A 56,573-nucleotide genomic window follows, 5' to 3' on the forward strand; every position below is an offset into this window, starting at 1 on the left:
GCCCCCTTCCGCCTTGCCCCCTCGCCGCCTTTCCCGAGACCCTGGCGCGCCTGGCCTCGGGCCTGCCGCAGGCGATCCGCGACATCGCCGAGCCGGCGCTCGCGGACGACGCCGCGGCCTATGCCGGCATGGGCGCGCAGGCCGCCGTGAACGTGCCCTTGATCCGCCTCGGTCGGCTCGCCGGGGTGCTGTTCGTGCACGATCGCGGCCCGCGCGACTGGGCCGCCGGCGAGATCACCTTCGTGCGCGAGGTCGCCGAACGGCTCTGGGGCACGCTCGGGCGGATCCAGGCCGAGGACCAGCAGACGCTGCGCAACCGCGAGCTGAGCCACCGCCTGAAGAACACCCTCGCGATGGTCCAGGCCATCGCTTCGCAGACGCTGCGCAACGCGCCCGACTTCGAGACCGCCAAGGAGGCGCTGGCCGCCCGCCTGATCGCGCTGGGCAAGGCCCACGACATCCTCCTGACCGGCGCGCGGGAGAGCGCCGGCATCGGCGCGGTGATCGCCGGGGCGCTGGCGATCCACGACGACGGCCAGGCCGGGCGCTTCGCCCTCGACGGGCCGGCGATCGAGGTCGGGCCGAAGGCGGCGCTCTCGCTCGCGCTGATGATGCACGAGCTCGCCACCAACGCGGTGAAGTACGGCGCGCTCTCGGTGCCGGGCGGTCGCGTCGCCGTGACGTGGTCGCTCGAGGCCGACGCGATGGTGCGGATGCTCTGGACCGAGCGCGGCGGCCCGAAGGTCGCGGCGCCGACGCGAAAAGGGTTCGGGTCGCGGCTGATCGAGCGTGGCCTCGCCGGCGCGGTCGGCGGGTCTGTCGGCCTCGCCTACGAGCCCGAGGGGGTGGTCTGCCGCGTCGAGGCGCCGCTCTCGGGCTTCGAGGCCGCCGAGTAGGACCCTGGGGCGCGGCACGAGCGCGGGATGAGATCGCCCCGCCAAAGCGTCTCTTTCGGGAACCGCCACCCGATCCCACATCCGTGCAGATGCTTTTCCGCCGCGCGAGAGCCGACAGCTTGAGCGACCTGCCCGGTCTGGAGACCGCGCGCCTGACGATCGACGGGCTGACGCCCGACGACGCGGAGGCCCTGCGCAGCCTCACTGACGACCCGGCGATCACCGGCGCCGTCGACTTCCTGCCCGCGCCCTTCACCCTGGCCGACGCCCGCGCGCTCATCGCCTCCGGGCGGCGACGCGAGGACCGGTTCTTCGGCGCGCGGACGCGCGAGGGCCGGACCCTCGTCGGCGTCGTCGGCACGCACCTGCGCGGACCCGGCGCGATCGAGATCGGCTACTGGGTCGGCGGCGCCGCCCGCGGGCGCGGCCTCGCCACGGAAGCGGTGACGGGCATCCTGGGCTCGCTGTCGCGCCGCTTCCCCGCCCGCCTGATCGTCGCCGAATGCCGCCCCGGCAACGTCGCCTCCTGGGGCCTCCTGACCAAGCTCGGCTTCCGCGACACCGGCGAGGAGGGCCACCGCCCCGGCCGGCGGCTGATGGCGCTGCGGTGCGGCTGATGCTCCGGGTGGCCGCGACCGCGTGGCCGCGACCGGAACCCGGAGGCGCGTCGAAGCTTGTCCGTTCGGAGCGATCGGAACGGAGGCGGCAATGGGTGAAGATCTCGTGGTGTTCGGCCTCTCGGCCCTGACATTCGTCGGCTTCGTGTTCGGTTACGCGACATCCCAGGCGTAGGCGCCGGGCTGCGGACCGTCAGGCCTCAGCGCACGGAAGCGGCCGCCCCGGCGGGCATCGCCTTGCCGCCGCGATAGATCACCAGCGTCGCGAACAGCCCGAGGGCGCCGCCGAGCGACATCCACAGGCCCGGCGCCGCCTTGTCGCCGGTCGCCTCGATCAGCCAGGTGGCGACCAGCGGCGTCATCCCGCCGAACAGGGCGGTCGCGAGCGAGTAGGCCAGCGAGAACCCGGCGGTGCGGACCTCCACCGGCACCACCTCGGTCAGCGCCACCACCATGGCGCCGTTGTAGCTGCCGTAGAGGAACGAGAACCACAGCAGCACGGCGAGCATCGCCCCGAAGCTGACGTGCCCGACGAGCCAGGTGAGCGCCGGGTAGGCGGTGAGCAGGGTGAGCGCCGAGAACACGATCAGCAGGGGCTTGCGGCCGATCCGGTCGGACAGCGCCCCCATCACCGGCAGCCAGAACAGGTTCGAGACCGCGACGCAGAAGGTCACGAGCAGGCTGTCGGTGTCGGTGAGCTTCAGGACGCTCTTGCCGAAGGTCGGGGTGTAGACGGTGATCGTGTAGAACGCGATCGTGGTCATCGCGACCATCAGCATGCCGAGCAGCACGATCCGCCAGTTCGCGGCGAGCGTCCGGAAGATCTCCGCCGCCTCCGGCCGGTGCTTGCGCTCGGCGAAGGCCTTGGTCTCCTCCAGCGAGTTGCGGATGTAGAACAGGAACGGCACCAGCGCGCAGCCGATGAAGAACGGCACCCGCCAGCCCCATTCCGACATCTGCTCCGGCATCAGGGCATGGTTCAGCCCGTAGCCGATCGCCGCCGCCGCCATGATCGCCACCTGCTGGCTGCCCGACTGCCAGGAGACGTAGAAGCCCTTGCGACCGGGGGTCGCCATCTCCGACAGGTAGACCGAGACGCCGCCGAGCTCGACGCCCGCCGAGAAGCCCTGGAGCAGGCGCCCGACCAGCACGAGGCCGGGCGCCAGCAGCCCGATCGTGGCGTAGCCGGGCACGAAGGCGATCAGCACGGTGCCGGCGGCCATGATCGCCAGCGTCGTGATCAGCCCCTTCCGGCGCCCGACCCGGTCGACGTAGGCGCCGAGCAGCACCGCGCCGAGCGGCCGCATCAGGAAGCCGGCGCCGAAGGTCATGAAGGTGAGCATCAGCGAGACGAACGCGTCGCCCGACGGGAAGAACGCCTTCGCGATGTAGGTCGCGTAGAAGCCGAACAGGAAGAAGTCGAACATCTCCAGGAAGTTGCCGCTGGTGACCCGCAGCACCGCCCCGACCTTCGATCCGGTCGACCCCTCGTATGATCCCGCCACGGCCTCGCCCCCTCTGCTTCGGCCGCGGCCGTTCGGAGCACTGTTCGCCGGGACGGGCGCGGGCTCAAGGCGAGATCGTGAGTCTCCCGGACTTTTGTGATGGTTCGGACGTGCGGAGCCGCTACTCGGCGGCCGCCGCCTGGGGCACCGTGCCCGCGATCCAGGCCGAGAGGTCGGCGCGCGCCCGGTCGGTCAGGGCCTGGCGCTTGAGCATCGCCTTCTCCGGCCCGCGCAGGCGCTTGCCGGTCTCGTTGCGCGGCATCGCGGCGAGCGGCGGGAACAGCCCGAAGTTGACGTTCATCGGCTGGAACGAGCGCGGCTTGGCCGGCGCCTTCACCAGCGCCTCGGCCGTCTCCTCGCCCGGCTCTTCGGGCACGTCGTCGAGGATGTGGCCGCCGGTGATGTGGGCGATCAGCGCGCCGAGCGCGGTGGTCTGCGGCAGCGGCTCCAGGGCGCGGCCCTCGGCCTCCGCCACGGCGAAGCGCCCGGCCATCAGGCCGATCGCCGCGCTCTCGACGTAGCCCTCGCAGCCGGTGATCTGGCCGGCGAAGCGCAACGACGGCCGGACTTTCAGGCGCAGGGTCGCGTCGAGCAGGCGCGGGCTGTCGAGATAGGTGTTGCGGTGGAGCCCCCCGAGGCGGGCGAACTCCGCGTTCTCCAGGCCGGGGATGGTGCGGAAGACGCGGACCTGCTCGGAATAGGTCAGCTTCGTCTGGAACCCGACCATGTTGTAGAGGGTGCCGAGCGCGTTGTCCTGGCGCAGCTGCACGATGGCGCAGGCCTTCACCTGAGGATCGTGCGGGTTGGTGAGCCCGACGGGCTTCATCGGGCCGTGGCGCAGGGTCTCGGCGCCGCGCTCGGCCATCACCTCGATCGGCAGGCAGCCGTCGAAGTAGGGCGTCGAGGCCTCCCACTCCTTGAAGCCGATCTTCTCGCCGTCCACGAGGGCCTGGATGAACGCCTCGTACTGCGCCCGGTCCATCGGGCAGTTGATGTAGTCGGCCCCCGTGCCGCCGGGCCCGACCTTGTCGTAGCGCGACTGGAACCACGCCTTGTCCATGTCGATCGAGTCGCGGTGGACGATCGGGGCGATGGCGTCGAAGAAGGCGAGCGCGTCGGCGCCGGTGATCGCGCGAATCCCCTCGGCGAGCGACGGCGCGGTCAGCGGGCCGGTGGCGACGATGCACGGCCCCCAGGCTTCCGGCGGCAACCCGGCGACCTCTTCGCGGACGATGGTGACGTTGGGATGCGCTTCGAGCGCGGCGGTGACGGCGGCGGAGAAGCCGTCGCGGTCGACCGCCAGCGCGCCGCCGGCCGGGACCTGATGCCGGTCGGCCGCGCGCAGGATCAGCGACCCGAGGGTGCGCATCTCCTGGTGCAGAAGGCCGACGGCGTTGCCGTTCGGGTCGTCGGAGCGGAAGGAGTTGGAGCAGACGAGCTCGGCCAAGCCTTCGCCGTGATGCGCCTCGGTGCCGCGCACCGGCCGCATCTCGTGCAGGACCGCGTGGTGGCCGGCTTCGGCGATCTGCCAGGCGGATTCGGAGCCTGCGAGGCCGCCGCCGACGACGTGGATGGTGTTTCTAGAGCTGGACATGCCCCGGGATACCGGAACGGGCCGGCCCGAAGCAACGGGCCGGCAGACGTCCGGAAGATCAGCCGCGGGCGATGCCTTGGATCTCGAAGCGGTTGATGCCGAGGTCGGCGAGGTCGCGATCGGACAGGCGGGACAGCTCGGTGACGGTCTCGCGGTAACGGAGGTAGGCGCGGAAACGGCTGAGGACGCTACGGGCGGCGGACATGACATTGACCTTTGTTCAGGCAGACGGTGACGACCGCGTGGGCACCGATGCCTCTTGTTGGTGCAATGCACATATAAGCTTGCTGCAGCGCAGCGGCAGGCCGCGCTCGGTGAGCCTGCCATGCAGCTTCGACATGCGCCGCACAACGATTTGGCAAGGTTTTGGAAAGCCTGTTTTCGAGGCTGCCGCGCTGGCGGAGTCGCGCGCATAGGTCGCGGGCGCGTCGTGGCCTGCTCGGATGGCCAGGTCGGGGCGGATGATCTTGCGGTCGTCTGCGCTGAATCGGGGACGCCGGTCGATGCGCCCGCGTAAGACTGTCGTTCCGCGCGATGATCTTGAAAACGACGGCGCCGCACCGCGGAAGATCCGCGATGCGGCGCCGTCGTGGAGGGCCCGGCGTGCGGGCCGTGCGGGGTTTCAGTAGAAGTGGCGCGGCCCGTAATAGGCCGGGCGGCCGTAGAACGGGCGCGGCGGGCCGTAGCCGTAGGGGCCGTAGCCGGGCGGGCGCCGCCAGTACGGACGCGGGCCCCAGTTCGGCCGGCACATGCCCCAGGGATTGGGGTGGAAGCCGGGGCCGCAGCCGCCCGCGACCGTCTCGATCAGCGCGCCGCCGGACAGCGGCGCCAGCGGCAGCGCCTGAGCGGCGGGTGCGAGGAGCACCGCTCCTGCCAGGCCGGCTGCCGTGGCGAGGCCGGCCACACCAAAAGTCTTCACGTGCGTCATGACGCGATCTCCTTCGATGTCCGGCCAGGAAGGGAATGGCCGGGCAGCGGGAAATCTACGTCGTCCCGGATGAATTTCCACTGACGGACGTGTTGTCGGGCGTACAGCCAAGCCTGGTGGCCAAGCCTGGTGGCCAAGCCTGGTGGCCAAGCCTCGCAGCCAAGCCGAGGCGGCCGGGTCAGTGCAGCGGCGGGCTCATCAGGAAGCGCTCGCGGTCGCCAGAGACCAGGGTCGGCTTCATCGCGCGGCCGTCGCGGCGGATCGTCAGCGGCACGCGCACGCCCGCCTCGCCGAGCGCCCAGACGCTGCGGAAGAAGTCGGCGAGGTCCGCCACCGGCTCGCCCGCCACCGCCTCGATCACGTCGCCCGCGCGCAGGTCCGCCGCCTCGGCCGGGCCGTTGTCGGCCAGCCCCATCACCACGACGCCGTCCTCGCTCTCGGTGGCGTAGAGGCCGAGCCAGGGGCGGGCCGGACGGTTGGCGCGCCCACGCGAGGTCAGGTCGTCGAGGATCGGCGGCAGCAGGTCGATCGGCACCACCATGTTGATCGCCCGCGGACCCGACGTGCCGCCCTGCTGGAGCTGGAGCGAGCCGATGCCGAGGAGGTCGCCCTCCGGGCCGATCAGCGCGGTCCCGCCCCAGTTCGGGTGCGAGGGCGCGGTGAACAGCGCCTCGTCGAGGACGTACTCCCAGTAGCCGGCGAATTCCTGCCGGGCGACGATCTGCGCGGCGACGCAGCGCTGGCGACCGCCGGCCCCGGCCACCACCGCCCGGTCGCCGATCTTCAGGCTGCCGGAGGAGCCGAGCTTGAGCGCCGGCACGCCCAGAGGCCCGAGGGCCTGGACCAGGCCGAAGCCGGTCGCGGCGTCGAACCCCATGACGTGGCCGGGCACGGAGCGGCCGTCGTTGGTGGTGAGCCACACGCTCTCGGCCTCGGTCACCAGGTATCCGATGGTCAGCACGAGGCCGTCCTCGCCGATGACCACGCCGTTGCCCGCCCGCTCGGTGCCGAGCGTCTCGGCGGTGAAGGCCTCGGCCGGCACGCGGGCGGAGAGCTGGACCATCGCCGCCAGCGCATGGTCGAGGTCGTAGCCGTAATCGCCCGGCTTCGGCTGCGTCGAAGCCGGGATTTTCCAGTCACCCTGCGAGGCCATGCCGCGTCGGTCCTTCGAGATGTCTGCGCTCCGGCGCGGGGCCGGAGGGTCGGTCGAATGTTTCGGATACGCACGCGGCGTACCTTGATCAGGGGAGATAGGACGCGCCGTCGGCGAGCGACACCCCGGCAGGGCGACGCGGCGGCGGCGTGCGAGCGCGACCGTCATGGGATGCCGCCTTTCCGCTTTCGCATCCCGCGGGAGAACCGCGGCAATCGGGGCGCCACGGCTTCTCATCACCGCAGAATGCGCTAACCCTTGCCGCAACGGTCCCGATCGATCGCCCTCGCCGGCGGGAGGACCTGCGAACGGGACGGGGGACGATCTTTGGGCGACGACGCCACCCTGCAGCGGATCCTGCGCGCGATCGCCGGCGGCGACGCGGGCGCGCTGCGCACGCTCTACGACCTGACCTCACCGAAACTTTACGGGGTCATCCTGCGTATCCAGCGGGATCGGAGCGTGGCCGAAGATGTGCTGCAGGACGTCTACCTTCGGGTCTGGCAGGCGGCAGGTTCCTACGCTCCTGAATCAGGGCGGCCGATGACGTGGCTCTGCGCCATCGCGCGCAACCGCGCCATCGACGGGATCCGCCGCAAGGGCGAGGTCCAGGGACCGGTGCGCGAGGACGGCGAGGACTGGGTGGAACGTCTCATCGACCCGCACGACACCGAGGCGGCGATCGTCGGGCGCGGCACGCTCACGGCCTGCCTCGCCCGCCTCGACGCGGCGCAGCGCGCCTGCGTGATGCTGGCCTATTGCGAGGGCTGGTCGCGCGAGGAGCTGGCCAGCCACTACGACCGTCCCGTGAACACCATCAAGACCTGGCTGCACCGCTCGCTCGGCGCCCTCAAGGGCTGCCTGGAGGAGCAGGCATGAGCGCAGGATCCATGGGTGCCGGACCCGAAATCGAGCGCGACCAGCGCGCCGCCGAATACGTGCTCGGCACGCTCTCCTTCGACGAGCGCGCCGCGTTCGAGCTGGAGCGCGCCGTCGACCCCGCCACCGCCCGCGCGGTGACGGCGTGGGAGGAGCGCCTCGGGCCGCTGGCCCTCGCCGTGCCGGACGAGACGCCGCCGGACCACGTCTGGCCCGGGATCGCCGGGGCGCTGGCGCGCGCCGCGGCGCCGGGGGCTGCCGCGGCTTCGCCTGCGCATCCGCCCACGCCCGCCAACGACGACCGCGTGATACGCCTCGGCGCCCAGGTCCGGCGCTGGCGCCTGGCCGCGGGCGGCACGGGGCTGCTCGCCGCCGGGCTCGCGCTGTTCGTCGCGGTCGGCGGCCGGCGCGACGAGCCGGCGCCCGGCACGCGCTACCTCGCCGTGGTGCAGAGCGGCGGCGCGCTGCCGGCCCTGGTGCTGCGGATCGATACGAAAGCCGGCACCGCCGAGGTGCGCCCGGTCGGCGCCGAGACCCCCTCCGGCAAGAGCCTCGAGCTCTGGTACATCGGCGCCGGCGCCTCGCCCAAGGCGATCGGCCTCGTCGGCCCCGCGGCGACCCGGATCGCCCTGCCCGCGGAGACCGCGGCGAGCGGACTCATCGCCGTCACGGTCGAGCCGCCCGGCGGTTCGCCGAACGGCACGCCGACCGGACCCGTGGTCTATTCCGGCACGCTGATCCGCGAGTGAGGCGGACGGCCCGGCGGCCTGGGATGTCTTGACGCCGAGACGTCCTGACCTTCGAACGAAGAACGCCCCGGACCGCGAGGTCCGGGGCGTTCTTCGTATCGTGCCGCGGTCCGGCGTCTGGGCCGGACCGCGGCCGCGCCATCAGGGCTGCAGCACGCCGTTGATGACGTGGATGACGCCGTTCGACTGCATCACGTTGGCGATGGTCACGGTGGCGGTGTTGCCCTTGGCGTCGGTCACGTAGACCTTCTTGCCCTTGGAGGTGACCACCAGGGGCTCGCCCTCGACGGTCTTGAGCTGGGCCTCGCCGCCGCCCTTCTTGACCTCGGCCATCAGCTCCTTGGCGGTGTAGACGCCGGAGACCACGTGATAGGTCAGGATCTTGGTGAGGGTGGCCTTGTTCTCGGGCTTCACCAGCGTCTCGACCGTGCCGGCCGGGAGCCGGGCGAAGGCGGCGTTGGTCGGCGCGAACACGGTGAACGGGCCCGGGCCCGACAGGGTGTCGACGAGGCCGGCGGCCTTCACGGCGGCGACCAGCGTGGTGTGGTCCTTGGAGTTGACCGCGTTCTCGACGATCGTCTTGTTGGCGTACATCGGCGCGCCGCCGACCATCGGGTTCTTGGCGAAGGCGGCGACGGGCGCGGCGCCGAGGGCGAGCGCGAGCGCGAAGGTGGCGAGGCGGGAAGCGTGATGCGACGTCATGGCGTGTCCTGACCGTTCGTAGGACCCCGGCGACCGGGGGTTACGGGCGCTCTTACGGGACGTCGCGCGGAAAGGTTTCGGCGCGGGCGCGTTTCCGGCGCCGCCAAGCGTCCGAAAACGAAAGACCGCCCGATCCTCGTGGATCGGACGGTCTTTCGCTTCAGGCCCGATCCGTCGCGGATCGGGCCGTCGGGTCGTGCGGCTCTCAGTACTTGCGGACGAGGGGGGTCGGCGCGGGGGCCGGGGCTGCGACCGAGTAGAGCGGCGCGATCAGGCGGATGAAGCCGTCGGTGGAGTAGTTGTCGCGGGTGCGGCCGTCGAAGGTGGCGTAGGTGGCCGAGGTGACGACGTCGCGGGCGACCATCAGCTGGGCGGTGAAGACGCCGAAGTCGTAGCCGATGAGGCCGCCGAGGGCGAAGCGGCCGCCGCGGCCGACGATGGCCGAGTTGCGGCCGACGTTGACGGTGCCGTAGCCGACGGCGCCGATCTCGAACTTGCCGAACTTCTTCGTGGCGGTGAGGTCGAGGTTGAGGGCGTCGGAGATCACCTGCGGGCCGAGGAAGGCGCCGACGCGACCGTCGAAGCGGCCGGGCGAGTCGTAGAAGTTGCCGGTGAGGTTGGCGGTGAGGTTGTAGCCGTCTCCGGTGTAGCTGACGGCGAGGCCGGCGCGGTAGGTGTTGGAGGCGAGCTGCGGCAGGACGGGGGTGACGCCACCGAGCGAACCGCGGTCGCCGTTGAGGTCGTTCAGGTAGGCGCCGCCCAGCACGCTGACGCCGACGTTGCCGCCGAGGTCGAACGCCCAGATGCCGCCGACGAAGGTGCCGACGTTGATCGAGATGTCTTGGTTGGGGACGCCCGCCCGGTTGCGGGTGAAGGCGAACACGGTCGGGGGGGCGACGAGCAGCTCGACGCGGCCGCCGAACGGCACCAGCGGGGTCGACCAGACCAGGACCGGGATGTTGATCGCGGTGTCGGCGCCGAAGGTGGCGTCGGGCCGGCGGTAGATGAAGGTGTTGATCGCGTAGACGCCCTCGGGCAGCGGCGCGCCGGTGGCCAGGCCGACCTGCTCGCCGGGGATCGTGGTGGTCTGGGCGAAGGCTTCCGTCGCGGTCACGCCGACCGAAAGCATCACCGCTGCTGCGGCAAGCCAGTTCTTGATCATTTTCTCGTTCCTTCCCAAGGATTTCCGCGCTTCGTCCCGCCGCCTCTGCACTACCTTGCCGGTCTGCCGTCTGCGCGGCTCCCGTGCGAGATGTGCCAAGCGCCCCCTACGAAGCCGGCCCGTGTCTCAACGCTGATAACTATTCTACAGAGCGTCGGCGAAAGACAGTGGAATGCCTCGAATCTGATCAGCGAGAGCCGAACCGTTGCTCAAATGCCGCAATCTTGTCGCGGCGCAACAGTGACCGGAACCCAGCGGACGGGATCGCTATCCGGCAGAATAGCGCATGCCGTTCAGCGCCTTGGCGGAGGAAGCGGAGCGGGAGGATTCGGCAAGGCGGGCGGGACGGTTCGCCCGGGCGCCGACGCGGTCCGAGGCCTTCGACTGCGCCGCGAAGGCCTCGATCGAGCCGCCGGACCGTGCCCGGACGCGTGCGGCCGCCGCGCCGCCCGCCGAATCGTGCGCGGCGCGGCGCGGCCACTCGGCAGATCTTGCCGACCGCTTCCGGCATTCGGCGGGGGCGGCGGCGCGCCCCGTCGCTTACGGCGCGCCTACTCGGCGGCGGGCTGCGCGACCGCCCCGCGGGACGCCGGCGGCTTCCCGGCCGGGCGGCGGGCGAGCACGTCGCGCAGGAAGCGCCCGGTATGGCTCGCCTTCGACGCGGCGATCTGCTCGGGCGTGCCTTCGGCCACCACCACGCCGCCGCCGTCGCCGCCCTCCGGCCCCATGTCGATCACCCAGTCGGCGGTCTTGATGACCTCGAGGTTGTGCTCGATCACCACGACGGTGTTGCCCTGGTCGACGAGCTCGTGGAGCACCTCCATCAGCTTGGCGACGTCGTGGAAGTGCAGGCCGGTGGTCGGCTCGTCGAGGATGTAGAGGGTGCGCCCGGTCGAGCGCTTCGACAGCTCCTTGGAGAGCTTCACCCGCTGCGCCTCGCCGCCCGACAGGGTGGTGGCCTGCTGCCCGACGCTGACGTAGTCGAGCCCGACGCGCTTCAGGGTCTCCATCTTCTCGCGGATCGTCGGCACCGCCTTGAACAGGTCGGCGGCCTCCTCGACGGTCATGTCGAGCACGTCGGCGATGGACTTGGCGCGGTACTTCACCTCCAGCGTCTCGCGGTCGTAGCGCTTGCCCTTGCACACGTCGCAGGTGACGTAGACGTCGGGCAGGAAGTGCATCTCGATCTTGATGACGCCGTCGCCCGAGCACGCCTCGCAGCGGCCGCCGCGCACGTTGAACGAGAACCGCCCCGGCTGGTAGCCGCGGGCCTTGGCCTCGGGCAGGCCGGCGAACCAGTCGCGGATCGGGGTGAAGGCGCCGGTATAGGTCGCCGGGTTCGAGCGCGGGGTGCGCCCGATCGGCGACTGGTCGATGTCGATGACCTTGTCGAGGTGCTCCAGGCCTTCGAGCCGGTCGAACGGCGCCGGGTGCTCCAGCGCGCCGTTCAGGCGCTTGGCCACCGCCTTGTAGAGCGTGTCGATGATCAGCGTGGACTTGCCGCCGCCCGAGACGCCGGTGACGCAGGTGAAGGTGCCGAGCGGAATCTCGATGTCCACGTTCTTCAGGTTGTTGCCGCGGGCGCCGAACACGCCGAGCTTGCCCTTGCGCCCTTTGCGCCGCGCCGTCGGGGTCCGCACGGACTTCTCGCCGGTGAGGTACTTGGCGGTGAGCGATTCGGGATGCGCCAGGACCTCCGCGGGCGTGCCCTGCGCGATGATCCGGCCGCCGTGGATGCCGGCGCCCGGCCCGACGTCGACGACGTAGTCGGCCTGGAGGATCGCGTCCTCGTCGTGCTCGACCACGATCACCGAGTTGCCGAGGTCGCGCAGCCGCTTCAGCGTGCCGAGCAGGCGCTCGTTGTCGCGCTGGTGCAGGCCGATCGAGGGCTCGTCGAGCACGTAGAGCACGCCGGTGAGGCCCGAGCCGATCTGCGAGGCCAGCCGAATGCGCTGGCTCTCGCCGCCCGACAGCGTTCCCGAGCCGCGGGCCAGCGTCAGGTATTCGAGGCCGACGTCGACGAGGAAGGACAGGCGGTCGCGGATCTCCTTCAGGATCCGCACCGCGATCTCGTTCTGCTTGGCGGTGAGCCTGGCCGGCAGCTCCGAGAACCAGCGGTGGGCCTCGCTCACCGAGAGCGCGGTGACCGCGCCGACATCCTCCATCGCGACCTTGACGGCCAGCGCCTCGACCTTCAGCCGCTTGCCGCCGCAGGCGGCGCAGGGGGTCTCGCTCATGAAGCGCGAGATCTCGTCGCGGGCGGCGTCGCTCTCGGTCTCCTTGTAGCGGCGCTCCAGGTTCGGGATCACGCCCTCGAACGGCTTGTTGACGGCGTACTTGCGCATGCCGTCGTCGTAGTCGAAGCGGATCGTCTGCTTGCCCGAGCCGTAGAGGATGATCGCGCGGGCCGCCTCGGGAAGCCGCGACCAGGCCGTGTCGGTCTTGAAGCCGTAATGCCGGGCCAGCGCGTCGAGCGTCTGCCCGTAATAGGGCGAGGTGGACTTGGCCCAGGGGCCGATGGCGCCGCGCTTGAGGGTGAGCGCCTCGTCGGAGATCACCAGCTCGGCGTCGATCCGCATCTCGTGGCCGATGCCGCCGCAGGTCGGGCAGGCGCCGAACGGGTTGTTGAAGGAGAACAGCCTCGGCTCGATCTCGGCGATGGTGAAGCCCGAGACCGGGCAGGCGAAGCGCGACGAAAGCGTGATCTTCTCTCTGCTCTCGCCCTCGGGCACGTCGGCGAACTCGATGTCGGCGATGCCGTCGGCGAGCTCGAGCGCGGTCTCGAAGGAATCGGCGAGCCGGGCGGCGATGTCGGCCCGCACCACGATCCGGTCGACCACCACGTCGATGTCGTGCTTGAGCTTCTTGTCGAGCTTCGGCACGTCGTCGATCGGGTAGTACTCCCCGTCGATCCGCAGGCGCTGGAAGCCCTTCTTCTGGAACTCGGCGATCTCCTTGCGGTACTCGCCCTTGCGGCCGCGGACGACGGGCGCGAGCAGGTAGAGCCGGCTCTTCTCGGGCAGCGCCAGGACGCGGTCGACCATCTGCTGGACCGTCTGGCTCTCGATCGGCAGGCCGGTGGCGGGCGAGTACGGAATGCCGACGCGCGCCCAGAGCAGGCGCATGTAGTCGTAGATCTCGGTGACGGTCCCCACGGTGGAGCGCGGGTTCTTCGAGGTGGTCTTCTGCTCGATCGAGATCGCCGGCGAGAGCCCGTCGATCTGGTCGACGTCGGGCTTGGACATCATCTCCAGGAACTGGCGCGCATAGGCCGAGAGCGACTCGACGTAGCGGCGCTGCCCCTCGGCGTAGATCGTGTCGAAGGCGAGCGACGACTTGCCCGAGCCCGAGAGCCCGGTGAACACCACGAGCTTGTCGCGCGGGATCGTCAGGTCGACGTTCTTGAGGTTGTGCTCGCGCGCGCCGCGCACCGAGATCACCCGCCGGTCGCGCTCGGCCGGCGTCTCGCGGTCGAACAGGCGCTCGAGCTTCGCGTCGATGCCGGCCTCGGCCTCGACGGCCGGGTTCGCCTTCGCGGGCTTCCCGGCCGCCGGCGCCTTGGTTGCGGGGGGCTTCGCTGCGGAAGTCGTCGCTGCGGAAGTCTTCGCTGCGGAAGTCTTGCCGGCAGGCGTCTTCCCGGCGGAGTTCTTCCCGGCGGGCGTCTTGGCGGCGACGGCTTTGGCCATGGCGGGGGCGGTCTTTCGAGGCGTCGACGCGGGCGGGATCCGGCGATCGCGAATGCGACCGCCGCGCCGGGTCATGTCGTCCGTCCGAAGCCTTCGGCAAGGTGCGGCGGGCGGGACGCAGGCCCGGCATGCTTGCGCGTCTGCTAGAACGAAACGCGTACGCGGGCAACTCGCCAGCCGTTCCGGGCCGCCGCCGCGCACGCCACGCCCGCCTGGGCCCGGCGCCGAGGCGTGGCCGCTTCCCGGCTTACTGCATCGCCTTCGTCATCGCCTCGGAGGAGGAGGCCTTCGGGTTGGCCTTGCAGTAGGCGCGCATCTTGGCGTCGAGCGCGGAGGCCTGGGGGTCGGCGGCGATCATCGCCTTGTCGGCGGGGCTGAGCGAGGCCTGCGCCTGCGCGTCGGCCTTGAGATAGTCGGCGCAGCTCATGTCGCCGGTCTGGGCTTGGGCGGCGGCGAGGCCGGCGATCAGCAGGCTCGCTGCGAGGAGGGTACGGGTCATGATCGCCTCGGAGTTGGACGGACCCGGAACCGTCGCGCGGTCGCGAGCGACTCCTCCGTAGGACGACACCGCACCCGGCGTCCGTCGCCGACCTTGCCCAGGCGTCCGGAAAGCATGACGGCCCGTCCCAAACCGGCCTGCCGGACTGAGGAAGCCTGCGGTTGTATCGATTGGTGTGCTGAAATATCGAGCTGATCTTAGATTGCAACCGCCTGTTTACCACCTGCGGCTTTATCATTTGTCAAAGCCTTGTGCGAATGAAGGATTGGCAAGCGGATGACGACCGGTGTTCTGATGTCCTTGCGCGGCCGCATCGTGGCGGTCGCGCTGGCACCTTGCCTCGCCTTCGCCGCGGTGGCCGGGGTCGCGATCGCGGACCGGATGGCGCAGCGCGCCGAAGTGGTCCAGGTCGAGGACCTGGTCGGCCTCGCCTCGCGGATCAGCGCCTTCGTCCACGAGGGCCAGCGCGAGCGCGGCGGCTCCAGCCTGTTCCTCGCCTCGAAGGGCACGCAGTTCAAGGCCGAGCTCGTCGCCCAGCGCGCGCGCACCGACGCCGCCCGCCAGGGCCTGGCCGCCGCCGTCACCGCCGGCGCGGCGGCCTACGGCCCCGCCTTCACCGCCCGGGCCGCCGCCTTCGCGCAGGCGCTCGAAGGCCTCGACGCGCAGCGCGGCGGCGTCGACGCCCTGCGGCCGACGGCGCCCCAGGCGGCCGCGGCCTACACCGTCGTGATCGGGGAAGGCCTCGGGCTGGTCCGCGCGATGTCGGGCGTGATCGGCCATGTCGGGATCGCCAACCACGCCGCGTCCTACGCCGCCTTCCTGACGATGAAGGAGTATGCCGGCCAGGAGCGCGCCGCGGCCTCCGCCGCCTTCGCCTCCGGCAGCCTCGACCTCGCCGGGACCCGCCGCCTCGCGACGCTCCTGGCCGACCAGGCCACCTACGAGACCCTGTTCCGCTCGCGGGCGGAGCCAGCCCAAGGCGCCCTGCTCGACGCCAGCGAGGCCTCCGCCCCGGCGCAGGAGGTGGCGCGCCTGCGCAAGGCCGCCCTCGACACCATGCCCGGCGAGCCGCTGGCCTTCCGCGACGCCCCGCTCTGGTTCCGCCTCGCGACCCAGCGCATCGACGGCCTCAAGGCGGTCGAGGACCGCCTCACCGCCGACCTCACCGCGGAGGCCGGCGGCGTCCGCGCGCTCGCCGAGCGGGCGCTGGCGATCTGGTCGGGGGCGGCGCTCGCGATCTTCCTGCTGTCGGGCGCCCTCGCCTTCGCCCTCGGCACCGCGGTGGCCCGGCCGCTGACCCGGATGTCGCGGGCGCTCACCGCCATCGGCCGCGGCGACGACGCCGTGGAGATCCCGCAGGGCGGCCCGAACGAGGTCCGCGCCATCGCGGCCGCCGCCGTCGAATTCCGCGAGAACGTCGCCGAGCGCCGCCGCAGCCGCGCGGTCCAGGAGCGGATGTCGGCCGACGCCGAGGCGGCCCGCCGCGCCGCCGCACTGGAGCTTGCCGACGGCTTCGAGGACCGGGTCGGCGGCATCGTCGAGGCGGTCTCGGCGGCCGCGACCCAGCTCGAGGCGGCGGCGCAGGGCATGTCCCGGGCGGCCGAGGACGCCTCGTCGCTGAGCCGGCAGGTCGCCCACGCCTCGCACGAGGCGGCGCTGTCGGCCGACACCGTGGCGGCGGCGACCGAGGAGCTCTCGGCGTCGGTCGCCGAGATCGGCACCCAGGTCACCGCGTCGGCCGACCTCGCGGCGGCGGCCGAGCGCGACGCCGAGGGCATGGCCGGCGAGGTCCGGCGCCTCGCCGCCGCGGCCGGCAGCATCGCGCAGATCGTCGGGCTGATCTCGCAGATCGCCGACCAGACCAACCTGCTCGCCCTCAACGCCACCATCGAGGCGGCCCGCGCGGGCGAGGCCGGACGCGGCTTCGCGGTGGTGGCCCAGGAGGTGAAGTCGCTGGCCGGCCAGACCGCCCGGGCGACCGAGGAGATCACGACCAAGGTCGTCGAGATCAGCGCCTCCACCGACGCCTCGGTCCAGGCGATCACCGGGATCACCGACGTGATCCGCCGGCTGGCGCGGATCGGCGGCGACATCGCCGCCGCCGTCGAGGAGCAGGGCGCGGCGACCGGCGAGATCGCCCGCACCACCGCCCAGACCTCGGCCGGCACCCGCGCGGTCTCGGAGCATATCGGCGGCGTCAGCGAGGCGGCCGGCACCGCCAGCTCCGGCTCCGCCCAGGTGCTCGCGGCGGCGAGCGCCCTGTCGAGCCAGGCGGGCGACCTGCGCGGCGCCGTCGATCACTTCCTGGCCGGCGTGCGGGCGGCCTGAGGCCCGCCCGGCCCTGCTCGGAGCCGCCAAAGGAAAAGCCCGCCCCCTCGTCGAAGGGGGCGGGCTTTCTTCGTTTCGGGAGCCCGCGTCGGCGGCTACGGAACGTGGATCACCATCGCGGTGAAGGGATGCACGTAGGCCTGGAGCATCACCAGGCCGCCGACGAGGCAGGCCAGCGCGATCGAGTGCCAGAACACGAAGCGCAGGATCTTGCCCTCCTGGCCGAAATAGCCGGTGGCGGTGGAGGCGACGACGATCGACTGGGCGTCGATCATCTTGCCCATCACGCCGCCCGACGAGTTCGCCGAGGCCATGAGCACGCCCGAGAGCCCCAGCTGCTCCGAGGTGATCTTCTGGAGCCCGCCGAAGAGGACGTTCGACGCCGTGTCCGAGCCGGTCAGCGCGACGCCGAGCCAGCCGAGCAGGGTGCCGAAGAACGGGTAGAGGATGCCGGTTCCGGCGAAGGCTAGGCCGAGCGTCGCGTCGACGCCGGCGTAGCGGGTGAGCACGCCGAGCGCGAGCATCGCCGCGATGGTGACGAGCGAGTAGCGCAGCACCCAGATCGTCTCGACGTAGGCGGTGACGAGGCGCAGGGGCGAGAACCGCATGATCGCGCCGGAGATCAACGCCGCGATCAGCACGCCGGTGCCGGTGTAGGACATGTAGGTGAACAGGAAGACGGCGCCCTCCGGGTGGGCCTTGGCCACCACCGGCGGCACCTTCATGATCACGTTGTGCAGGCCCGGCACCTCGTACTTCCAGGTGAAGATCGGGTTCACGATGGCCTTGAACCAGCCGGTGCCCCAGATCGCCACGACCACCGACAGGATGACCCACGGCAGCCAGGCGAGCGCGATCTCCGACGACGAGGCGGTGCGGCCGGTGGAGACCGGCGCGCGCGGCAGGTCGGACGGGACGCCGGCGCCCAGCGCCACGGGCCGGGGCTCGCCGTAGCCGATCGACGGGTCGTTGCCGCGGAGCGCCGGCGAGGTCCAGATCGCGGCCGGCTTCCAGACCTTCAGGAACAGCACCAGCGCGCCCATCGCCGCGATCGAGGCGCCGATGTCGACGATCCACGGGTTGACGTAGTTCGAGATGCCGAACTGGGCCGCCGCGAAGGCGCCGCCGCAGATCAGGATCGCCGGCCAGACCTGGATCATGCCGCGGAAGCCCGCGAACACCCAGATCAGCCAGAACGGCACGATCAGCGAGAACACCGGCAGCTGGCGGCCGATCATCGCGCCGAGCACGTAGGGGTCGTAGCCCGTCACCGAGGCCAGGCCCTGGATCGGGGCGCCGAGCGCGCCGAAGGCCACCGGCGCGGTGTTGGCGATGAGCGAGAGGCCGGATGCGGCCAGCGGCGAGAAGCCGAGCCCGATCAGGATCGCGCCGGTGACCGCCACCGGCGTGCCGAACCCGCCCGCGCCCTCGAAGAAGGCGCCGAAGGCGAAGGCGACGAGCAGCAGCTGCAGCCGCCGGTCGCTGGTGATGCCGGCCACCGATTGCTGGAGGGTCGCGAACCACCCCTTCTCCACCGTCAGCCGGTAGAGGAAGATGACGTTGAGGATGATCCAGCCGATCGGGAAGAAGCCGGTCACCATCCCGAGCAGGGAGGCGCGGGTCGCGAGGCCCACCGGCATGCCGAAGGCGACGACGGCGATGGCGAAGGCCAGGATCAGGGCGAGGACGGCGGCGACGTGGGCCTTGACCCGGCCGCTGGCGATCATGGCGAGCAGCGCGATCACCGGCACGGAGGCGGCGAGCGTCGACAGCCACGGGTTGCCGAACGGATCGTAGACCTGATTCCAGGTTTGGACGGGTTCCACGGGCGTAGTCCTCCGATGGCCCGGGTTGATCCGCGGGCCGTTGGAGGCGGTGCTAGCAGAGCGGCGAATCCGGCTCAACGCCGAGAGATAATGTATTCAGAAGGTGTTGCGCGCCGGTTGCTCGTTCAGCGGGACCCTGTCGCCCGGGCGGCGGGACCCGGCCGCGCGCGGATGCGCGGCCGGTCCGTCCTCAGACCAGCATCCCCATCGGGCTCTCGATCAGGCCCTTGAAGGCGGCGACCAGCTCGGCCCCGAGCGCCCCGTCGAGCACGCGGTGGTCGCAGGAGAGCGTCGCGGTCATCACCTGGGCGACGGCGGGGGCGCCGTCCTTGACCACGATCCGCTTCTCGCCGGCGCCGACCGCCAGGATCGAGGATTGCGGCGGGTTGATCACCGCGGTGAAGTGCTTGATCCCGAACATGCCGAGGTTCGACACCGAGGTGACGCCGCCCTGGTACTCCTCCGGCTTCAGCTTCTTGGCGCGGGCGCGAGCGGCGAAGTCCTTCATCTCGTTGGAGATGGTGGACAGCGTCTTCTCGTCGGCCCGGCGGATGACGGGCGTGAACAACCCGCCGTCGATCGCCACCGCGACGCCGACCTCGGCGTGCTTGAAGCGCAGCACCCGGTCCTCGGCCCAGACCGCGTTGGCCATCGGCACCCGGGTCAGGGCGAGGCCCATCGCCTTGATGACGAAGTCGTTGACCGAGAGCTTGAACAGCGGCTTGCCGTCCTTGTCCTTGGCCGCGCTCTTGTTGAGCTGCTCGCGCAGCGCCATCAGCGCGTCGATCTCGCAATCGACGGTCAGGTAGAAGTGCGGCGCCACCTGCATCGCCTCGGTGAGGCGCTTGGCGATGGTCTTGCGCATGCCGTCGAGGGGCACTTCCTCGTAGCTGTCCTTGGCGTAGAAGCCGCGGACCTGGTCGGTGGTGAGGCCGGCGGCCCTGGTCGCGGGCGCCGTGGCGGGCGCAGCCTTCGGCGCTGCGGCCTCCGGCGCCTTCGCGGCCGCTTGCGGGGCCGCCGTGGGGGCCACCTTGCCGGTGCCGGCCGCCTTGGCTGCGCGCACGTCGCGCTCGATCACCCGGCCGCGCGGGCCCGAGCCCTGGACGGCGGAGAGGTCGATCCCCTCCTGCTTGGCGATGCGGCGGGCCAGCGGCGAGGCGAAGACGCGCTCGCCCGAGCCGCCCTGCGGGGCGGCGTCCGCCTTGGCGGCGGGCTGGGCCCCGTCCGGGGCCTCGTTCACCCGCGCGTAGGACATGTGCCCGCCGCCGGGCGTGGCGTTCTCGTTCGCCGACGACGCGTCGGCCTTGGGCGCCTCCGCGGGGGCGGCGGCAGGGGCCGAGCCGCCCGCCTGGACCCCGGCCGGATCCTCGCCGTCGATGGCGATCACCGCGATCAGGTCGTTGACCGGCACGTCCGCGGTGCCCTCGGGCACGACGATACGCGCGAGCACGCCCTCGTCGATCGCCTCGACCTCCATGGTCGCCTTGTCGGTCTCGATCTCGGCGAGCACGTCGCCCGACTTGATCGCGTCGCCCTCCTTCTTGAGCCACTTGGCGAGGTTGCCCTTCTCCATCGTCGGCGAGAGGGCGGGCATCAGGACGTTGACGGGCATGGCTTCAGGTCTCGTCCGTGGGCAGGGAGGGAGCGTCGGGTTCGGCGCGGGGATCGGCGAAAGGGTCGGCCGAGGGGTCGGCGAAGGGAAACAGGTCGTCGAGCGGGAACGGAACCGCGTCGAAGGGCGGCAGGGCCACGGTCTCGCCGCGCGCCACCGTGCCGAGCAGCAGCCACTGGGAGCCGGCGAGCGCGAAGGCTTCGAGCACCCCGTCGGCGGGATCGAGCAGCCACAGGTGCCCGACGCCGGCCTCCGCGTAGATGCGGCGCTTCGGGCCGCGATCGAGCCGCGCAGTGGCCGGCGACAGGATCTCGCAGACCCAGTCCGGCACGGTCTCGACGAAGGCGGTTTTGGGCTCGGCCGGCAGCCGCTCGCGGCGCCAGCCGGCGAGGTCGGGGACCACCACCTGCACGCCGAGGTGGAGTTCGGGCTCGACCATGAAGATCCAGCCGCCCGGCCCGCCGCGCCCGCGGCCGAAGGGTGCGTTCAGCTCCGTGGCCAGGCCCACCGCCGCCATCGCATGGCGCGGCCGCGGCCGCGGATGCGTCTCCAGCGACCCGTCGACGATCTCGGCCACGCGATCGGCCGGAACGGCCTCCAGGTCGGCATAGGTGGCGACACGCAGTGCGGGCTCGGCCATGCGCTCGGGCCCCGCTAGTTCAGGCCGCCGGGATCGAGGCCCTCGGCCTCCCACCCCCCGCGGATGCGGTCGAACGCCTCCTCTTCCGACATGTCGGTTTCCAGGGCGTAGGCGCGGGCCGCCTGCCGGGCGAGGTCGACCATCAGGCGGCCCCAGGTGGCGGGGTCGTCGAAGGACCGGCGCAGCGCCACGCTGACGGCCCCGTCGACCACGGCCGCGCGCAGCACCTCGATGCCGCCCTGTTCCAGGGCGTCGGGCGGGATCTCGAGGGCTTGGAAGGATTCACTCATACCACGTCATGACCCGTCGATCGGCCCGGTTCCGCCCTCAGGCGCGAAGGCGGATCGCATTCACCGGTAGCAGACGGCCTTGGCCGCCTCGACGACCTCGGCGACGTTGGGCAGCGCCAGCTTCTCGAGGTTGGCCGCGTAGGGCATCGGCACGTCCTTGCCGGTGACGCGCAGCACCGGCGCGTCGAGGTAGTCGAACGCGTCGACCATCAGGCGGGCCGAGATCTCGGCGCCGATGCCGCTCTGCGGGAAGCCCTCCTCCACCGTGACGCAGCGGCCGGTCTTCTTCACCGATTCGAGAACCGTCTCGGTGTCCATCGGGCGGATCGTGCGCAGGTCGATCACCTCGGCCTCGATGCCCTGGTCGGCCAGGATCTGCGCCGCCTTGAGGGCGTAGGTCATGCCGATGGCGAACGAGACGATGGTCACGTCGGTGCCGGCGCGATGGATGCGGGCCTTGCCGATCGGCAGCACGAAGTCGTCGAGCTTCGGCACCGGGAAGGTCTGGCCGTACAGGATCTCGTTCTCGAGGAAGATCACCGGGTTCGGGTCGCGGATCGCGGCCTTGAGCAGGCCCTTGGCGTCGGAGGCGGTGTAGGGCGCGATCACCTTCAGGCCGGGCACGTTCGAGTACCACGCCGAATAGTCGTGGCTGTGCTGGGCGCCGACGCGGGCTGCCGCGCCGTTGGGGCCGCGGAACACGATCGGGCAGCCGAGCTGGCCGCCGGACATGTAGAGGGTCTTGGCCGCCGAGTTGATGATGTGGTCGATCGCCTGCATGGCGAAGTTGAAGGTCATGAACTCGACGATCGGCTTCAGGCCGGACAAGGCCGCGCCGACGCCGATGCCGGCGAAGCCGTGCTCGGTGATCGGGGTGTCGACCACGCGCCGCGCGCCGAATTCCTGCAGCAGGTTCTGCGTGACCTTGTAGGCGCCCTGGTACTCGGCGACCTCCTCGCCCATGACGAAGACGTCCTCGTCCCGGCGCATCTCCTCGGCCATGGCGTCGCGAAGCGCCTCGCGCACGGTCATAGTCACCATCTCGGTGCCGGCCGGGAACTCCTCCATCACCGGCGCGGCGGCCTTGTTGGTGATCACGGCGGGCGCGGCCGGCGCACGGGGCGCGTCGTCGCCGGTCTTGGCGGTGGGCGCCGGCGCCGGGGCGAGCCCTTCCGCCTGCATGTCCGGCGTCGGGGCGGGATGGCCCTCGGCCGGACCCTTCGGCTTTCCGCCGCCGCCCCCGGAGGCCGCGGCCGCCGCGACGTCCTCGCCCTCGCCGGCGATGATCGCGATCGGGGTGTTGACGGCGACGCCCTCGGTGCCCTCGGCGACCAGGATCTTGGCGAGCGTGCCCTCGTCGATCGCCTCGACCTCCATGGTCGCCTTGTCGGTCTCGATCTCGGCGAGCACGTCGCCCGACTTGATCGCGTCGCCCTCCTTCTTGAGCCATTTGGAGAGCTTGCCCTCCTCCATGGTCGGAGACAGGGCGGGCATCAGGATGTCGGTCGCCATGAAGGGTCTCTGATCGGTGAGGCGGGCGGGGCGGCCTTGAAGGGGGCGTCGGAGAGGCGGCGCGCCCTCAGGCGCGCGCGTCCAGCAGGATGTCGGTCCACAGCTCGGACGGATCCGGCTCGGGATCGTGGGTCGCGAACTCGGCGGCGTCGGCGACGGTCTCGCGGACCTTGGCGTCGGTGGCCTTCAGCTCGGCCTCGGCGACCCCGTGCAGCTCGATCAGGCGCTTGCGCACCATCTCGATCGGGTCGTGCTCGTCGCGCATCTTCGAGACCTCGTCCTTCGTCCGGTACTTGGCCGGATCGGACATCGAGTGGCCGCGATAGCGGTAGGTCTGCATCTCGAGGATGTAGGGGCCCGCGCCGGTGCGGGCGTGCTCGATCGCGCGCTGCGCCGCCTCGCGCACGGTCCGCACGTCCATGCCGTCGACCTGCTCGCCGGGGATGCCGAAGGAGATGCCGCGCCGCGAGAAGTCCGTCTGCGCCGAGGCGCGGGCGACCGAGGTGCCCATGGCGTAGCGGTTGTTCTCGATCACGTAGACCACGGGCAGCTTCCACAGCTGCGCCATGTTGAAGCTCTCGTAGACCTGGCCCTGGTTGGCCGCGCCGTCGCCCATGTAGGTCAGGCTGACCTTGCCGTTCTTGCGGTAGGCGTCGGCGAAGCCGAGGCCCGTGCCGAGGGAGACCTGCGCGCCGACGATGCCGTGCCCGCCGAAGAACTGCTTCTCGCGGCTGAACATGTGCATCGAGCCGCCCTTGCCGCGGCTGTAGCCGCCGCGGCGGCCGGTGAGCTCGGCCATCACGCCCTTCGGGTCCATGCCGCAGGCGAGCATGTGGCCGTGGTCGCGGTAGCCGGTGATCACCTGGTCGCCGTCGACCGAGGCCATCTGCATGCCGATGACGACCGCTTCCTGGCCGATGTAGAGGTGGCAGAAGCCGCCGATCAGGCCCATGCCGTAGAGCTGCCCCGCCTTCTCCTCGAAGCGGCGGATCAGCAGCATCTGGTGGTAGGCGTGGAGGTCTTCCTCGCGGGTGAATTGCGGCGCGTTGGGAGCGGGCTGGTGCTCGGCCGCCACGGCTTCCGGCGCCTCCGCGGCAGGGTTGGGGTGCCCCGCATCTTTCGCGGCATCCATCGGCGTGCTCCCGTGCTGGCGTCTCTTCCCTGTCGGTTTAGGACACGCGCCCCGGGAATGCGAGGGCCTACGCTCTGACAGGTTCCGGCCGTTGTCAGGCGCTTCGGAGCTTCGCGGGAAGGGCCGTTCGGGCGTCGAAGCGCCGTTCAGGGATCGATGACGACCACGTCGTTGGCGTGGACCCGGCCGAGGACGACGCGGGCGCGCTCCTCCAGCAGGTCGCGGTCGATCTGCTCGCTGCGCAGCAGCGCGACGCGGTGCTCCCAGGTCGCCCGCTCGGCCTTGGCGGCCGCGAGGTCCCGGGTCAGCCCGTAGGCCTGGATCTTGAGGGCGCGCTTGGCCTCCAGGCCGCGGTTGCCGTTCTCGGCCTGATACACGAAGTAGCCGACCACCAGCCCGGACAGGGTCCAGAGGCTGAGGGGCAACACGACCATTCTGACGCGGCGACGGACGACCATGCCGCGACCATCGGCGGCGAGGGTTAACAAAGCCTTTGCCGCGCCGCCCGATCGCGCGCTCGGCGGTGGACGGTGGCACACCTGCGGGTTGAACCGACCTCCGGAGTGCGGGAAGATCGGAACAAAGGTCGAACATCGATCCGCCTGCGATCGCGCTGCGGACGGATCGCTCAAACGGGACAGCGCAGTGACCGCCCCGGTGCGAAAAGTCATCCACGTCGACATGGACGCGTTCTACGCCTCCGTCGAGCAGCGCGACGACCCCGCCCTGCGCGGCCGGCCGGTGGCGGTCGGCGGCTCGCGCGAGCGCGGCGTGGTCGCGGCGGCGAGCTACGAGGCGCGGGTCTTCGGGGTGCGCTCGGCGATGCCCTCGGTGACCGCGCGCCGGCTCTGCCCGGACCTGGTGTTCGTGCGCCCGCGCTTCGAGGTCTACCGCGGCATCTCCGAGGAGATCCGCACGGTGTTCTCCGAGCACACGCCGGTGATCGAGCCGCTCTCCCTCGACGAGGCCTACCTCGACGTCACCGAGAACCTGCAGGGGCTGCCGACCGCCACCCTGGTCGCCCGCGCGATCCGTGCCGCGATCCGCGAACGCACCGGGCTCGTGGCCTCGGCCGGCGTCTCGTACAACAAGTTCCTGGCCAAGGTGGCCTCCGACTACCGCAAGCCCGACGCGCTGTTCGTGATCACCCCGGAGATGGGGCCGGCCTTCGTCGAGGATCTGGCCATCGGCCGCTTCCACGGCATCGGCCCGGTCACGGAGACGAAGATGCGCCGGCTGGGCATCCACACCGGCCGCGACCTCAAGGCCCGCTCGCTGGAGGAGCTGACCGCCATCCTCGGCAGCGCGGCGCCCTACTACCACGGGGTGGCGCGCGGCATCGACGAGCGCCCGGTGCGGGCGCACCGCATCCGCAAGTCGATCGGCGCCGAGAACACCTTCTCCGACGACAGCGCCGACCTCGACGTCCTCGCGGAGCGCCTCGCGCCGATCCTCGACAAGGTCGCGGGCGCCTGCGCCGCCAAGGGCCTGCGCGGCCGGACCGTGACGCTCAAGGTGAAGTTTTCGGACTTCGCGCAGGTGACCCGGGCGCGCTCGCTGGCCTCGCCCGTCGGCGACCGGGCGAGCCTGGAGGCGATCAGCCTCGGCCTGCTGCGCGACCTCTACCCGCTCCGGCGCAGCGTGCGGCTGCTCGGCGTCGCGCTCTCGGCCCTCGACCACGGCGAATCCCCGGAGCCGCTGCAGCTCGGCCTGGCGATCTGACGGCCCCCGCCGAGCCGCCGGGGGCGCAGTCATCGGGTCGCGGTCATCGGGTCGCGGGTCCTTCGCCGGCGCCCCGCCCTACCTGGGTGGAGAACGACAGCGAATGCAGGCAGCCATGACCGACGACCCCCGCGAAGCCGGAGCACTGCCCCCCTTCCCCGGCGACCAGCAGCAGGCGCGGCCGGGATTGTCTTCGCGGATGACCCCCGCCCCCGACCACGGCGAGCACAGCTACGTCGGCAAGGGCCTGCTGACCGATCGCGTCGCCCTGATCACCGGGGGCGATTCCGGGATCGGCCGGGCGGTGGCGATCGCCTACGCCCGCGAGGGCGCCGACGTGGCGATCTCGTACCTGCCCGTCGAGCAGACGGACGCCGAGGAGACGAAGGCCTGGGTCGAGCGGGCCGGCCGCCGCGCCCTGCTGCTGCCGGGAGACCTGCGCGAGGAGGCCCATTGCCGCGACCTCGTCGCGCGCACGGTCGCCGAATTCGGGCGCCTCGACATCCTGGTCAACAACGCCGCCGCGCAGACCGTCAACGACGGGCTCGACGACGTGACGGCGAAGGACCTCGAAGGCTCGTTCCGCGCCAATGTCTTCGCCATGTACTACCTGTGCCAGGCGGCGGTGCCGCACATGAAGCCCGGCTCGGCGATCGTGAACTCCACGAGCCAGCAGGCCAAGGTCGCCGACAAGACCATGCTGATCTACGCCGCCACCAAGGGGGCGATCGCCAGCCTGACGATCGGGCTGTCGAACCTGCTGGCGCCCAAGGGCATCCGGGTGAACTGCGTCGCGCCCGGCCCGGTCTGGACGCCGATCCAGCCGATCGTGAAGAGCCCGGAGCAGATCGCGTCGCTGGGGTCCGAGACGCCGCTCGGCCGCGCCGGCCAGCCGGCCGAGCTGGCCCCGGCCTACGTGCTGCTGGCGTCGCGCGAGGGCAGCTACATGTCCGGCGCGCTCGTGCCCGTCACCGGCGGCACGCCGATGTACTAAGCCGCGACCCCGCCGACCGGAACGGTCCGCGGCGCCTGCGATTGACGGCGGAACCCCCCAAGGGGCCGAACTGAGGGGCCGAACCGCCCTGCCACAGGAGCCGGAACCATGTCGAAGACCATCGCCGCCACGTTCGAGACCCGCCGCGACGCCGAGATGGCGGTCGAGCACCTCGTCCAGGAGCACAAGATCGACCGCAAGGCCGTGACCATCGCGCCGGTCTCGGACGAGAACAGCGCCGGCACCGAGACCGCCGGCGCCGACGTCGAGGACGGCCGCGTCGCGAAGACCCACACCGACGGCGAGCCCAAGCTCACCGGCCGCCTCAAGGTCTCGGCCGACGTCGATTCGTCCCTCGCCGACAAGGTCGAGAGCTCGTTTGCGACCTACGGCGGCAAGGCCGCCTGAGCCGGCACGCCGCACGACGCCGTCCCGCGATCCAACGGGCGACCGCTTTCCCCGGAAAGGCGCGGATTCCCCTCTCCCCGCGGGCGGGGAGAGGCCCGCACGGACCTCGTCGTCCGTGCGGGAAGCGAAGGCGAAGCCGAAGCGGCGGTGAGGGGGAGCTTCCAGACGAGCCTCGTCCGTTCGAGCCGCCTCGCTTCGTCGACGACGAGGTCGGCAAAGCCCTCTCCCCGCAGGCGGGGCGAGGGGATGCGCGCCGACCGTTCAGCCGGAAGCGGAGACCGCGTGGGCACGACGGCTCGCCGCACCCCTGCCCCGGCTGGGCCGCTCAGGCGGCCCAGACCTGGCGGTACAGCGTCGCGATGGCCTCGATCTCCGGCACGACCGGGTTGTTGCCCGGCGAGCCCGAGGCCAGCGCCTGCGCCGCCATAGTCGGGATCAGCCCGTTCCACCTTGCCTCGTCGATGCCGTAATCGCCCGGGGTCGGCACCTGCAGGTCGTCGTTGAGGTTCTGCAGCTCGGCGATCAGGCGCGAGACCGCGCGCGCATCGTCGTCGGTCTCGCGCGCCACGCCCATCGCCCGGGCGCAGGCGGCGTAGCGGCCGGGCGAGCCGGGCGCCGAGAACGCGGTGACGGCCGGCAGCAGCATCGCGTTCGAGAGCCCGTGCGGCACGTGGAAATGCGCGCCGATCGGCCGGCTCATCCCGTGCACGAGGGCCACCGAGCTGTTCGAGAACGCGATCCCCGCCTGGGTCGCGCCGAACATCATCGCCTCGCGCGCACCGCGGTCGCCTGGATCGGTCCAGACCCGACGCAGGTTCGGTGCGATCGCCCGCATCGCGGCGAGTGCGAACCCGTCCGAGAACGGGTTGGACTTGCGCGAGACGTAGGCCTCGATCGCGTGCGTCAGCGCGTCGATGCCGGTGTCGGCGGTGAGCCGGGCGGGCTTGCTCAGGGTCAGCTCGTAGTCGACGAGCGCGGCGACCGGCAGGTAGGCGAGGCCGGCGCAGAGCATCTTCTCGTCGGTGGCCTCGTCGGTGACGATGGTGAAGCGCGTCGCCTCCGAGCCGGTGCCGGCGGTGGTGGGGATCGCCAGGATCGGCAGGCCGGGCGCCTCCTGGCTGTGCGGCGCCTTGTAGTCGCGCATGTGCCCGCCATGGCGGGCCAGCACCGCGACCGCCTTGGCCGTGTCCATCGGGCTGCCGCCGCCGAAGCCGACGACGCAATCGTGGTCGCCGGCCTTGAGCGCCGCGAGGGCCGCCTCCACCGAGGCGACCGTCGGGTCCGGGACGGTCTGCGAGAACAGCCCGGCCTGGATGCCGGCCGCCGCCAGCCGCTCGACGAGCCGCCCGGCCCGGCCGCTGTCGGCGAGGTAGGGATCGGTGACGACGAACGGCCGCGACAGCCCGAGCTGCCCCAGGACCTCCGGCAACAGCCCGCACGCGCCGGCTCCGATCCGCATCAGCCGCGGCAGGGCGATGGCGCTGATCATGGCGTTGGATCCGTCTTCTCGAGGGACGCGGGCGGCGCGGGATTGAACCCATCATACGCAAGGCAGGCTAGCGGTTGCGCGGGCGCCAGGACAAGCCCGTCGGGAACGGCCGGCGCGACATCCGGCCCGCCTTATCCCGCCCGCGAGAACAGCGCCTGCGCCGCCTCGACCGCCCCGACGATGAACGCCGCAACCTCGCGGATGTGGGCGGCCTGCCGGTGGTCCTCGTGGATGTGCATGTGGAAGGCCCGCGTCAGCGACAGCGCGTCCGGCAGCACCGGCACGAGCCCCGGATGGGCGGCGGCGATGAAGCCCGGCACGATGCATAGCCCCGCGCCGGCCAGCGTCGCGTGGACCTGGGCGAGGAGGTTCGTCGAGCGCAGCCGCGCCGAGGCGCCCGGCCCGATCACGTTGAGGTAGTTGAGTTCGCGGGCAAACAGCATGTCCTCGATGTAGCTGACGAACGGATGCCGCCCGAGGTCGGCCACCGTCCGGATCGGCTCGGCCGCGTCGAGGTAGGCTTTCGACCCGTAGACGAAGAGCCGGTAGTCGGTGAGCCGGCGCGTCACCACCCGCGCCTGCTGCGGCGCCGACAGGCTGACGACAATGTCGGCCTCGCGCTTCGACAGGCTGAAGATCCGCGCGGTCGCCATGATCTCGACCTCGAGCCCCGGATGGGCTTGCGTCAGCCGGTGCATGCGCGGCGCGAGGAACACGCTGCCGAACCCGTCCGGCGCGCCGATCCGCACCGTGCCCGAGACGCTCCGCCCCGTCCCGCCGGAAGCCGACCCCGAGACGAAGGCGCTCTCCATCGCCTCCGCCGTCCCGAGCAGCGCCTCGCCGGCTTCCGTGAGCGCGTAGCCGAGGTTGCTCTTATGGAACAGCCGCCGGTCGAGCCCCTCCTCCAGCGCCAGGATGCGCCTTGCCACCGTGGTGTGCTCGGTGCCGGTCTGCACCGCTGCGGCCGTCAGCGTGCCGGTGCGGGCGACGGCGAGGAAGTAGCGCAGGTCGTCCCAGTTGCGGGTCCGCTTGAGGCTCACGGGCGGGGTCCGATCCGGCTGCGTTGTGCATCGATGCACACCGGCTGCGAGCAGGTCCAGCTTTATCGCCCGATCGACGCTGCTATGGTCCGTCCAAAATCCGGCCGCGTTCGCGCAAGCCGGTCCTGAGGAAACGAAGCTAAGGAGAGGTGCGCATGCGCACGATCGGGCATTTCATCGGCGGCAAGGCCGTCGAGGGCACCAGCGGCCGGTTCGCGGACGTGTTCCTTCCCTCCACCGGCGAGGTCCAGGCCCGCGTCGCGCTGGCGAGCCGCGCCGAGCTTCGCGCGGCGGTCGAGAACGCCCGCGACGCGCAAGGGGCCTGGGCGGCCACCAACCCACAGAAGCGCGCCCGCGTGATGATGCGCTTCCTCGAGCTGATCCGCGCCGAGATGGAGCCGCTGGCCGAGCTGCTGGCCTCCGAGCACGGCAAGACGGTGCCCGACGCCAAGGGCGACATCCAGCGCGGCGTCGAGGTGGTCGAGTTCGCCTGCGGCATCCCGCACCTGCTGAAGGGCGAGTACACCGAGGGCGCCGGCCCCGGCATCGACGTCTACTCCCTGCGCCAGCCGCTCGGCGTCGTCGCCGGCATCACGCCGTTCAACTTCCCCGCCATGATCCCGCTGTGGAAGTGCGCTCCGGCCATTGCCTGCGGCAACGCCTTCATCCTCAAGCCGTCCGAGCGTGACCCCGGCGTGCCGATGCGCATCGCCGAGATCTTCCTGGAGGCGGGCCTGCCGCCGGGCATCCTCAACGTCGTCAACGGCGACAAGGAGGCGGTCGACGCCATCCTCGACGACGAGGACATCAAGGCGGTGGGCTTCGTCGGCTCCTCGCAGATCGCCGAGTACATCTACGTCCGCTCCGCCCAGACGGGGAAGCGCGCCCAGTGCTTCGGCGGCGCCAAGAACCACATGATCATCATGCCGGACGCCGACATGGGCCAGGCCGTCGACGCGCTGATCGGCGCCGGCTACGGCTCGGCCGGCGAGCGCTGCATGGCGATCTCGGTCGCCGTGCCCGTGGGCGAGGGCACCGCCGACCGGCTGATGGAGCGGCTGATCCCGCGGGTGGAGAGCCTGAAGATCGGCCCCTCGCACGATGGCTCGGCCGATTACGGCCCGATGGTCACCGCCGAGGCGGTGGCGCGGGTGAAGGGCTACATCGAGACCGGCCTCAAGGAAGGCGCCGAGCTCGCCGTCGACGGCCGCGGCTTCACCCTGCAGGGCTACGAGAACGGCTTCTACATGGGCGGCTGCCTGTTCGACCGCGTGACGCCGGACATGACGATCTACAAGGAAGAGATCTTCGGGCCGGTGCTCTCGGTGGTGCGGGCGCGTGACTACGAGGAGGCGCTGGCCCTGCCCTCGACCCACCAGTACGGCAACGGCGTCGCGATCTTCACCCAGGACGGCGACGCGGCGCGCGACTTCACCGCCAGGGTCAACGTCGGCATGGTCGGCGTCAACGTGCCGATCCCGGTGCCGATCGCCTACCACACCTTCGGCGGCTGGAAGCGCTCGGGCTTCGGCGACCTGAACCAGCACGGGCCGGACTCGATCCGCTTCTACACCAAGACCAAGACCGTGACCCAGCGCTGGCCCTCGGGCATCAAGAGCGGCGCGGAGTTCTCGATCCCGACGATGCGCTGAACCACGACACGCCCCCTCTCCCATAGGGAGAGGGTTGGGGTGAGGGGTATGAGGCCTCAGACCTGAGTCCGCCATCGACGCGCGTTCAGGCCGCACCTGATCTGGCTCCGTCATGCCCCTCACCCTGTCCCTCTCCCTACAGGAGAGGGGACCCGCGCCTCATCTGCCGGGCGCGGGGCTGCAGCAGCGGCACGACGAAAGGCCACCCGATGACGTTCGGCCTCACTGAAGACCAAGTCGCCATCCGGGAGATGGCCCAAGACTTCGCGCGCGAGCACATCGCCCCGCACGCCCTCGATTGGGACGCGCGCAAGCGCTTCCCCGTCGAGACTTTTCGCGCGGCGGCGGCCCTCGGCATGGCCGCGATCACCATCCGCGAGGATGTCGGCGGGTCGAGTCTGAGCCGCGTCGACGCCAGCCTGATCTTCGAGGCGTTGGGCCAGGGCTGCCCGACGGTGGCGGCCTTCCTCTCGATCCACAATTTGTCCTCCTGGATCATCGACGCCTTCGGCAGCGAGGCGCAGCGCCGGCGCTGGCTGCCGTCGCTGACCCGGATGGACACGATCGCCAGCTACTGCCTGACGGAGGCCGGCTCGGGGTCGGACGCCGCGGCGCTCCGCACCCGCGCGGTGCGCGACGGCGACGACTACGTCCTGACCGGCGAGAAGCAGTTCATCTCGGGCGCCGGCGCCAGCGACCTCTACCTCGTCATGGCCCGCACCGGGGGCGAAGGCGCCAAAGGCGTCTCGGCGATCCTCGTCGAGAAGGGCACGCCCGGCCTCTCCTTCGGCGCCGACGAGCGCAAGATGGGCTGGAACGCCCAGCCGACCCGTGCCGTGCGCTTCGACCAGTGCCGCGTGCCCGCCGAGAACCGCCTTGGCGCCGAGGGCGAGGGCTTCCGCTTCGCCATGGCCGGGCTCGACGGCGGGCGCCTCAACATCGCCGCCTGCGCGCTCGGCGGCGCGCAGGCGGCGCTGGACCGCACCCTCGCCTACCTGCAAGACCGCCGCGCGTTCGGCCAAAAACTCTCGGACTTCCAGGCGCTGCAGTTTCGCCTCGCCGACATGGCAACCGAACTCGAGGTCGCCCGCGCGTTCCTGCGCCATGCGGCCGCCGCCCTCGACGCCAAGGCGCCGGAGGCGACCAAGCTTTGCGCCATGGCCAAGCGCCACGTGACGGACGCCGCCTTCCACGTCGCCAACGAGGCGCTCCAGCTCCACGGCGGCTACGGGTATCTCGCCGAGTACGGCATCGAGAAGATCGTCCGCGACCTGCGCGTCCACCAGATCCTGGAAGGCACCAACGAGATCATGCGGGTGATCATCGCCCGCGCGCTGCTCGGGGGACGCTGATGTCGGACGTCCTCGTCGAGCGGGCCGGCTCCCTCGGGCGCATCCGCCTCAACCGGCCGAAGGCGCTGAACGCGCTGACCCACGGCATGGTCGGCGCGATCGACGCGGCCCTCGACCGGTTCGGCGCCGACCCGGGCGTCGCCGCGATCCTGCTCACCGGCGAGGGCGAGCGCGGCCTGTGCGCCGGAGGCGACCTGCGCTCGCTCTACGAGAGCGCGGGTTCAGGCTTCGCCGAGGACTTCTGGCGCGACGAGTACCGCCTCGACGCCCGCATCGCGCGGCTCGAAAAGCCGTTCGTGGCGATCATGGACGGGATCACCATGGGCGGCGGCGTCGGGCTGTCGGGCCATGCCTGCCACCGCGTCGTCACCGAGCGCTCACGCATCGCCATGCCGGAGACCGGCATCGGCTACCTGCCCGACGTCGGCGGCACCTGGCTGCTGCCCCGCGCGCCCGGCGAAATCGGGACCTATCTCGGGCTGACCGGGGCACAGATGGGGGCCGCCGACGCGATCTTCGCGGGCTTCGCCGACGCCCTCGTGCCGGCCGCGGCCCTGCCCGGCCTGGTCGACGCGCTCGCCGCCCTCCCCCCGGACGCTGGACAGGCCGGCGTCCGGGCGGCGATCGACGCGCGCGCCGTCACGCCGGAGCCGGCCCCGCTCGCGGAGGCGCGGGCGCTGATCGACGCCTGCTTCGCCTTCGACCGCGTCGCGGACATCCTGGCGGCGCTCGCCGCCGACGGGTCCGAGTTCGCGACGCGGACGCGCACGACGCTGCTGGAGAAATCCCCGTCGAGCCTCGTGCTGACGCTGCGTCTGCTGCGTCTGGGCCGCACGTCCGCACGGCTGGAGGACTGCCTGGAACGCGAGTTCCACGCCTCGCTGGCGCTGCTGGTCGAGGGCGATTTTCGCGAGGGCATCCGCGCCGCCGTGATCGACAAGGACAAGACGCCGCGCTGGTCGCCGACGACGCTCGATGCGGTCGACCTCGAACGGATCGAGGCCTGGCTGGCCCCTCGGGCGGCCCTGGTCTTTCCGGTGCCGGCCGACGCTTCCCGCCCAGCCCCCGCATCCCGAGGCGCCCGCTGACGCGGCACCTCGGGATGAGGGCGGAGGATGGGGGCCACGAAACAAGATGCGACGCGGAGCACCGCGCGCGAGACACGACCGGAGGAGCCATGACCACGACGCCCCAAACCATCGCCTTCGTCGGGCTCGGCAACATGGGCGGCCCGATGGCGGCCAACCTCGTCCGGGCCGGGCATTCGGTGCGCGGGTTCGACCTCGCCCCGGCCTCGCTGGAGATCGCGAAGGCCGAGGGGATCGGGATCGTCGGCTCGGTCCTGGAGGCCGTGGACGGTGCGGCCGTGGTGGTGACGATGCTGCCGGCCGGGCGGCACGTGATCGAGGTCTGGTCGCAGGTCGTCGAGGCGGTTCCCGCCGGCACGCTCCTGATCGATTCCTCGACGGTGGACGTTGCGAGCGCCCGCCAGGCCCACGCGCTCGCCGAGGCGCGCGGCTGCTGGGGCGTCGACGCGCCGGTCTCGGGCGGCACCGGCGGCGCCAAGGCCGGGACGCTGACCTTCATGGCCGGCGGCGCGGAGGAGGCCTTCGCCGCCGCCGAGCCGATCCTGAGGCGCATGGGCAAGAGTGTGTTCCATTGCGGCGCGGCGGGCGCCGGCCAGGCCGCCAAGATCTGCAACAACATGATCCTCGGCATCTCGATGATCGGCGTGTGCGAGGCCTTCGCGCTCGGCGAGAAGCTCGGGCTCTCCCAGCAGGCGCTGTTCGACGTGGCCTCGGTCTCGTCCGGGCAGTGCTGGTCGCTCACCACCTATTGCCCGGTGCCGGGACCGGTGCCGACCTCGCCCGCCAACACCGGCTACCGGCCGGGCTTCGCCGCCGCCCTGATGCTGAAGGACCTGCGGCTCGCCCAGGAAGCCGCGGCGGCCGCCGGCGCCGCGACGCCGCTCGGCGCCGAGGCCGAGCGCCTCTACGCGACGTTCGGCGAGGCCGGCCATGGCGGCGAGGACTTCTCGGCGATCATCCGGATGCTGCGCGGACCGAGCGAGGAGGCCTGACCATGCAAGACCATGCGACCGGGGATTCGACGATCCTCACCGAGACGCGGGGCCGCGTCCGCCTGATCACCCTGAACCGGCCGAAGGCGCTGAACGCGATCAACGCCCAGCTCACCCGCGAGCTGATCGCGGCGGCGAGCGCCGCCGACGCCGACCCGGGGATCGGCTGCATCGTGATCACCGGGTCGGCCAAGGCCTTCGCCGCCGGCGCCGACATCAAGGAGATGCAGAGCGCCACCTATGCCGAGATGTATGCCGGCGATCGCTTCGCCGACTGGGAGCGCTTCACCGCCCTGCGGATTCCGATCGTCGCGGCGGTGGCGGGCTTCGCGCTCGGCGGCGGCTGCGAGCTCGCGATGATGTGCGACCTGATCCTGGCCGCCGACACCGCCCAGTTCGGCCAGCCGGAGATCAAGCTCGGCGTGATGCCCGGCATCGGCGGCAGCCAGCGGCTGACCCGGTTCGTCGGCAAGGCCAAGGCGATGGAAATGTGCCTGACCGGCCGGATGATGGATGCGGCCGAGGCCGAGCGGGCCGGCCTGGTCTCGCGGGTCGTCCCCGCCGCCGGGCTGGTGGAGGAGGCGATGCGAGTCGCCGAGACCATCGCCGGCATGTCGAAGCCGATCGCGATGATGACCAAGGAGGCGGTCAACCGCGCCTACGAGACCACGCTCACCGAGGGCGTCCGCTTCGAGCGCCGCGTGTTCCACGCGATGTTCGCCACGCAGGACCAGAAGGAGGGCATGGCCGCCTTCGTCGAGAAGCGCGCGGCCAAGTTCACGCACGGGTAGGGCCGCCATCCCCTCCCCCGCGGAGGGGGAGGGAGAGGCGCATCCGGTTCCTCGTTTCCGTAAAACACCGATCAAAAACAAGAAAACGGAACAGCCACCAAAAATCCAGGGAGAACGCCGATGCCGAGCTTTCGCGAAGCCCGCAACCTTCTGCTGGCCCACCGCACCGATTACGCGGCGGCCTATGCGGGCTTCCGATGGCCGGACGAGACGGTGTTCAACTGGGCGCTCGACTGGTTCGACGCCGGCCTCGCGACCGACCCGGAAAGCCGCGACCGGACGGCCCTGTGGATCGTCGACGCGGCCTCGGGGGTGGAGACCCGGATCTCGTTCTCCGAGATGAGCCGGCGCTCGAACCAGGTCGCCAACCACCTGCGGTCGCTGGGCCTGCGGCGCGGCGACACCCTGCTGCTGCTGCTCGGCAACGTGCCGGCTCTGTGGGAGACGATGCTGGCGGCGATGAAGCTCGGGGCGATCGTGATCCCGGCGACCACGCTGCTCACCGACGGCGAACTCGCCGACCGCCTGGAGCGCGGGCGGCCGCGGCTGATCGTGGCCGGGCCCGATCAGGTGCCGAAATTCGCGGGCCTCGACTCCGCGAGCCTCGACACGGGGTCGGTCGTGCGCTTGACGACCGGGCCGGGCGCGCCGGGCTGGCACGCCTACGCGGCGGCGTTCTCGCAAGCCGACACGTTCGCGCCCGACGCGGAGACCGGGGCCGACGACCCGTTCCTGCTGTACTTCACCTCGGGGACCACGGCGAAGCCGAAGCTGGTCCGGCACAGCCACCGCTCGTATCCGGTCGGTAGCCTCTCGACCATGTACTGGCTCGGGCTGCAGCCGAGCGACGTCCACTGCAACGTCTCCTCGCCCGGCTGGGCCAAGCACGCCTGGTCCTCGATCTTCGCCCCCTGGAACGCGGGCGCCACGGTGTTCGTGGTCAACCAGGCGCCGTTCTCGGCCACCGCCCTGCTGGCGGTGCTCGCCCGCTGCCGCGTCACCACGCTGTGCGCGCCGCCGACGGTGTGGCGGCTGATGATCCAGGAGGACCTGACCGGGCACGACCTGGCGCTGCGCGAGGTGTGCGCCGCCGGCGAGCCGCTCAACCCGGAGGTGATCGAGCGGGTGCGCGACGCCTGGGGCCTGACCATCCGCGACGGCTACGGCCAGACCGAGACCACGGCGCAGGTCGCCAACACGCCCGGCCAGACGGTGAAGCCGGGCGCCATGGGCCGGCCGCTGCCGGGCTACACGGTCCGCATCCTCGACATCGACGACCGGCCGGCCACCGAGGGCGAGGTCTGCCTGGCGCTCGGCGCCGACCGGCCGGCCGGCCTGATGCAGGGCTACGACGACGGCGCGGGCGCCCTCTCCGGCGCGGACGGGCCGCTCTACCGCACCGGCGACGTCGCCTTCGTCGAGCCGGACGGGACGCTGACCTTCGTCGGGCGCGCCGACGACGTGTTCAAGTCGTCCGGCTATCGCATCAGCCCGTTCGAGCTGGAGAGCGTGCTGATCGAGCATCCGGCGGTGGCCGAGGCCGCGGTGGTGCCGGCGCCGGACGCGATCCGCTACACGATCCCGAAGGCCTACGTGTCGCTCGTCGGCGGCGCGGAGGCGACGCGGGAGACCGCGCTGGACATCTTCCGCTTCACCAACGCCCGGCTCGCGACGTTCAAGCGCCTGCGCGCGATCGAGTTCGTCGCGGAGCTGCCCAAGACCATCTCCGGCAAGATCCGCCGGGTCCAGCTCCGCCGCCTGGAGCACGACGGCACCGCCGACGACCCGTTCCGGGGGCTGGCCTTCGCGCAATCCGATTTTGCAGAACTCAAGGGCGACGAGCGGAAGCCGGGCTGATTCAACTGGCCGCGGGCGGGAGGCGGCCGCCCTGCGTGGTGCGCGGCGGAGCGTAGGCGAGCGCGGCGTGGACCGGCGACGGGTGGCGGACCTTGGAGGGCCGCCCGGTCTCGCGCATCCGCCGGTCGGCTTCCGCCCAATCCGGCAGGCCGGTCCCGTTCCAGTGGGCGACGGAGGCCTCGTCGCACCAGCGGCTGAGCTTTCCCATCGCCGCGCGGTGGTCGCCGGACAGAACGTAGGCGCGCATCGCCGCCTCATCGGCCCAGGCGGTGACGGTCCAGAAGGTCAGCTTGGCGTCGTTGAGCAGCGCGCCGTCGAGGTAGCCGGCGGCCTTGGCGACCTGGCGGCTCGACCGGACCGCGTACCACGCGAACCCGGGCACGAAGCGCCAGCCGCGAAGCCGCAACCGGGTGAGGCTGATCCACGACATGCCGGCATCCCTCGAAAAGGGGCCGTGCCTACCACGTCCCGCGGATTCAGGCGCGACGGCTGTCGAGGCGTGGTCCGCCGAGGCTGATCCGGCTGCCCGACGCGCGGTGGCTGCCGTAGCTCGGGGGCGCGTAGGGCCGGCGCGACAGGTCGTAGAGGGTGTTGCCGACGAGGCCGGCGGCCCGGCGCAGCACGGCACCGTCGCAGGTGGCCGCGATCCGGATGCCGAGCTCGTGGGTGTGGCTGCGGCCGTAGAGGTAGACCGCGAGCCGCGCGCGGGTCGCCTCGGGGATCTCGCAGACCATCGCCGACACCGTCTCCGGGTCGGCGCGGGAGATGCGGCCGAGCGCGTCCGGCGGCAGCGGGCACTCGGCGGTGGGGTCGTCGAAGCTGAGGGTCAGGGTCTTGGTCACCACGGTCGCTCCCGGCTTGAAGTGCACAGGATGGCGAGCGGATGGTTAACGAAGCGTAACGACCATGTCCGCGTGTTTCGCACGACGTCCACCAGCCCGCGATGATCTCGCCTTCAGGGTCCGGCCCCCGCGACCGCCGCCATCAGATCCACACCTGTCGGCGAGCCCGGCCCGGATCGATCATGCGGAGCACGGCGCGGCCCCGTCCCCACGGCAGGGCGATCGTAGATGGCACCACGCCGTCATTCCGGGGCGCCGCAGGCGAGCCCGGAATCCAGAGCCGCCGACCGTGCAAGGTCCTGTGCGACCTGCGTTTCCGGATCTCGGGCTCCGCTGCGCGGCCCCGGGATGACGAAGGTGCTGCCCGCGGGTTTCCGAAGAGCCGATCGCCATCGGCGATCGCCCTGCCCGAACGGGAGAGGGGACCCGCAACTCCTTCAAGATGCGTGGCGAGATGCGCGCATACGGCAGGTGACGGCAGGAGGGGCTTTCCGCCGGACCTCGCGGGTTCCGACCCATGAGAGCCTGTGAGATCCTAAAGAGCGCGGGCCTGCTCGCGCAGCACGAACTTCTGGATCTTGCCGGTGGCGGTCTTCGGCAGGGGGCCGAACACGATCCGCTTCGGCACCTTGAAGCGGGCGAGCCCGGCCCGGCAGAACGCGACGACGTCCGCCTCGCTCGGCTGCGGCGCACCGGCCTTCAGCTCGAGGAAGGCGCAGGGGCTCTCGCCCCAGGTGGCGTCGGGCTGCGCCACCACGGCCGCGAGCATCACCGCGGGGTGCCGCGTCAGAACCTCCTCGATCTCGAGGCTGGAGATGTTCTCCCCGCCGGAGATGATGATGTCCTTGGCGCGGTCCTTGATCTCGATCTGCCCGTCGGGGTGCTGCACCGCGAGGTCGCCCGACAGGTACCAGCCGGCGCCGAGCGTCGCCGCCGTCGCCTCGGGGTTCTTCAGGTAGCCCTTCATCACCGTGTTGCCGCGCAAGCCGATCTCGCCGACCGTGGCGCCGTCGCGCGGCACCGGCGCCAGCGTCGCGGGATCGACGACGCGGGCGGCCGCGACGGTCGGCAGCGCCACGCCCTGGCGGGCCATGCGGCCGTGGCGCTCGGCCGGAGCGAGCGCGTCCCAGTCGGGGCCGGGCACGCAGATCGTCGCCGGGCCGTAGCTCTCGGTCGCGCCGTAGAGGTGGGTCACCGCGAAGCCGAGCGCCTCCATCGCCGCGATCACCGTCGAGGGCGGCGCCGCGCCCCCGGTGGCGCAGCGCACGCGTTGCGGGAACGGCACGCGCACGGCGTCCGGCGCGTCGACGATCATCGACAGCACGATCGGCGCGCCGCAGAGATGCGTGACGCCGTGCTCGGCGATCGCCCGGTAGATCGCGGCCGGCTCGACCCTGCGCAAGCAGACCTGCGTGCCGCCGGCCGCCACCACCGCCCAGGGGTACGACCAGCCGCTGCAGTGGAACATCGGCAGCGTCCAGAGGTAGACGCTGTCGGCCGAGAGCCCGAAGGCGAGGGCGTTGCCGAGCGCCTGAAGGTAGGCGCCGCGGTGGCTGTAGACCGCGCCCTTCGGGTCCCCGGTGGTGCCCGAGGTGTAGAGCAGGCAGAGCGACTGCCACTCGTCGTCCGGCCCCGGCCCGGCGAAGTCCGGGTCGCCCTCCGCGAGCAGGTCCTCGTAGGCGAGGCCGCCGCCGGGATCGTCCACGGCGATCACCAGGATCGGCTCCGGGAGGGCTTCGAGCGCCTCTTCGGCGATCGCCCGGAACGGCGCGTCGACGATCAGCGCCCGCGCTTCGCCATGCGCCAGCGAGGCGGCGAGCGTCGCCGCGTCGAGGCGGGTGTTGAGCGGGTTCAGCACTGCGCCGAGCATCGGCACGGCGAAGTGCGCCTCGATCATCGCGGGCACGTTGCCGGCCAGGATCGCCACGGTGTCGAGCCGGCCGACGCCGCGCCCCCGCAGTGCCGAAGCGAGGCGGCGGCAGCGTGCGTCGAGGTCGCGGTAGGTCAGGCGCCGCTCGCCGTCGATCACCGCGATCCGGTCGGCGAAGGCGTCGGCGGCGCGCGCCAGGAAGCTCACGGGGGTGAGCGCCACGTGGTTGGCGGCCGAGCGGTCGAGCCCGGTCTCGAACGGGCTCGCGCGCCCGCCCTCCCCCCGGTTCCCTCGGCCGCCCAGGCTCACAGCGGGCGCCGGGCGATCCGCGCGACGAGGCCGACGATGCCCTCGCGGAACAGCAGCACGCAGAGCACGAAGACCACGCCCTGGATGATCGTGACCCAGGCGCCGAACTGCGCGAGGTAGGTCTCCATCGTGACGATCACCAGCGCGCCGACGATCGGCCCGAACACGGTGCCCATGCCGCCGACCAGCGTCATCAGCACCACCTCGCCCGACATCGCCCAATGCACGTCGGTGAGCGAGGCGAGCTGGAACACGATCGCCTTGGTGGAGCCGGCGAGCCCGGCGAGCGTCGCCGAGAGCACGAACACCGCGAGCTTGTACTGGTTCACCCGGTAGCCGAGCGAGATCGCGCGGGGCTCGTTGTCGCGGATCGCCTTCAGCACCTGCCCGAACGGCGAGTGGATGATGCGGTAGATCAGGAGCAGGCCGCCGAGGAACACCACGGCGACGAGGCCGTAGAGCGCCCGGTCGTCGGCGAGGCTGATCGTGCCGAACAGGGCGCCGCGCGGCACCGCCTGGATGCCGTCCTCGCCGCCGGTGAACTTGGCCTGGAGCGAGAAGAAGAACGCCATCTGCGCGAGCGCCAGCGTGATCATCGAGAAGTAGATGCCCTGGCGCCGGATCGCCAGCGCCCCGAACACCAACCCGAGCAGCGCCGCCGTCAGCGTGCCGCAGAGGATCGCGAGCTCCGGGGTCAGCCCCCAGACCTTGGCCGCGTAGGCGCAGAGGTAGCTCGCCATGCCGAAATAGGCGGCGTGCCCGAAGGAGAGCAGGCCTCCGTAGCCGAGCAGCAGGTTGAACGCGAGCGCGAACAGCCCGAAGCACAGCACCTTCATCAGGAAGACGGGGTAGAGCACGAACGGCGCCACCGCGAGGAACACGGCGATGCCGAGCATGATCTTGCGGTGCAGGGCCCGCACGTCCCGGCCCTCGGACAGCGCCGGCAGGATCGGGGCGGCGTCCACGGACGCGATGGCGGCGGTGTCGGCCATGTCAGAGCCCTGTCGCGAAGAGAATCATGCCGTCCGGCCGAACAGGCCGGCGGGCTTCACCAGCAGCACCAGCACCATGATCACGAAGATGACGGTGGCCGAGGCCTCGGGGTAGAACACCTTGGTCAGCCCCTCGATCAGCCCGAGGCCGAAGCCGGTGATGACCGAGCCGAGGATCGAGCCCATGCCGCCGATCACCACCACGGCGAAGACCACGATGATGATGTCGGCGCCCATGTTGGGGTTGACCGAGTAGATCGGCGCGGCGAGCACCCCGGCGAAGCCCGCGAGCGCGACGCCGAACCCGTAGGTCAGGGTCAGGAACAGGGGCACGTTGACGCCGAAGGCCTGGACCAGCGTCGGGTTCTCGGTGGCCGCGCGCAGGTACGAGCCGAGCTTGGTCTTCTCGATGACGAGCCAGGTGGCCAGGCACACGGCCAGCGACGCGACCACGACCCAGGCGCGGTAGTTCGGCAGGAACATGAACGGCAGGCGCTGGCCGCCCGACAGTTCCGGCGGGATCGCGTAGGGCAGGCCCGAGACGCCGTAGGAGTTGCGGAACAGCCCCTGGATGATCAGCGCCATGCCGAAGGTCAGCAGCAGGCCGTAGAGGTGGTCGAGCTTGTACAGCCGCGCGATCAGCACCCGCTCCAGCACGATGCCGAAGGCGCCGACGATCAGCGGCGCGAGCCCCAGCGCCCACCAGTAGTTCACCCCGAGGTAGTTGAGCAGCATCCAGGCGACGAAGGCGCCCATCATGTACAGCGCCCCGTGGGCGAAGTTGATGATGTTCAGGAGCCCGAAGATGATCGCCAGCCCGAGGCTGAGGATCGCGTAGAACGAGCCGTTGATCAGCCCGAGCAGGAGCTGGCCGAACAGCGCCTGCATCGGAACGCCGAAGATCGTGGTCATCGCAACTCAGCCATCGCCTGTTCCGACCCCGCGGCGCGCCGCGCGCCGCGGGGGTGCCTCACACGCTCAACCCTTCACGAGGGGGCATCCGCCCTCGTTCAGCGGGCGGAACACCTCGTTGCCGGGGATGGTGGCCAGCGTCTTGTAGAGGTCCCACTCGCCCTTGGACTCGGCGGGCTTCTTGACCTCGAACAGGTACATGTCGTGGATCTTGCGCCCGTCGACGCGGATCGTGCCCTTGCCGAACAGCGGGTCGTCGGTCGGCATCTCCTTCATCTTGGCGACCACCTTGGCGCCGTCGGAGGACGCCTTCAGGGCCTCGACCGCCTTGAGGTAGTGCAGCGTGCCCGCGTAGACGCCGGCATGGTTGGCGGTCGGCTTCTTGCCGCCCATCTGCTTGGCGAACCGGTCCGAGAATTCGCGGGTGGCGTCGGTGAGGTCCCAGTAGAACGGCTCGGTCAGGACCAGGCCCTGCGCCACCTTGGTGCCGAGCGAATGCACGTCGGAGGAGAAGACGAGGAGGCCGGCCAGCGCCTGGCCGCCCTCGGTGATGCCGAACTCGCCGGCCTGCTTGATCGCGTTGATGGTGTCGGCCCCGGCGTTGGCCAGACCGATCACCTTGGCGCCCGACCCCTGCGCCTGCAGCAGGAACGAGGAGAAGTCGGCGGTCGGGAACGGGGTCTTGACCGAGCCGACGACCTTGCCGCCGTTCTTGGTGACGACCGTGGTGGTGTCGCGCTGGAGCGTCTGGCCGAAGACGTAGTCGGCGGCGAGGAAGAACCAGGTGTCGCCGCCGCGCTTGACCATGGCGCCGCCGGTACCGTTGGCGAGCGCCACGGTGTCGTAGACCCAGTGGACGGTGTTGGGGGTGCATTGCACGCCGGTGAGGTCGGCGGTGCCGGCGCCGGTGTCGATGAAGGTCTTGTTCTTCTCCTTGGTGACCTGGTTGATCGCCAGGGCCACGGAGGAGGTCACGCCGTCGATGATCATGTCGACGCCGTCGCGGTCGTACCATTGCCGCGCGATCGCCGAGCCGACGTCGGGCTTGTTCTGGTGGTCGGCGGCGATGACCTCGACCTTGAGGCCCTTGTCGGCGGCCTTGAAGTCTTCCACCGCCATCCGGGCGGCCACGAGCGAACCTTCGCCCGCGATGTCGGCGTAGACGCCGGAGCGGTCGGTGAGCACGCCGATCTTGACGGGGGTCTGGGCTTGCGCGGCCGCCGTCGTCAGGGTCCCCAGCGCGGCGGCAAGCAGCATTCGTCTCAGCATCCGGTCCGTCCTCCTCGGTGCGCCGGCCGTTTTGCGCGTCGGGGCTGAATGCCCGTCCGTCGCCAGACCTTGTTCGGCGCGCTTCTCTTCGTATTCGGACTGATGAGTCCGTCGGTGCCCGGGGTGTTTCAGACCCCGAGGTAGGCGTGGAGCTTGTCGATATTGGCGTCAAGCGCGTCGTTGGCGATCTCGTCGACCACCCGCCCCTGCTCGATCACCACGTGGCGGTCGGCCAGCGTCTGGGCGAAGCGGAAGTTCTGTTCGACGAGCACGATGGTGTAGCCGCGCCCCTTCAGCTCGCGGATCGTCCGGCCGATCTGCTGGACGATGACGGGGGCGAGCCCCTCGGTCGGCTCGTCGAGCAGGATCAGCTTGGCGCCGGTGCGCAGGATGCGGCCGATGGCAAGCATCTGCTGCTCGCCGCCAGAGAGCTTGGTGCCCTGGCTGCCGGCCCGCTCCTTGAGGTTCGGGAACAGGGTGTGGATCTCGGCCACCGACATGCCGCCGGGCTTCACCACCGGCGGCAGCATCAGGTTCTCGGCGACCGTCAGGCTCGCGAAGATCCCGCGCTCCTCCGGCACGTAGCCGAGGCCGAGCCGCGCGATGTTGCGCGAGGCCATCGCGATCGTCTCGACGCCCTCGTAGGTGATCGAGCCGGCGCGGCGGCCGAGGATGCCAATGATGGCGCGCAGGGTCGTGGTCTTGCCCGCCCCGTTGCGGCCGAGCAGCGTCACCACCTCGCCGGCCCGCACGTCGAGGTCGATGCCGTGGAGCACATGGCTCTCGCCGTACCAGCCCTTCAGGCCCCGCACCGCCAGGAGGGCGTCCGGGACCGCGCGCGGCACGGTCTTCAAAGCCGCCTCAGCCAAGCCTGTCTCAGCCATGCCTGCCTCAGCCATGCCCGGCCCCGATATACGCTTCGATCACGCGCGGATCCTTCGACACGGTGGCGTAGTCGCCCTCCGCCAGCACCTGGCCCCGGGCGAGCACGGTGATCCGGTCCGAGAGCGAGGCCACCACCGACAGGTTGTGCTCGACCATCAGGATGGTGCGGTCCTTGCCGACGCGGCGGATCAGGCTCGCGGTGCGCTCGACGTCCTCGTGGCCCATCCCGGCCATCGGCTCGTCGAGCAGCAGCATTTCGGGATCGAGGGCCAGGGTCGTCGCGATCTCGAGCGCGCGCTTGCGGCCGTAGGACAGCTCCACCGCCTGGTGCCCGGAGAACGCCGACAAGCCGACCTGGTCGACGAGGTCCAGCGCCTCGGCGTCGAGGCGGCGCAGCACCTTCTCGGCCCGCCAGAAGTCGAACGAATCGCCGTGCTTGCGCCGCTGAAGCGCGATGCGGACGTTCTCCATCACCGTGAGGTGCGGGAACACCGCCGAGATCTGGAACGAGCGCACCAGCCCCAGCCGGGCGACGTCGGCCGGCTGCAGGCGGCTGATGTCGCGGCCCTTGTAGTGGATCGCCCCGGCGGTCGGGCTGAGGAACTTGGTGAGCAGGTTGAAACAGGTCGTCTTGCCGGCGCCGTTCGGGCCGATCAGCGCGTGGATCGTGCCGCGCACGACTTCGAGCGTCACGCCGTTGACCGCGCGGAACCCCTTGAACTCCTTGGTCAACCCAGTGGTGGACAGGATGATGTCCTGTGCCAAACGCAACCCTCCCCTGCATCTTTGGCAGGATGTATCGCCGGAAGCGTCGGCGCCGTCCATCGCGTTTTCGAGGGCGCCCCGAACATTCCCCGGCCGATGACACCCCTCTCCCGGACGAGAAGCGTGACAGCGAAGGCCCGTTGTCGGCTTGCCGCTTGCCGGCCCTTGAGAGGCATGCCAGTCTGACGGCGTCCGCATAAAGCGATACGGGAGAGCCCAGGCCGGTCCGACGACCGGTTATGGCGCCGACGGAGCAACCACCCCCGGAAACTCTCAGGCACAATCACCGTATCGTTGGACAATCTGGAGAGAGGCGCCGCCTGGCGTCCACCGAAGGAGAAACCTTGGAGGCCGCCGACGCGGCGTCCGGGGGAAGCTCTCAGGTAACCGCGACAGATGGGGGCAACCGAGGCGCGCGACCGCGTTCCTCGGCGGCTCGTGTCGTGGAATCACCAGATGCATGCGGATACCTTCGGGACCTTCGACGACACCCTCGCATCCGGGCCGCGGCGCACCCCGCTGCATGCCCTGCACCTGCGCCGCGGCGCGCGGATGGTGCCTTTCTCCGGCTACGACATGCCGCTGCACTATCCCGCCGGGCTGCTGAAAGAGCACCTCCACACCCGCGCCGGCGCCGGCCTGTTCGACGTCTCCCACATGGGCCAGATCGCGCTTCACGCGGACGACCCGGCGGACGCCGCCCGCGCCCTCGAAGCCCTGATCCCGGCCGACATCCTCGGGCTGAGGTCCGGCCGCCAGCGCTACGGCCTGCTGACCGACGCCGCCGGCGGCATCCGCGACGACCTGATGGTGGCCCGGTTCGGCGACCGGCTGGTGCTGGTGGTCAACGCGGCCAACAAGGCGGCCGACCTCGCGCATCTGCGGGCCAACCTGCCCGCCGCGGTGACGGCGACCCCGCTCGACCGGGCGCTCGTCGCGCTCCAGGGCCCGGCGGCGGAGGCCGCGCTCGCCCGCCTCGCCCCGGAGGTGGCGGCGATGCGCTTCATGGACGCCGCCGACATCCCGATCCTCGGCCAGGACTGCCTCGTGACCCGCTCCGGCTACACCGGCGAGGACGGCTTCGAGATCTCGGTGCCGGGCTTCGCCGCCGAGGCCCTGGCCGAGGCCTTGCTCGCGGACGGGTCCGTGATGCCGGCCGGGCTCGGCGCCCGCGATTCCCTGCGGCTCGAAGCGGGCCTGTGCCTGCACGGGTCCGACATCGGCCCCGGCACCACGCCTACTGAGGCCGGGCTGGCCTGGGCGATCCCGTCCGTCCGCCGTGCCGGCGGGGCGCGCGAAGGCGGGTTCCCGGGCGCGGCCCGCATCCTCGCCGAGATCGCCGCCGGCCCGCCCCGCCGCCGCGTCGGCCTGCGCCCGGAGGGGCGCAGCCCCGTGCGCGCCGGGGCGCCGCTGTTTGCCGACGCCGCCGCGCCCGAGCCCGTCGGCATCGTGACCTCCGGCGGCTTCGGGCCGAGCCTCGGCGCGCCGGTGGCGATGGCGATGCTGCCCATAGCGCTGGCTGCCGCCGGCACCCGCCTCCTCGCCGAGGTCCGCGGCCAGCGCCTGCCCGTCCAGGTCGTCCCCCTCCCCTTCGTCCCGGCCGGATTCAAGCGCGGCTGATCCGGCCCGCCCTCCCCATCCCTCAGGAGCCAAGGCATGTTGCGATTCACCGACGAGCACGAGTGGCTGAAGGCGGAGGGCGCGGTCGTCACCGTCGGCATCACGGCGCATGCCGCCGAGCAGCTCGGCGACCTCGTCTTCATCGAGCTGCCGAAGGTCGGGGCCCGGCTCGCCAAGGGCGAGGCGGCGGCGGTGGTCGAGTCGGTGAAGGCGGCCTCCGACGTCTACGCGCCGCTCTCGGGCGAGGTCGTCGCGGTCAACGACGCGGCGGTCGCGGACCCGGCGACGGTGGGCACCGATCCGCAAGGGGCCGGCTGGCTCTACCGCCTGCGCCTCGACGACCCGTCCGAGATGGACGGGCTGATGGACGAGGCCGCCTACGCCGCCTTGCCGAAGTAGCCGCCTTGCCGAAGTAGCCGCCTGCCGAAACAACCGCCTGCGATGCGCCGGCGGCCCTTCGCCCTTCCAAAGGCCCACTCCGAGCCGGGACGCCGCCATGACCGCGCATTACGACCCCTACGACTTCGCCAACCGCCGCCACATCGGCCCGACGCAGGCCGAGATCGACGCGATGCTCGCCGCCGTCGGGGCGCCGAGCCTGGAGGCCCTGATCGACGAGACGCTGCCCCCCGACATCCGGCAGGCGCAGCCGCTGGCGGAGGAGGACGCCTTCGGCCCCGCCGTCACCGAGCGCCGGGCGATCGAGCGGATGCGCGAGATCGCCGACCGCAACCGCGTCCTCGTCTCGCTGATCGGCCAGGGCTATCACGGCACGACGATGCCGCCGGCGATCCAGCGCAACATCTTCGAGAACCCGGCCTGGTACACGGCGTATTCGCCCTACCAGCCGGAGATCAGCCAGGGGCGGCTCGAGGCCCTGATCAACTTCCAGACCCTGGTCTGCGACCTCACCGGCCTCGACGTCGCCAACGCCTCGCTGCTGGACGAGGCCACCGCGGCGGCCGAGGCGATGGGCCTCGCCCGCCGCGTCGCGGCCTCGAAGGCCGACGCCTTCTTCGTCGATCGCGACTGCCTGCCCCAGACCATCGCCGTGCTGAAGACGCGGGCGGCGCCCATGGGCTGGCGCGTCGTCGTCGGCTGCCCCTTCGCCGACCTCGATCCGGCCGAGGTCTTCGGGGCGATCTTCCAGTACCCGGGGGTCGGCGGCGCAATCCACGACTTTTCGGGGCCGATCGCGGCCCTGCACGCGGCCGGCGCCATCGCCGCGGTCGCCGCCGACCCGCTGGCGCTGACGCTGCTCAAATCGCCCGGCGAGATGGGCGCCGACGTCGCGATCGGCTCGATGCAGCGCTACGGCGTGCCGATGGGGTTCGGCGGCCCGCACGCCGCCTACATGGCGACGCGCGACGCGCACAAGCGGGCGCTGCCCGGCCGCCTCGTCGGCGTCTCGGTCGACGCCCACGGCCGCCGCGCCTACCGCCTCGCGCTGCAGACCCGCGAGCAGCACATCCGCCGGGAGAAGGCGACCTCGAACATCTGCACCGCGCAGGTGCTGCTCGCCGTCATCGCCTCGATGTACGCGGTGTTCCACGGCCCGGCCGGGCTGAAGGCCATCGCCCAGCGCGTCCACCGCGACGCGGTGCGCCTCGGCAGGGGGCTCGCGGACCTGGGCTTTGCGGTCGAGCCCGAGCACTTCTTCGACACGATCACCGTCCGGGTCGGGGCGTTCCAGGGGGTGTTCCTGGCGCGCGCGGTCGCCAACGGGGTCAACCTGCGCAAGGTCGGCGACGACCGCATCGGCATCACGGTGGACGAGCGCACCCGCCCCGACATCCTCCAGGCGGTGTGGCGCGCCTTCGGCGCCGACGACCCGGCCTACGACGAGGCCTGGCCCGAGCCGCGCCTCCCCGAGGCGCTGGTGCGCACCTCGGCCTACCTCACCCACCCGGTCTTCCACATGAACCGGGCCGAGAGCGAGATGACGCGCTACATGCGCCGCCTCGCCGACCGCGACCTGGCGCTCGACCGGGCGATGATCCCGCTCGGCTCCTGCACGATGAAGCTCAACGCCACCGCCGAGATGCTGCCGATCTCCTGGCCGGAATTCTCCGAGATCCATCCGTTCGTGCCGGCCGACCAGGCGGCGGGCTACCACGCGCTGATCGGCGACCTCTCCGACAAGCTCTGCGCGATCACCGGCTACGACGCGATCTCGATGCAGCCGAACTCGGGCGCGCAGGGCGAATACGCCGGGCTGCTGGCGATCCGGCGCTACCACCTGTCCCGCGGCGAGGCGCACCGGACGATCTGCCTGATCCCGTCCTCGGCCCACGGCACCAACCCGGCCTCGGCGCAGATGTGCGGGATGAGCGTGGTGGTGGTCGGCGCCGACGCCGACGGCAACATCGACGTGGAAGACTTCCGCGCCAAGGCCGAGCGGCATTCCGGACACCTCGCCGCCTGCATGATCACCTATCCCTCGACCCACGGGGTGTTCGAGGCGCGGGTGCGCGAGCTCTGCGACGTGGTCCACGCCCATGGCGGCCAGGTCTACCTCGACGGCGCCAACCTCAACGCGCTGGTGGGCCTGGCGCGGCCCGGCGACATCGGGGCGGACGTGAGCCACCTGAACCTGCACAAGACCTTCTGCATCCCGCATGGCGGCGGCGGGCCGGGCATGGGGCCGATCGGCGTCAAGGCGCACCTGATCCCGTTCCTGCCCTCCGACCCGCGCTCGGGCACGGAGGGCGCGGTGTCGGCTGCCCCCTACGGCTCGGCCTCGATCCTGCCGATCTCGTGGAGCTACTGCCTGATGATGGGCGGGCGCGGCCTCGCCCAGGCGACGCGGGTCGCGATCCTCAACGCCAACTACATCGCCGCCCGGCTCGGGCACGCCTACCCGATCCTCTATGCCGGCGCGAACGGCCGGGTCGCGCACGAATGCATCGTCGACGTGCGCCCCTTCCAGAAGAGCGCCGGCGTCACGGTGGAGGACGTCGCCAAGCGCCTGATCGATTGCGGCTTCCACCCGCCGACCATGAGCTGGCCGGTGGCCGGCACGCTGATGATCGAGCCGACCGAATCCGAGACCAAGGCCGAGATCGACCGGTTCTGCGACGCGATGCTGGCGATTCGCGATGAGATCCGCGCCATCGAGGACGGGCGGATCGACCGGGCGAACAACCCGCTCAAGAACGCCCCCCACACGGTGCAGGACCTGATCGGCGCCTGGGAGCGGCCCTATTCCCGCGAGGCCGCCTGCTTCCCGTCGGGCGCACGCGGCATCGACAAGTACTGGCCGCCGGTCAACCGCGTCGACAACGCCTACGGCGACCGCAACCTGATGTGCTCCTGCCCGGCCCCGGACAGCTACGAGGAAGCCGCGGAATGAGCCGGCGCCGGCGACGCGTTTCCGGCCTCTTGCAGGCTCCTTGCCGGCCCCCGGCCGGCGCGCGTCGCGGGTTCGGCGCCCGGAACGACGGTTCCGCGCCATTTGCCGACTCTTTGGGCGCCGAATGCCTTTCCTGGGACTTCCGCTTCAGGAACAAACACCTCTACCGATATTTGGAAACTCTTTCCTCCTTGCGGCGGGGCGCTCGATGAAGATCCGGACCGGCTACACGATCGGCTACGACACGTTCGGGCCGACGCCGCTCACCTACCAGCTCAACGTCCACCCCTCGCGGGCCATCGACCTGCTCACCTCGGACGCGATGCGGGTCGACCCCCCGGTGCCGATGCGGACCTACACCGACGCGTTCGGCAACACCTGCGTGCGCCTGCTGTCGCCGGGCGGGCGCGTCACGGTTTCGGCCGACTTCCTGATCGCCGACAGCGGCGAGCTCGACGCCTACGAGCCGACCGCGCGGCAATTCGCGGTGCAGGACCTGCCCGACGACGTGCTCGTGTTCCTGCTGGGCTCGCGCTACTGCGAGACCGACAAGCTCTCCGCCATCGCGTGGTCGCTGTTCGGCACGACGCCGGAGGGCTGGGCCCGGGTCCAGGCGATCGTCACCTGGGTGCACCAGCGCATCCGCTTCGACTACCAGCTCGCCGACGCCACCCGCTCGGCCTTCGACGGCTACAACCAGCAGGTCGGCGTCTGCCGCGACTACGCGCATCTCGCCGTCGCCCTGTGCCGCTGCATGAACATCCCGGCGCGCTACTGCACCGGCTATCTCGGCGACATCGGCGTGCCGGTGGACATCAACCCGATGGACTTCTCGGCCTGGTTCGAGGTCTACCTCGACGGCCCGACCGGCGGCCGCTGGTACACGTTCGACGCCCGCCACGACGCCCGCCGGATCGGCCGCATCGTGATCGCGCGCGGCCGCGACGCCACCGACGTCGCGATCTCGACGAGCTTCGGCACGGCGCTGCTGGCGCAGTTCGACGTCCACACCGACGCGGTGCCCGACGACTTCGTGCTGATGCAGGCCGCTTGAGCGGCCCTTTGCAGGGCCGTCGCTCGAAGGCGCCGGCCCTGTTTTTCCAAACGTCCTCGATCACGCCGCCGGGCCGGGGTCATCCCGCCGCTGCGGCGGATCGCGTGGTGGCCGGGCGCCCGCGACGCCGCTATCCGGCCGCGATGGATCCGATCGCGCTCGCCCTGATGGCCACCGCCCTCACCTATTCCGGCTACGTCGTGCTGCTCGGTTGGCGGTGACGGGCGCATGCCGCCCCTCCCTGCCTCGCACGACGGGCCAGGGAACGAAAAAGACCGCACCCGGCATGGAGGCCGGATGCGGTCGTCGGAGGACCCGCCGCGAACCCGACGGGTTCAGGCCGGGCTGCGGCCGTCGGCGGCGTAGCGGTCGATGGCCGAGGGAAGCTCACGCGAGAGGCGGGCCAGCAGCGCCGACCGGCTCAGGCCGGTCTGCTGAGTCAGGTGGTCGAGGGTGTCCGGACCGATGGCGCGCTCGAGGTCGGCCTCGCGGATGTCGCGGTTGGGGCCCTGGTTGACCCAGGAGCTGGCGGCCTCGCCGTGGCCGCCCTTGGTGAAGTGGTCCACCAGCTCGCTCAGGCCGCTGGCGATGAGCCCGCCGACGCCGGCCGTGCCGACGCCGCCGAGGAGGCTGCCCAAGGTGCCGAGGCCGTTGCCGGAGGCAGAGGTCCCGGTCGCCGTGGTGTTGGGGACGCGCGGGACGGTGCCAGCGTTCGGCACGGTGTCATGGCTCGGCACCGTGTCGTGGCCCTTCAGCAGCTCCGCGATCTTGTCGCGGTTCTGGTAGCCGGCCACGGCCAGCAGGCCCAGCAGCGCGGTCATCGAGGGATAGCCCTTGCTCATCGGTCGTCCTTGTCGGTTGAGAAGGTGGAAGGTCCGGGCGGTGGCCTAGAGCATTTTCCATGATCACCGGATCACGGAAAATGCTCTAACTGACTGTGTAGTCGTATTTTCTTCACGCGAGCCGGCATCCACCTCGCTTGAAAATGCTCTAGGGAAACGCTGCGGGCTCGAAAAGGCACCAGACGTCGAAGCGACGGACGAAGCCAGGGCGTCATCGGGCCGGACCCGTCGCGCATGTGGGTCCGGCGGGATGGGCGATCACGGGCAGGGGTGGCGGTCGCCGTCGTTGCCGAGATAGGTCCCGCTCGATGCGTCGTAGGAGCGGAAGCGGCGGGCGCAGGCGGCCACCGCCTCGGGGTTCGGTCCGCCCTGCACCACCACCGGCGCGGCCTGCGCCTGCGAGTTGGCGATGGCGCCGCCGATGATCGCGCCGGCCGCAAGGCCCGCCACGCCCGCGCCGACCGCGGCGCCGACGCCGGGACCCCGGCGATAGCCGTAGCCGCGACCGTAGCCGTAGCTCCGGCCGTAGCCGCGGCCGCCGCGCCAGCCGTAGCGATGGCCGAACCGGCGGTACTGGACGTACCCGGTCGGGAGGTCGCCGTGCGCGAGCGCCGCGATCGGGGCGGCGGGAGCCGGCGCCGCCTCAGCCGGCAGCCCGACCAGGGTGGCCGCGACGGCGGCGGCGAGGGCGAGGGACAGCTTCATCGTGATCGTCTCCTGATGATGGCGCGTTCTTGTGCGTCGGGGGCGGCGCGCGGACTCGGCCGGCCTCGATGGACCAACCGGGGCGGCGCCCGCGCCTAGGGCGAAGGACGCTCGCCCCGTCGTTTCAGTCCCTGGAGCGCGACAGCCAGCCGACCGCGAAGGCGACGGCGGCGAGGCCGAGCAGGGCGGAGCTGCGGTGGTCGTCGGCGTATCGCAGGGCGCTGCGGCCGTAGGCGGTCCCGCGCTTGCGGGCGTGGCGGGCGACGCCGCGGCCCTCTTCGATCCAGTGGCCGGCGCGGTCCTGCGCCGCGTGGGCGAGGTCGCGTCCGTCGTCGAGGAGATCCTCGGCACGGTCGCGGGCGCGGCCGTAGGCGTATTGCGCGCCGCCGGCCACCTGGTTGACGGCGCCGCGGACCTGGCGGGCCGGGTCGCCGGTGAGGCCGCCCAGCGCGGTCTGGGCACGGCCTTTGATGTGGCGCGATGCACCGCGGATCTGGTCGCCGTTCATGGGATTCTCCTGCATTCGACGATGTCGGGGGCGGCCGGGCCGTCGGCTCGGTCGCCCACCGTGTTTCGGGCCAGGGCGTTCGGGTTCAGCGCTTGCCGGTGGGCTTTCAGCGCTTGCCGGTCGCCTTGTCGACCAGGGACGACACGTCGTCCTTGGCCTCGCCGACGGTGCGCTGGGCCTCGCCCTTGAGCTCCTGCGCCTTACCCTCGACGACGAGCCCGTCGTTGCCCGTGATCTTGCCGGCGGCCTGCTTGACGTTGCCGGCCGCCTCGTTGGCGAGGCCCTTCAGCTTGTCCGTGGTGCTGCTCATCGGATGGCTCCTTTCGAGAGAATAGGGTGAGTGGCGTGGGCGATCGGTCCCGGCCGGCCGTATGGGCCGGCCGGGTGGGGCTCAGGCGCGGCGGGGGGCGTAGCCGGCGACGAGGGTCGGCAGCTTCGGGGCGCCGAAGCGGCCGCCGAGGAAGCCGGCGAGCGCACCGAGGATCAGCGCCAGGGCACCGTAGAACGCGCCCTGGGTGGCGGCGCTGCGGGTGGCCTCGGCGGCGACCTTGGCCTTCTGCTTGGCGTCGGCGAGCGCCGCCTCGTACTGCTTCTCGTAGCCCTGAATCTGCGTCTTGGCCTGGTCGGCCGGAATGCCCTGGGCCTTGGCCAGCGCGTCGGCGGCGCGGTTCTCGGCCTGGGCCTTCTGCGCCGGGTCGCCCGAGAGCAGGGCGCGGATCGCGGAGGCGGCGGCGTCGCGCAGCGCCTGCGGGTCCTGGCCGGCCGCCTGCTGACGCACCGACTTCTCGATCCCGTCGAGCGGGTTCGAGATCTGCGCCAGCGACGGGGCAGCCGCCTGGGCCGCGGTCTGCACGGTGCCGCCGACCAGCGAGCCGGCACCGCCCAGCGTGCTGGTCACGCCCGAGAACGCGCCGCCGACGATGCCGCCGACGGCGGAGCTGAGCAGGTAGAGCACGACCAGCGTCGTCACCGCCCAGGAGACGAGGCCGTGCAGGCCGGCCGCCCCCGCGATGGGCTTGCCCGAGAGGCGCCCGGCGATGAGGCCGCCGGCCAGCGACGCGACGATGCCGGACCCGACGAACCAGAGGCCGGCACCCATCGACAGGGTCGAGGCGGCGGGGTTGTCGGCGGCGGGACCGCCGACGCTGGACAGGCCGACGCCGACGCCGACCATGTTGAGGACGACCTGGGCCACCAGGGCGGTGACGGCGCCGGCGAAGATCGCGCCCCACGAGACCTGGTTCAGCAGGACGGTGCGGGTGTCGGCCGCGGCGGCGTTCGGGACGGTGGAAGGGGTCGCGAGGATGGGAGAGGAAGTCACGGTACGGCTACTCCGGGGTCGTCGGTCGTCCGAGAAGGTCGGTCGTTCGAGGGGGTGATGGATAGGGCGTGAAAGGGCGAAGGCCCGCCGGACCGCGGCGCGGTTCGCCTGGGCCCCGCGGGTCAGTCGCGGCCGTGGATGAGGAGGCCGAGGCCGTAGCCGAGGAGGCCGACCACCAGCAGCGCGGCGATGGGGTGCTCGGCGATCCGACCGGTGGCTGCGCCGCCGCCCTGGCGCAGGGCGCGGGCGCCGTCCTCGTAGGCGTCGCCGGCGCGGTCGTAGGCCTTGCCGCCGGCGCTGCGGACGTAGCGCTCGCCGCGGTCGTAGGCGTCCTCGGCGGCGCCCTGCGCCCGGCGGGCGCGGTCCTCGACGTCGTCCGACCCGACGAGGTTGCCGACCGCGTCGCGGACGCGGCCGCCGAGGTCGCGGGCGGTGTCGGCCACCGTCTCGGCGGCGTCGCGGACGGTGTCCTTGGCCTGGCCGTAGAGGTTCTCGGCGGCGCCCTGCGCCTCGCGGGCGCGGCCCTCGACCGAGTCGCGCTTCGAGCCGGTGAGGTCGCCGACCGCGCCCTGCACCTTGCCGCCGAACTCCTTGGCGGCGCCCGTGATCCGATCCGTGTCGACCATGATGTTCTTATCCTACGTTAGGTTTTCGAGGGGAATGAGCGATACGGGTGAGGCTACGGCTTGGACCGGGTCTTTGGTTTCACGCCGTCGCTCGGTAATTTCTGCTGATCCTTGCCTTCGGTCTCGACCTTTCCGTCGCCGATCAGCTTGCCGATCGCCTCCCTGACCGAGCCTTTGATCTTGTCGGCGTGCTCGGATGTCTTCTGCGTGCTCATGCTGGATCTCCGCGGCGGCCAGGATGACGTCGAAGCCTGAGATGGCCCGCCGATCCGGCGAGGCAATGATGCAGACGTACTGGTTGGACGGTCATTTTTTGTCAGGCGGCGACAACGGGAAGCCGTTGTCCCGGCCCCAGACGATCGCTTCCGTGCGCTTGTGGACGTTGAGCTTGCGGTAGAGCGAGGCGGAGTGGTTCCGCACCGTGTTGCGCGACAGGTTCAGGCGCTGCGCGATCGCCTCGTCGCCTAGGCCCTGGCAGATCAGGTCGAGGATCTGGCGCTCGCGCACGGTGAGGTTCGGGGCGATGCCGTCCCGGTGGTCGGTGCCCGGCCGGCGCAGGTTGGCGAGCTTCTCGATCAGCCCGCGGCTGAACCAGGACGTGTCGGCCATCGCCGCCTCGACCGCCTCGAACATCTCGCGCTCGCTGCGCTTGCGCGCGGTGATGTCCTGCAGGACGATGAGGGCGAAGGCCGTGTCGCCGATCTCGACGCGCTCGGCCGAGGCGAGGCAATCGAGGCTCGTCCCGTCCTGGTGGCGCAGGCAGACCTCGAGCCCGAGTACGAAGCCGGTGCGCAGCAACGCGGTCTCGAACCGGGTCCGCGCCGCATCGTGGACCCAGAGGCCGATCTCGTCGGGCGAGCGCCCCACCATCGCGTCGGCCGCGTAGCCGAAGACGCGGGCGAAGGCCTCGTTCACGCCGGTGACGGCGAAATCCTCGGCGCGCGCGATCAGCGTCGGCACCGGCGTCAGGCGGAACGCCTTGGCGAAGCGCTCCTCGCTCTGGCGGAGCGCGGTCTCGGCCTTCTTGCGCAGCTCCAGGTCGGCGAAGGTGAACAGCATGCACGGCTCGTCGCCGAGCTCCATCGGCTGGCCGGCGACGATGACGAAGCGGGTGCCGCCGTCCGGCAACTCGAGGCAGGCCTCCATCTGCGGGATGGTGGCGCCTTCGTTGAGGCGGTTGATCGCGAGGTCGCGGTTGCGGGCGTTGGCCAGCACGTCGACCTCGTAGACGCTGCGGCCGATCACGGCGTCGCGGGTGTAGCCGGTCATCTCCAGGAAGCCGACGTTCACCTTGACGTGGCGCAGGTCCGACAGCCGGCAGATCACGGCCGGCGCCGGGTTGGCGTTGAAGGTGGTCTCGAACCGGTCCTCGGCCTCGAATTGCTCCGAGACGTCCTTGAGGATCAGGGCGAGGCAGCTCGGGGTGCCCTCGCGGTCGGTCGCCACCAGGCTGCGCAGCGAGTGGACGAAGTCGACGCCGGGCCGGTCGGTGCGCTTCACGTCGACGATGACGTCGTGGAAGCGCTCGCCGGAGACGACCCGCTCCATCGGGTACTGGTTCGGGGTGTGGTTGTTGCGGTAGCGCAGGGCGAAGCGCTCGCGGTAG

General features: G+C 71.4%; 52 protein-coding genes and 1 riboswitch (1 of these 53 running past the window's edge). Of the genes, 18 read left to right on the plus strand and 34 right to left on the minus strand.

Annotation, left to right across the window (positions count from 1 at the left end; genetic code table 11):
* The coding region (locus tag FV226_RS08470; protein ID WP_147762570.1) for an HWE histidine kinase domain-containing protein at positions 1-896 on the plus strand (896 nt) is incomplete at its 5' end.
* An 89-nt stretch (positions 897-985) separates the two neighbouring features.
* A complete protein-coding gene (locus FV226_RS08475; protein ID WP_147762614.1) occupies positions 986-1,513 on the plus strand; it encodes a GNAT family N-acetyltransferase in 528 nt (175 codons plus the stop codon).
* Between the two features lie 200 nt (positions 1,514-1,713).
* Here the strand turns inward: FV226_RS08475 and FV226_RS08480 are convergent, their stop codons facing one another.
* The 5 genes from FV226_RS08480 to FV226_RS08500 all read right to left on the minus strand — a co-directional run bounded on the left by FV226_RS08480 (position 1,714) and on the right by FV226_RS08500 (position 6,693).
* Complete coding sequence (locus tag FV226_RS08480) at positions 1,714-3,018, minus strand: MFS transporter (protein ID WP_147754279.1); 1,305 nt, start codon at positions 3,016-3,018, stop codon at positions 1,714-1,716.
* A 121-nt stretch (positions 3,019-3,139) separates the two neighbouring features.
* Positions 3,140-4,612, minus strand: a complete 1,473-nt coding sequence (gene trmFO / locus FV226_RS08485; RefSeq protein ID WP_147762571.1) for a methylenetetrahydrofolate--tRNA-(uracil(54)-C(5))-methyltransferase (FADH(2)-oxidizing) TrmFO — start codon at positions 4,610-4,612, stop codon at positions 3,140-3,142.
* Between the two features lie 58 nt (positions 4,613-4,670).
* On the minus strand, positions 4,671-4,817 hold the full coding sequence (locus tag FV226_RS08490) for a DUF1127 domain-containing protein (RefSeq protein ID WP_147754277.1): 147 nt from the start codon (positions 4,815-4,817) through the stop codon (positions 4,671-4,673).
* Positions 4,818-5,234: 417 nt separating this feature from the next.
* A complete protein-coding gene (locus FV226_RS08495; RefSeq protein ID WP_147762572.1) occupies positions 5,235-5,540 on the minus strand; it encodes a hypothetical protein in 306 nt (101 codons plus the stop codon).
* Positions 5,541-5,718: 178 nt separating this feature from the next.
* Complete coding sequence (locus FV226_RS08500; RefSeq protein WP_147762573.1) at positions 5,719-6,693, minus strand: S1C family serine protease; 975 nt, start codon at positions 6,691-6,693, stop codon at positions 5,719-5,721.
* Between the two features lie 327 nt (positions 6,694-7,020).
* Between FV226_RS08500 and FV226_RS08505 the strand changes: the two genes are divergently transcribed.
* Both FV226_RS08505 and FV226_RS08510 read left to right on the plus strand, forming a co-directional pair.
* Positions 7,021-7,572 carry a sigma-70 family RNA polymerase sigma factor gene (locus FV226_RS08505; RefSeq protein ID WP_147762574.1) on the plus strand — a complete coding sequence of 184 codons (552 nt, stop codon included), beginning with the start codon at positions 7,021-7,023 and terminating at the stop codon, positions 7,570-7,572.
* Positions 7,569-8,321: an anti-sigma factor gene (locus FV226_RS08510; protein ID WP_147762575.1), complete on the plus strand. Its 753-nt coding sequence runs from the start codon at positions 7,569-7,571 to the stop codon at positions 8,319-8,321. The genes FV226_RS08505 and FV226_RS08510 overlap by 4 nt, the downstream gene beginning before the upstream one ends.
* A 141-nt stretch (positions 8,322-8,462) precedes the next feature.
* Here FV226_RS08510 and FV226_RS08515 read toward each other — a convergent pair whose 3' ends face one another.
* The 4 genes from FV226_RS08515 to FV226_RS08530 all read right to left on the minus strand — a co-directional run bounded on the left by FV226_RS08515 (position 8,463) and on the right by FV226_RS08530 (position 14,370).
* Positions 8,463-9,023, minus strand: a complete 561-nt coding sequence (locus FV226_RS08515) for a fasciclin domain-containing protein (protein ID WP_147754815.1) — start codon at positions 9,021-9,023, stop codon at positions 8,463-8,465.
* Positions 9,024-9,228: 205 nt separating this feature from the next.
* A complete protein-coding gene (locus FV226_RS08520) occupies positions 9,229-10,185 on the minus strand; it encodes a transporter (RefSeq protein WP_147762576.1) in 957 nt (318 codons plus the stop codon).
* A gap of 551 nt (positions 10,186-10,736) precedes the next feature.
* Positions 10,737-13,871 (minus strand): excinuclease ABC subunit UvrA, encoded by a 3,135-nt coding sequence (gene uvrA, locus FV226_RS08525; protein ID WP_246686103.1) that lies wholly within the window; start codon positions 13,869-13,871, stop codon positions 10,737-10,739.
* Positions 13,872-14,118: 247 nt separating this feature from the next.
* Positions 14,119-14,370, minus strand: a complete 252-nt coding sequence (locus tag FV226_RS08530; RefSeq protein ID WP_147754629.1) for a hypothetical protein — start codon at positions 14,368-14,370, stop codon at positions 14,119-14,121.
* 276 nt (positions 14,371-14,646) lie between these two features.
* Between FV226_RS08530 and FV226_RS08535 the strand changes: the two genes are divergently transcribed.
* The gene (locus tag FV226_RS08535) at positions 14,647-16,698 is read left to right on the plus strand and encodes a nitrate- and nitrite sensing domain-containing protein (RefSeq protein WP_147762577.1); all 2,052 of its coding nucleotides are present in this window, start codon (positions 14,647-14,649) and stop codon (positions 16,696-16,698) included.
* 95 nt (positions 16,699-16,793) lie between these two features.
* Here the strand turns inward: FV226_RS08535 and FV226_RS08540 are convergent, their stop codons facing one another.
* The 7 genes from FV226_RS08540 to FV226_RS08570 form a co-directional block, all read right to left on the minus strand.
* Positions 16,794-18,524: an L-lactate permease gene (locus FV226_RS08540; protein ID WP_147752087.1), complete on the minus strand. Its 1,731-nt coding sequence runs from the start codon at positions 18,522-18,524 to the stop codon at positions 16,794-16,796.
* Between the two features lie 190 nt (positions 18,525-18,714).
* Entirely contained in the window at positions 18,715-20,136 is a 1,422-nt protein-coding gene (locus tag FV226_RS08545; protein ID WP_147762578.1) for a pyruvate dehydrogenase complex dihydrolipoamide acetyltransferase, read from the minus strand.
* A gap of 4 nt (positions 20,137-20,140) precedes the next feature.
* Entirely contained in the window at positions 20,141-20,776 is a 636-nt protein-coding gene (locus tag FV226_RS08550; RefSeq protein ID WP_147762579.1) for a Uma2 family endonuclease, read from the minus strand.
* Between the two features lie 14 nt (positions 20,777-20,790).
* Positions 20,791-21,066 (minus strand): DUF5076 domain-containing protein, encoded by a 276-nt coding sequence (locus FV226_RS08555; protein ID WP_147762580.1) that lies wholly within the window; start codon positions 21,064-21,066, stop codon positions 20,791-20,793.
* A gap of 60 nt (positions 21,067-21,126) precedes the next feature.
* The gene (locus tag FV226_RS08560; protein ID WP_147752091.1) at positions 21,127-22,578 is read right to left on the minus strand and encodes a pyruvate dehydrogenase complex E1 component subunit beta; all 1,452 of its coding nucleotides are present in this window, start codon (positions 22,576-22,578) and stop codon (positions 21,127-21,129) included.
* Between the two features lie 67 nt (positions 22,579-22,645).
* A complete protein-coding gene (pdhA, locus tag FV226_RS08565) occupies positions 22,646-23,710 on the minus strand; it encodes a pyruvate dehydrogenase (acetyl-transferring) E1 component subunit alpha (protein ID WP_246691533.1) in 1,065 nt (354 codons plus the stop codon).
* Between the two features lie 146 nt (positions 23,711-23,856).
* Entirely contained in the window at positions 23,857-24,168 is a 312-nt protein-coding gene (locus tag FV226_RS08570; protein WP_147752093.1) for a septum formation initiator family protein, read from the minus strand.
* A 223-nt stretch (positions 24,169-24,391) separates the two neighbouring features.
* On the opposite strand from FV226_RS08570, the gene dinB reads away from it, so the two are divergent.
* The 3 genes from dinB (at position 24,392) to FV226_RS08585 (ending at position 26,834) form a co-directional block, all read left to right on the plus strand.
* Positions 24,392-25,432, plus strand: a complete 1,041-nt coding sequence (dinB, locus tag FV226_RS08575; protein ID WP_238272823.1) for a DNA polymerase IV — start codon at positions 24,392-24,394, stop codon at positions 25,430-25,432.
* Between the two features lie 115 nt (positions 25,433-25,547).
* Positions 25,548-26,426: an SDR family oxidoreductase gene (locus tag FV226_RS08580; RefSeq protein WP_147762582.1), complete on the plus strand. Its 879-nt coding sequence runs from the start codon at positions 25,548-25,550 to the stop codon at positions 26,424-26,426.
* Between the two features lie 108 nt (positions 26,427-26,534).
* Positions 26,535-26,834 (plus strand): hypothetical protein, encoded by a 300-nt coding sequence (locus FV226_RS08585; protein ID WP_147762583.1) that lies wholly within the window; start codon positions 26,535-26,537, stop codon positions 26,832-26,834.
* A gap of 325 nt (positions 26,835-27,159) precedes the next feature.
* Here the strand turns inward: FV226_RS08585 and FV226_RS08590 are convergent, their stop codons facing one another.
* Positions 27,160-28,323 carry an iron-containing alcohol dehydrogenase gene (locus FV226_RS08590; RefSeq protein WP_147762584.1) on the minus strand — a complete coding sequence of 388 codons (1,164 nt, stop codon included), beginning with the start codon at positions 28,321-28,323 and terminating at the stop codon, positions 27,160-27,162.
* 131 nt (positions 28,324-28,454) lie between these two features.
* On the minus strand, positions 28,455-29,363 hold the full coding sequence (locus FV226_RS08595; protein ID WP_147752098.1) for a LysR family transcriptional regulator: 909 nt from the start codon (positions 29,361-29,363) through the stop codon (positions 28,455-28,457).
* Positions 29,364-29,518: 155 nt separating this feature from the next.
* Here FV226_RS08595 and FV226_RS08600 point away from each other — a divergent pair, with 155 nt between their 5' ends.
* The 6 genes from FV226_RS08600 (at position 29,519) to FV226_RS08625 (ending at position 37,095) form a co-directional block, all read left to right on the plus strand.
* Positions 29,519-31,015, plus strand: a complete 1,497-nt coding sequence (locus FV226_RS08600) for a CoA-acylating methylmalonate-semialdehyde dehydrogenase (RefSeq protein ID WP_147762585.1) — start codon at positions 29,519-29,521, stop codon at positions 31,013-31,015.
* A gap of 209 nt (positions 31,016-31,224) precedes the next feature.
* The gene (locus FV226_RS08605) at positions 31,225-32,367 is read left to right on the plus strand and encodes an acyl-CoA dehydrogenase family protein (RefSeq protein WP_147762586.1); all 1,143 of its coding nucleotides are present in this window, start codon (positions 31,225-31,227) and stop codon (positions 32,365-32,367) included.
* Entirely contained in the window at positions 32,367-33,455 is a 1,089-nt protein-coding gene (locus tag FV226_RS08610) for an enoyl-CoA hydratase/isomerase family protein (protein WP_147762587.1), read from the plus strand. Before FV226_RS08605 ends, FV226_RS08610 begins: the two co-directional genes overlap by 1 nt.
* A gap of 89 nt (positions 33,456-33,544) precedes the next feature.
* Positions 33,545-34,447, plus strand: coding sequence for a 3-hydroxyisobutyrate dehydrogenase (gene mmsB / locus FV226_RS08615; protein WP_147762588.1), 903 nt, complete (start codon positions 33,545-33,547; stop codon positions 34,445-34,447).
* A gap of 2 nt (positions 34,448-34,449) precedes the next feature.
* A complete protein-coding gene (locus tag FV226_RS08620) occupies positions 34,450-35,238 on the plus strand; it encodes an enoyl-CoA hydratase (protein WP_147762589.1) in 789 nt (262 codons plus the stop codon).
* Between the two features lie 120 nt (positions 35,239-35,358).
* Positions 35,359-37,095: an AMP-binding protein gene (locus tag FV226_RS08625; protein ID WP_147762590.1), complete on the plus strand. Its 1,737-nt coding sequence runs from the start codon at positions 35,359-35,361 to the stop codon at positions 37,093-37,095.
* Between the two features lies 1 nt (position 37,096).
* On the opposite strand, the gene FV226_RS08630 is transcribed toward FV226_RS08625, so the two are convergent.
* From FV226_RS08630 to FV226_RS08665, 8 genes are all read right to left on the minus strand, one after another.
* Complete coding sequence (locus FV226_RS08630; protein ID WP_147762591.1) at positions 37,097-37,525, minus strand: DUF3291 domain-containing protein; 429 nt, start codon at positions 37,523-37,525, stop codon at positions 37,097-37,099.
* Between the two features lie 46 nt (positions 37,526-37,571).
* The gene (locus FV226_RS08635; protein ID WP_147752106.1) at positions 37,572-37,937 is read right to left on the minus strand and encodes a hypothetical protein; all 366 of its coding nucleotides are present in this window, start codon (positions 37,935-37,937) and stop codon (positions 37,572-37,574) included.
* Positions 37,938-38,472: 535 nt separating this feature from the next.
* On the minus strand, positions 38,473-40,116 hold the full coding sequence (locus tag FV226_RS08640) for an AMP-binding protein (protein WP_246691534.1): 1,644 nt from the start codon (positions 40,114-40,116) through the stop codon (positions 38,473-38,475).
* On the minus strand, positions 40,113-41,108 hold the full coding sequence (locus FV226_RS08645; RefSeq protein WP_147752107.1) for a branched-chain amino acid ABC transporter permease: 996 nt from the start codon (positions 41,106-41,108) through the stop codon (positions 40,113-40,115). Before FV226_RS08645 ends, FV226_RS08640 begins: the two co-directional genes overlap by 4 nt.
* A 24-nt stretch (positions 41,109-41,132) precedes the next feature.
* On the minus strand, positions 41,133-42,020 hold the full coding sequence (locus FV226_RS08650; RefSeq protein ID WP_147752108.1) for a branched-chain amino acid ABC transporter permease: 888 nt from the start codon (positions 42,018-42,020) through the stop codon (positions 41,133-41,135).
* Positions 42,021-42,086: 66 nt separating this feature from the next.
* Positions 42,087-43,289: an ABC transporter substrate-binding protein gene (locus tag FV226_RS08655; RefSeq protein ID WP_147762592.1), complete on the minus strand. Its 1,203-nt coding sequence runs from the start codon at positions 43,287-43,289 to the stop codon at positions 42,087-42,089.
* A 128-nt stretch (positions 43,290-43,417) separates the two neighbouring features.
* The gene (locus tag FV226_RS08660) at positions 43,418-44,158 is read right to left on the minus strand and encodes an ABC transporter ATP-binding protein (protein WP_147762617.1); all 741 of its coding nucleotides are present in this window, start codon (positions 44,156-44,158) and stop codon (positions 43,418-43,420) included.
* 22 nt (positions 44,159-44,180) lie between these two features.
* Positions 44,181-44,939 carry an ABC transporter ATP-binding protein gene (locus FV226_RS08665; RefSeq protein ID WP_147752112.1) on the minus strand — a complete coding sequence of 253 codons (759 nt, stop codon included), beginning with the start codon at positions 44,937-44,939 and terminating at the stop codon, positions 44,181-44,183.
* 197 nt (positions 44,940-45,136) lie between these two features.
* Positions 45,137-45,238, plus strand: a riboswitch (glycine riboswitch).
* Positions 45,239-45,395: 157 nt separating this feature from the next.
* Between FV226_RS08665 and gcvT the strand changes: the two genes are divergently transcribed.
* From gcvT to FV226_RS08685, 4 genes are all read left to right on the plus strand, one after another.
* Entirely contained in the window at positions 45,396-46,559 is a 1,164-nt protein-coding gene (gene gcvT / locus FV226_RS08670; RefSeq protein WP_147762593.1) for a glycine cleavage system aminomethyltransferase GcvT, read from the plus strand.
* Between the two features lie 36 nt (positions 46,560-46,595).
* Positions 46,596-46,958 carry a glycine cleavage system protein GcvH gene (gcvH, locus tag FV226_RS08675; RefSeq protein WP_147762594.1) on the plus strand — a complete coding sequence of 121 codons (363 nt, stop codon included), beginning with the start codon at positions 46,596-46,598 and terminating at the stop codon, positions 46,956-46,958.
* Between the two features lie 97 nt (positions 46,959-47,055).
* The gene (gene gcvP / locus FV226_RS08680; RefSeq protein ID WP_147762595.1) at positions 47,056-49,911 is read left to right on the plus strand and encodes an aminomethyl-transferring glycine dehydrogenase; all 2,856 of its coding nucleotides are present in this window, start codon (positions 47,056-47,058) and stop codon (positions 49,909-49,911) included.
* Positions 49,912-50,119: 208 nt separating this feature from the next.
* Positions 50,120-50,965, plus strand: coding sequence for a transglutaminase family protein (locus FV226_RS08685; protein WP_147754008.1), 846 nt, complete (start codon positions 50,120-50,122; stop codon positions 50,963-50,965).
* Between the two features lie 335 nt (positions 50,966-51,300).
* On the opposite strand, the gene FV226_RS08690 is transcribed toward FV226_RS08685, so the two are convergent.
* The 8 genes from FV226_RS08690 to FV226_RS08725 form a co-directional block, all read right to left on the minus strand.
* A complete protein-coding gene (locus FV226_RS08690; protein WP_147762596.1) occupies positions 51,301-51,807 on the minus strand; it encodes a YidB family protein in 507 nt (168 codons plus the stop codon).
* Positions 51,808-52,065: 258 nt separating this feature from the next.
* Positions 52,066-52,512, minus strand: a complete 447-nt coding sequence (locus FV226_RS08695) for a BA14K family protein (protein ID WP_147762597.1) — start codon at positions 52,510-52,512, stop codon at positions 52,066-52,068.
* A gap of 124 nt (positions 52,513-52,636) precedes the next feature.
* Complete coding sequence (locus tag FV226_RS08700) at positions 52,637-53,020, minus strand: CsbD family protein (protein ID WP_147754005.1); 384 nt, start codon at positions 53,018-53,020, stop codon at positions 52,637-52,639.
* 106 nt (positions 53,021-53,126) lie between these two features.
* Positions 53,127-53,330 (minus strand): CsbD family protein, encoded by a 204-nt coding sequence (locus FV226_RS08705; protein ID WP_147762598.1) that lies wholly within the window; start codon positions 53,328-53,330, stop codon positions 53,127-53,129.
* 81 nt (positions 53,331-53,411) lie between these two features.
* Complete coding sequence (locus FV226_RS08710) at positions 53,412-54,341, minus strand: PhnA-like protein (RefSeq protein ID WP_147762599.1); 930 nt, start codon at positions 54,339-54,341, stop codon at positions 53,412-53,414.
* A 122-nt stretch (positions 54,342-54,463) separates the two neighbouring features.
* Positions 54,464-54,967, minus strand: coding sequence for a CsbD family protein (locus FV226_RS08715; protein ID WP_147762600.1), 504 nt, complete (start codon positions 54,965-54,967; stop codon positions 54,464-54,466).
* 53 nt (positions 54,968-55,020) lie between these two features.
* On the minus strand, positions 55,021-55,182 hold the full coding sequence (locus FV226_RS08720; protein ID WP_147754002.1) for a CsbD family protein: 162 nt from the start codon (positions 55,180-55,182) through the stop codon (positions 55,021-55,023).
* 91 nt (positions 55,183-55,273) lie between these two features.
* Positions 55,274-56,573: the 3' portion of a helix-turn-helix transcriptional regulator gene (locus FV226_RS08725; RefSeq protein ID WP_147762601.1), read on the minus strand. 164 nt of this gene lie beyond the right edge of the window; the window shows 1,300 of its 1,464 coding nt (coding positions 165-1,464); its start codon lies beyond the right edge, outside the window; the stop codon is at positions 55,274-55,276.

Origin of the sequence: Methylobacterium sp. WL12, assembly GCF_008039475.1 — a bacterium.
Classification (GTDB): Bacteria; Pseudomonadota; Alphaproteobacteria; order Rhizobiales; family Beijerinckiaceae; genus Methylobacterium; species Methylobacterium cerastii.

Coding starts and splice junctions, on each gene's coding strand:
- FV226_RS08700 (WP_147754005.1), bottom strand. CDS start 53,020: ATGAACGGCGACCAGATCCGCGGTGCATCGCGCCACATCAAAGGCCGT.
- FV226_RS08550 (WP_147762579.1), bottom strand. CDS start 20,776: ATGGCCGAGCCCGCACTGCGTGTCGCCACCTATGCCGACCTGGAGGCC.
- FV226_RS08705 (WP_147762598.1), bottom strand. CDS start 53,330: ATGAGCAGCACCACGGACAAGCTGAAGGGCCTCGCCAACGAGGCGGCC.
- FV226_RS08650 (WP_147752108.1), bottom strand. CDS start 42,020: ATGACCACGATCTTCGGCGTTCCGATGCAGGCGCTGTTCGGCCAGCTC.
- FV226_RS08655 (WP_147762592.1), bottom strand. CDS start 43,289: ATGCTGAGACGAATGCTGCTTGCCGCCGCGCTGGGGACCCTGACGACG.
- FV226_RS08515 (WP_147754815.1), bottom strand. CDS start 9,023: ATGACGTCGCATCACGCTTCCCGCCTCGCCACCTTCGCGCTCGCGCTC.
- FV226_RS08535 (WP_147762577.1), top strand. CDS start 14,647: ATGACGACCGGTGTTCTGATGTCCTTGCGCGGCCGCATCGTGGCGGTC.
- FV226_RS08590 (WP_147762584.1), bottom strand. CDS start 28,323: ATGATCAGCGCCATCGCCCTGCCGCGGCTGATGCGGATCGGAGCCGGC.
- dinB (WP_238272823.1), top strand. CDS start 24,392: ATGGACGCGTTCTACGCCTCCGTCGAGCAGCGCGACGACCCCGCCCTG.
- FV226_RS08555 (WP_147762580.1), bottom strand. CDS start 21,066: ATGAGTGAATCCTTCCAAGCCCTCGAGATCCCGCCCGACGCCCTGGAA.
- FV226_RS08545 (WP_147762578.1), bottom strand. CDS start 20,136: ATGCCCGTCAACGTCCTGATGCCCGCCCTCTCGCCGACGATGGAGAAG.
- FV226_RS08490 (WP_147754277.1), bottom strand. CDS start 4,817: ATGTCCGCCGCCCGTAGCGTCCTCAGCCGTTTCCGCGCCTACCTCCGT.
- gcvP (WP_147762595.1), top strand. CDS start 47,056: ATGACCGCGCATTACGACCCCTACGACTTCGCCAACCGCCGCCACATC.
- gcvT (WP_147762593.1), top strand. CDS start 45,396: ATGCATGCGGATACCTTCGGGACCTTCGACGACACCCTCGCATCCGGG.
- pdhA (WP_246691533.1), bottom strand. CDS start 23,710: ATGGATGCCGCGAAAGATGCGGGGCACCCCAACCCTGCCGCGGAGGCG.
- FV226_RS08610 (WP_147762587.1), top strand. CDS start 32,367: ATGTCGGACGTCCTCGTCGAGCGGGCCGGCTCCCTCGGGCGCATCCGC.
- FV226_RS08510 (WP_147762575.1), top strand. CDS start 7,569: ATGAGCGCAGGATCCATGGGTGCCGGACCCGAAATCGAGCGCGACCAG.
- FV226_RS08605 (WP_147762586.1), top strand. CDS start 31,225: ATGACGTTCGGCCTCACTGAAGACCAAGTCGCCATCCGGGAGATGGCC.
- FV226_RS08600 (WP_147762585.1), top strand. CDS start 29,519: ATGCGCACGATCGGGCATTTCATCGGCGGCAAGGCCGTCGAGGGCACC.
- FV226_RS08720 (WP_147754002.1), bottom strand. CDS start 55,182: ATGAGCACGCAGAAGACATCCGAGCACGCCGACAAGATCAAAGGCTCG.
- uvrA (WP_246686103.1), bottom strand. CDS start 13,871: ATGGCCAAAGCCGTCGCCGCCAAGACGCCCGCCGGGAAGAACTCCGCC.
- FV226_RS08475 (WP_147762614.1), top strand. CDS start 986: ATGCTTTTCCGCCGCGCGAGAGCCGACAGCTTGAGCGACCTGCCCGGT.
- FV226_RS08625 (WP_147762590.1), top strand. CDS start 35,359: ATGCCGAGCTTTCGCGAAGCCCGCAACCTTCTGCTGGCCCACCGCACC.
- FV226_RS08715 (WP_147762600.1), bottom strand. CDS start 54,967: ATGGTCGACACGGATCGGATCACGGGCGCCGCCAAGGAGTTCGGCGGC.
- FV226_RS08630 (WP_147762591.1), bottom strand. CDS start 37,525: ATGTCGTGGATCAGCCTCACCCGGTTGCGGCTTCGCGGCTGGCGCTTC.
- FV226_RS08495 (WP_147762572.1), bottom strand. CDS start 5,540: ATGACGCACGTGAAGACTTTTGGTGTGGCCGGCCTCGCCACGGCAGCC.
- FV226_RS08500 (WP_147762573.1), bottom strand. CDS start 6,693: ATGGCCTCGCAGGGTGACTGGAAAATCCCGGCTTCGACGCAGCCGAAG.
- FV226_RS08560 (WP_147752091.1), bottom strand. CDS start 22,578: ATGGCGACCGACATCCTGATGCCCGCCCTGTCTCCGACCATGGAGGAG.
- FV226_RS08580 (WP_147762582.1), top strand. CDS start 25,548: ATGACCGACGACCCCCGCGAAGCCGGAGCACTGCCCCCCTTCCCCGGC.
- FV226_RS08520 (WP_147762576.1), bottom strand. CDS start 10,185: ATGATCAAGAACTGGCTTGCCGCAGCAGCGGTGATGCTTTCGGTCGGC.
- FV226_RS08570 (WP_147752093.1), bottom strand. CDS start 24,168: ATGGTCGTCCGTCGCCGCGTCAGAATGGTCGTGTTGCCCCTCAGCCTC.
- FV226_RS08645 (WP_147752107.1), bottom strand. CDS start 41,108: ATGGCCGACACCGCCGCCATCGCGTCCGTGGACGCCGCCCCGATCCTG.
- gcvH (WP_147762594.1), top strand. CDS start 46,596: ATGTTGCGATTCACCGACGAGCACGAGTGGCTGAAGGCGGAGGGCGCG.
- FV226_RS08690 (WP_147762596.1), bottom strand. CDS start 51,807: ATGAGCAAGGGCTATCCCTCGATGACCGCGCTGCTGGGCCTGCTGGCC.
- FV226_RS08695 (WP_147762597.1), bottom strand. CDS start 52,512: ATGAAGCTGTCCCTCGCCCTCGCCGCCGCCGTCGCGGCCACCCTGGTC.
- trmFO (WP_147762571.1), bottom strand. CDS start 4,612: ATGTCCAGCTCTAGAAACACCATCCACGTCGTCGGCGGCGGCCTCGCA.
- FV226_RS08685 (WP_147754008.1), top strand. CDS start 50,120: ATGAAGATCCGGACCGGCTACACGATCGGCTACGACACGTTCGGGCCG.
- FV226_RS08620 (WP_147762589.1), top strand. CDS start 34,450: ATGCAAGACCATGCGACCGGGGATTCGACGATCCTCACCGAGACGCGG.
- FV226_RS08585 (WP_147762583.1), top strand. CDS start 26,535: ATGTCGAAGACCATCGCCGCCACGTTCGAGACCCGCCGCGACGCCGAG.
- mmsB (WP_147762588.1), top strand. CDS start 33,545: ATGACCACGACGCCCCAAACCATCGCCTTCGTCGGGCTCGGCAACATG.
- FV226_RS08530 (WP_147754629.1), bottom strand. CDS start 14,370: ATGACCCGTACCCTCCTCGCAGCGAGCCTGCTGATCGCCGGCCTCGCC.